43 protein-coding genes (1 of these 43 running past the window's edge) are annotated in these 57,671 nt (G+C 71.8%); 15 read left to right on the forward strand and 28 right to left on the reverse strand.

Annotation, left to right across the window (positions count from 1 at the left end; all coding sequences use genetic code 11):
* Positions 1-107: 107 nt before the first annotated feature.
* Positions 108-2,717, forward strand: coding sequence for an FxSxx-COOH system tetratricopeptide repeat protein (gene fxsT, locus AB0L95_RS14710; RefSeq protein ID WP_365161766.1), 2,610 nt, complete (start codon positions 108-110; stop codon positions 2,715-2,717).
* Positions 2,718-2,779: 62 nt separating this feature from the next.
* Here fxsT and AB0L95_RS14715 read toward each other — a convergent pair whose 3' ends face one another.
* Both AB0L95_RS14715 and AB0L95_RS14720 read right to left on the reverse strand, forming a co-directional pair.
* On the reverse strand, positions 2,780-4,285 hold the full coding sequence (locus AB0L95_RS14715; protein ID WP_365161768.1) for an FAD-binding oxidoreductase: 1,506 nt from the start codon (positions 4,283-4,285) through the stop codon (positions 2,780-2,782).
* Positions 4,286-5,046: 761 nt separating this feature from the next.
* Complete coding sequence (locus AB0L95_RS14720) at positions 5,047-6,159, reverse strand: SpoIIE family protein phosphatase (RefSeq protein WP_365161770.1); 1,113 nt, start codon at positions 6,157-6,159, stop codon at positions 5,047-5,049.
* A gap of 574 nt (positions 6,160-6,733) precedes the next feature.
* Between AB0L95_RS14720 and ettA the strand changes: the two genes are divergently transcribed.
* Genes ettA through AB0L95_RS14735 form a run of 3 tightly spaced genes read left to right on the forward strand, consistent with a single transcriptional unit; the run spans position 6,734 to position 9,528 of the window.
* The gene (ettA, locus tag AB0L95_RS14725) at positions 6,734-8,398 is read left to right on the forward strand and encodes an energy-dependent translational throttle protein EttA (protein ID WP_365161772.1); all 1,665 of its coding nucleotides are present in this window, start codon (positions 6,734-6,736) and stop codon (positions 8,396-8,398) included.
* Between the two features lie 6 nt (positions 8,399-8,404).
* A complete protein-coding gene (locus tag AB0L95_RS14730; protein ID WP_365161774.1) occupies positions 8,405-8,815 on the forward strand; it encodes a thioesterase family protein in 411 nt (136 codons plus the stop codon).
* The gene (locus AB0L95_RS14735; RefSeq protein ID WP_365161776.1) at positions 8,812-9,528 is read left to right on the forward strand and encodes a hypothetical protein; all 717 of its coding nucleotides are present in this window, start codon (positions 8,812-8,814) and stop codon (positions 9,526-9,528) included. The genes AB0L95_RS14730 and AB0L95_RS14735 overlap by 4 nt, the downstream gene beginning before the upstream one ends.
* A gap of 60 nt (positions 9,529-9,588) precedes the next feature.
* On the opposite strand, the gene AB0L95_RS14740 is transcribed toward AB0L95_RS14735, so the two are convergent.
* Positions 9,589-10,002 carry a globin gene (locus AB0L95_RS14740; protein WP_365161778.1) on the reverse strand — a complete coding sequence of 138 codons (414 nt, stop codon included), beginning with the start codon at positions 10,000-10,002 and terminating at the stop codon, positions 9,589-9,591.
* Between the two features lie 121 nt (positions 10,003-10,123).
* Here AB0L95_RS14740 and AB0L95_RS14745 point away from each other — a divergent pair, with 121 nt between their 5' ends.
* Positions 10,124-11,104, forward strand: coding sequence for a methyltransferase domain-containing protein (locus AB0L95_RS14745; RefSeq protein WP_365161780.1), 981 nt, complete (start codon positions 10,124-10,126; stop codon positions 11,102-11,104).
* Positions 11,105-11,182: 78 nt separating this feature from the next.
* Here the strand turns inward: AB0L95_RS14745 and AB0L95_RS14750 are convergent, their stop codons facing one another.
* From AB0L95_RS14750 to AB0L95_RS14815, 14 genes are all read right to left on the reverse strand, one after another.
* The gene (locus AB0L95_RS14750) at positions 11,183-12,640 is read right to left on the reverse strand and encodes an FHA domain-containing protein (protein WP_365161782.1); all 1,458 of its coding nucleotides are present in this window, start codon (positions 12,638-12,640) and stop codon (positions 11,183-11,185) included.
* Between the two features lie 94 nt (positions 12,641-12,734).
* Positions 12,735-14,081 (reverse strand): VWA domain-containing protein, encoded by a 1,347-nt coding sequence (locus AB0L95_RS14755; protein ID WP_365161784.1) that lies wholly within the window; start codon positions 14,079-14,081, stop codon positions 12,735-12,737.
* 123 nt (positions 14,082-14,204) lie between these two features.
* Positions 14,205-15,542 (reverse strand): protein phosphatase 2C domain-containing protein, encoded by a 1,338-nt coding sequence (locus AB0L95_RS14760; protein WP_365161786.1) that lies wholly within the window; start codon positions 15,540-15,542, stop codon positions 14,205-14,207.
* A gap of 3 nt (positions 15,543-15,545) precedes the next feature.
* Positions 15,546-18,197 (reverse strand): tetratricopeptide repeat protein, encoded by a 2,652-nt coding sequence (locus tag AB0L95_RS14765; RefSeq protein ID WP_365161788.1) that lies wholly within the window; start codon positions 18,195-18,197, stop codon positions 15,546-15,548.
* A complete protein-coding gene (locus tag AB0L95_RS14770) occupies positions 18,194-19,516 on the reverse strand; it encodes a hypothetical protein (protein ID WP_365161790.1) in 1,323 nt (440 codons plus the stop codon). The genes AB0L95_RS14765 and AB0L95_RS14770 overlap by 4 nt, the downstream gene beginning before the upstream one ends.
* A 93-nt stretch (positions 19,517-19,609) precedes the next feature.
* A complete protein-coding gene (locus AB0L95_RS14775; protein WP_365161792.1) occupies positions 19,610-20,614 on the reverse strand; it encodes a glutamate ABC transporter substrate-binding protein in 1,005 nt (334 codons plus the stop codon).
* A gap of 14 nt (positions 20,615-20,628) precedes the next feature.
* Positions 20,629-22,038 (reverse strand): hypothetical protein, encoded by a 1,410-nt coding sequence (locus AB0L95_RS14780; protein ID WP_365161794.1) that lies wholly within the window; start codon positions 22,036-22,038, stop codon positions 20,629-20,631.
* Between the two features lie 225 nt (positions 22,039-22,263).
* Positions 22,264-23,319 (reverse strand): BadF/BadG/BcrA/BcrD ATPase family protein, encoded by a 1,056-nt coding sequence (locus AB0L95_RS14785; RefSeq protein WP_365161796.1) that lies wholly within the window; start codon positions 23,317-23,319, stop codon positions 22,264-22,266.
* A complete protein-coding gene (locus tag AB0L95_RS14790; protein ID WP_365161798.1) occupies positions 23,310-24,575 on the reverse strand; it encodes a 6-phospho-beta-glucosidase in 1,266 nt (421 codons plus the stop codon). Before AB0L95_RS14790 ends, AB0L95_RS14785 begins: the two co-directional genes overlap by 10 nt.
* Positions 24,576-24,579: 4 nt before the next feature.
* Positions 24,580-25,473: a carbohydrate ABC transporter permease gene (locus tag AB0L95_RS14795; protein ID WP_365161799.1), complete on the reverse strand. Its 894-nt coding sequence runs from the start codon at positions 25,471-25,473 to the stop codon at positions 24,580-24,582.
* Positions 25,474-25,475: 2 nt separating this feature from the next.
* The gene (locus AB0L95_RS14800) at positions 25,476-26,417 is read right to left on the reverse strand and encodes a sugar ABC transporter permease (protein WP_365161800.1); all 942 of its coding nucleotides are present in this window, start codon (positions 26,415-26,417) and stop codon (positions 25,476-25,478) included.
* A gap of 2 nt (positions 26,418-26,419) precedes the next feature.
* A complete protein-coding gene (locus AB0L95_RS14805; protein ID WP_365161802.1) occupies positions 26,420-27,751 on the reverse strand; it encodes an ABC transporter substrate-binding protein in 1,332 nt (443 codons plus the stop codon).
* A gap of 74 nt (positions 27,752-27,825) precedes the next feature.
* A complete protein-coding gene (locus tag AB0L95_RS14810) occupies positions 27,826-29,037 on the reverse strand; it encodes an ROK family transcriptional regulator (RefSeq protein ID WP_365161804.1) in 1,212 nt (403 codons plus the stop codon).
* 265 nt (positions 29,038-29,302) lie between these two features.
* The gene (locus AB0L95_RS14815; protein WP_365161806.1) at positions 29,303-30,361 is read right to left on the reverse strand and encodes a mechanosensitive ion channel family protein; all 1,059 of its coding nucleotides are present in this window, start codon (positions 30,359-30,361) and stop codon (positions 29,303-29,305) included.
* A gap of 342 nt (positions 30,362-30,703) precedes the next feature.
* Here AB0L95_RS14815 and AB0L95_RS14820 point away from each other — a divergent pair, with 342 nt between their 5' ends.
* On the forward strand, positions 30,704-31,240 hold the full coding sequence (locus tag AB0L95_RS14820) for an HNH endonuclease (protein WP_234515622.1): 537 nt from the start codon (positions 30,704-30,706) through the stop codon (positions 31,238-31,240).
* Between the two features lie 213 nt (positions 31,241-31,453).
* Here the strand turns inward: AB0L95_RS14820 and AB0L95_RS14825 are convergent, their stop codons facing one another.
* The 3 genes from AB0L95_RS14825 to AB0L95_RS14835 are packed head-to-tail and all read right to left on the reverse strand — an operon-like array spanning position 31,454 to position 34,013.
* Positions 31,454-32,800, reverse strand: coding sequence for an ABC transporter permease (locus AB0L95_RS14825; RefSeq protein WP_365161808.1), 1,347 nt, complete (start codon positions 32,798-32,800; stop codon positions 31,454-31,456).
* Positions 32,797-33,483: an ABC transporter ATP-binding protein gene (locus tag AB0L95_RS14830; protein ID WP_365161810.1), complete on the reverse strand. Its 687-nt coding sequence runs from the start codon at positions 33,481-33,483 to the stop codon at positions 32,797-32,799. Before AB0L95_RS14830 ends, AB0L95_RS14825 begins: the two co-directional genes overlap by 4 nt.
* A complete protein-coding gene (locus AB0L95_RS14835) occupies positions 33,480-34,013 on the reverse strand; it encodes a PadR family transcriptional regulator (protein ID WP_365161812.1) in 534 nt (177 codons plus the stop codon). The genes AB0L95_RS14830 and AB0L95_RS14835 overlap by 4 nt, the downstream gene beginning before the upstream one ends.
* Positions 34,014-34,213: 200 nt before the next feature.
* Here AB0L95_RS14835 and AB0L95_RS14840 point away from each other — a divergent pair, with 200 nt between their 5' ends.
* From AB0L95_RS14840 to AB0L95_RS14855, 4 genes are all read left to right on the forward strand, one after another.
* Complete coding sequence (locus AB0L95_RS14840; RefSeq protein WP_365161814.1) at positions 34,214-34,450, forward strand: hypothetical protein; 237 nt, start codon at positions 34,214-34,216, stop codon at positions 34,448-34,450.
* On the forward strand, positions 34,451-36,592 hold the full coding sequence (gene malQ / locus AB0L95_RS14845; RefSeq protein ID WP_365161816.1) for a 4-alpha-glucanotransferase: 2,142 nt from the start codon (positions 34,451-34,453) through the stop codon (positions 36,590-36,592). It abuts the gene before it with no gap.
* 96 nt (positions 36,593-36,688) lie between these two features.
* Complete coding sequence (locus tag AB0L95_RS14850) at positions 36,689-36,928, forward strand: hypothetical protein (protein WP_365161818.1); 240 nt, start codon at positions 36,689-36,691, stop codon at positions 36,926-36,928.
* 216 nt (positions 36,929-37,144) lie between these two features.
* Positions 37,145-38,623 carry an FAD-dependent monooxygenase gene (locus AB0L95_RS14855; RefSeq protein ID WP_365161820.1) on the forward strand — a complete coding sequence of 493 codons (1,479 nt, stop codon included), beginning with the start codon at positions 37,145-37,147 and terminating at the stop codon, positions 38,621-38,623.
* Here AB0L95_RS14855 and AB0L95_RS14860 read toward each other — a convergent pair.
* Positions 38,595-39,110: a MarR family transcriptional regulator gene (locus AB0L95_RS14860; RefSeq protein ID WP_365161822.1), complete on the reverse strand. Its 516-nt coding sequence runs from the start codon at positions 39,108-39,110 to the stop codon at positions 38,595-38,597. The genes AB0L95_RS14855 and AB0L95_RS14860 overlap by 29 nt on opposite strands.
* Before the next feature lie 165 nt (positions 39,111-39,275).
* Here AB0L95_RS14860 and AB0L95_RS14865 point away from each other — a divergent pair, with 165 nt between their 5' ends.
* Entirely contained in the window at positions 39,276-40,199 is a 924-nt protein-coding gene (locus AB0L95_RS14865) for an EamA family transporter (RefSeq protein ID WP_365161824.1), read from the forward strand.
* 88 nt (positions 40,200-40,287) lie between these two features.
* Here AB0L95_RS14865 and pepN (AB0L95_RS14870) read toward each other — a convergent pair whose 3' ends face one another.
* The 3 genes from pepN (AB0L95_RS14870) to AB0L95_RS14880 form a co-directional block, all read right to left on the reverse strand.
* Complete coding sequence (pepN, locus tag AB0L95_RS14870; protein WP_365161826.1) at positions 40,288-42,873, reverse strand: aminopeptidase N; 2,586 nt, start codon at positions 42,871-42,873, stop codon at positions 40,288-40,290.
* A 147-nt stretch (positions 42,874-43,020) separates the two neighbouring features.
* The gene (locus AB0L95_RS14875) at positions 43,021-44,037 is read right to left on the reverse strand and encodes an aspartate-semialdehyde dehydrogenase (protein ID WP_365161828.1); all 1,017 of its coding nucleotides are present in this window, start codon (positions 44,035-44,037) and stop codon (positions 43,021-43,023) included.
* Positions 44,038-44,412: 375 nt separating this feature from the next.
* Positions 44,413-47,727, reverse strand: coding sequence for a S8 family serine peptidase (locus AB0L95_RS14880; protein ID WP_365161830.1), 3,315 nt, complete (start codon positions 47,725-47,727; stop codon positions 44,413-44,415).
* Positions 47,728-48,087: 360 nt separating this feature from the next.
* On the opposite strand from AB0L95_RS14880, the gene AB0L95_RS14885 reads away from it, so the two are divergent.
* The 3 genes from AB0L95_RS14885 (at position 48,088) to AB0L95_RS14895 (ending at position 52,131) form a co-directional block, all read left to right on the forward strand.
* Positions 48,088-48,552 carry an NUDIX hydrolase gene (locus tag AB0L95_RS14885; protein WP_365161831.1) on the forward strand — a complete coding sequence of 155 codons (465 nt, stop codon included), beginning with the start codon at positions 48,088-48,090 and terminating at the stop codon, positions 48,550-48,552.
* A gap of 247 nt (positions 48,553-48,799) precedes the next feature.
* On the forward strand, positions 48,800-50,566 hold the full coding sequence (locus tag AB0L95_RS14890) for a TIGR03767 family metallophosphoesterase (protein WP_365161833.1): 1,767 nt from the start codon (positions 48,800-48,802) through the stop codon (positions 50,564-50,566).
* Between the two features lie 356 nt (positions 50,567-50,922).
* A complete protein-coding gene (locus tag AB0L95_RS14895; protein ID WP_365161913.1) occupies positions 50,923-52,131 on the forward strand; it encodes a glycosyltransferase in 1,209 nt (402 codons plus the stop codon).
* Positions 52,132-52,205: 74 nt separating this feature from the next.
* On the opposite strand, the gene AB0L95_RS14900 is transcribed toward AB0L95_RS14895, so the two are convergent.
* Entirely contained in the window at positions 52,206-53,270 is a 1,065-nt protein-coding gene (locus tag AB0L95_RS14900) for a hypothetical protein (protein WP_365161834.1), read from the reverse strand.
* 262 nt (positions 53,271-53,532) lie between these two features.
* Positions 53,533-56,118 carry an aminopeptidase N gene (pepN, locus tag AB0L95_RS14905; protein ID WP_365161836.1) on the reverse strand — a complete coding sequence of 862 codons (2,586 nt, stop codon included), beginning with the start codon at positions 56,116-56,118 and terminating at the stop codon, positions 53,533-53,535.
* A gap of 158 nt (positions 56,119-56,276) precedes the next feature.
* Between pepN (AB0L95_RS14905) and AB0L95_RS14910 the strand changes: the two genes are divergently transcribed.
* Positions 56,277-56,939 (forward strand): DsbA family protein, encoded by a 663-nt coding sequence (locus AB0L95_RS14910; RefSeq protein ID WP_365161838.1) that lies wholly within the window; start codon positions 56,277-56,279, stop codon positions 56,937-56,939.
* A 55-nt stretch (positions 56,940-56,994) separates the two neighbouring features.
* Here AB0L95_RS14910 and AB0L95_RS14915 read toward each other — a convergent pair whose 3' ends face one another.
* Positions 56,995-57,222: a hypothetical protein gene (locus tag AB0L95_RS14915; protein ID WP_365161840.1), complete on the reverse strand. Its 228-nt coding sequence runs from the start codon at positions 57,220-57,222 to the stop codon at positions 56,995-56,997.
* Between the two features lie 133 nt (positions 57,223-57,355).
* Positions 57,356-57,671, reverse strand: partial view of a superoxide dismutase gene (locus AB0L95_RS14920; RefSeq protein WP_365161842.1) — the final stretch only. 326 nt of this gene lie beyond the right edge of the window; the window shows 316 of its 642 coding nt (coding positions 327-642); its start codon lies beyond the right edge, outside the window; the stop codon is at positions 57,356-57,358.

Raw genomic sequence — 57,671 nt, forward strand, 5'->3', positions numbered from 1 at the left:
CGTCGCCCCGGCTGGACGGCCGGCTTCGCCCGGGTTCCGCAGAGAGCGGCAGACGCGGCAGGCCGTGTGGTCCTAGCCTCGTGGGGGACGAGTACGGGGGTGCGCGGGTGAGTTCCGGGACAGCTGTGGGCGGGCGTCTGTTCGTGTCGCACGCGGGTGCGGATCGGGCGTGGGCGGAGTGGGCGGCCTGGCAGTTGAAGGACGCCGGGTACGAGGTCGAACTCGATGTGTGGCACTGGGGGGCGGGCCAGAACTTCGTCCTGCGGATGCGCGAGGCCCTGGAACGAGGGCGGACGGTGGCCCTGTTCTCCCGGGCGTACTTCGAGCTCGGCCGGTTCACCGAGGACGAGTGGGCCGCCGATCTCGCGGCACGGGAGCAGCTGGTGCCCGTACGGATCGAGGACGTCGCCCCTCCCAAGCTGCTGCGTCCGCTGCTGGCTCCGAACCTGTTCGGGCTGGGCGAGGAGCAGGCGCGCGCGGTGCTGCTGCAAGCGGTGTCCGGTCCGCCCGGTCCGCCGAGCAGCCCCCCGGTCTTCCCGGAGAACTACCGGCCGGGGAAGCTGCGGGAGGTCGGGGCGACGGGCCCGAGACTGCCGGGGAGCCTGCCGCGCGTGTGGAACGTCCCGGCCCGTAACGCCGGCTTCACCGGGCGGGACGAGCTGCTGGTGACGGTGCGCACGGGACTGGCGGAGGCGCGCACCGTCGCGGTGATGGCGCTGGACGGCCGGGGCGGTGTGGGCAAGACACAAGTGGCCATCGAGTACGCGTACCGGTTCAGCGGCGAGTACGAGCTGGCCTGGTGGATCGCGGCCGAGGACCCCGCGCTGATCCCCGACCACCTGGCCAAGCTGGCGGTGGCCACCGGCTGCGCCCGCGCCGACACCCATCCGGCGGACGCGGTGGAGGCGCTCAAGGAGGAGCTGCGGACCCGGGCGCGGTGGCTGCTCGTCTTCGACAACGCCGAGGATCCCGCCAAGCTGGCCGGGTATCTGCCGGCCGGGGCGGGGCATGTGCTGATCACCTCGCGCAGCCCGCGTTGGCACCAGATCGCCACCCCGGTCGATGTCGACGTCCTGGCGCGCGCGGAGTCGATCGCCCTGCTGCGCTCCCGCAGCCGGAACCTGAGCGAACAGGACGCGGACCGGCTGGCCGAGGCGTTGGACGACCTCCCACTCGCCCTGGTGCAGGCCGCCGAGGCCCTCACCGCCTTCACTCCCGGGCAGTACCTGGGCCTGCTGGAACGCAACGCCAGCGACGCGAACGACGACGGCACGCCTCCCGACTACCCGCACTCCCTGGCCGCGCAGATCCGCCTGAGCATGCGGCGTCTGACCGACCAGGATCCGGCCGCCGCCGATCTGTTGCGTGCGTGTGCGCTCCTGGCCCCCGCGCCCTTCCCGCTGCATGCCTGCACCACCGTCTCGGACAGTGTGGCCGACGATGACAAGACCGCATGGGTGCGGGTGCTGTCCGACCCTCGCGCCTTCCGGCGCGTGCTCGGGGCCGTGGACCGGTTCGGGCTGGCCCGGGTCACGGGCGGCAGCCTGCAACTGCACCGCCTCACGCAGGCCATCCTGCGTCACCAGCTCACCCCCGACGAGCACGCCCGTGCCGTCCGTGCCGCGAGCCTTCTGCTGACGGCCGCCGCGCCAGGGACAGCGGCCGACCCCGCGGCCTGGCCCCGCTGGCCCGACCTCGTGCCCCATCTGCTCGCCGTCTCCCCTGCCGACCTCACCACCGCCCACGCCAGATACGTGGCCTGTGAGGCCTGCTGGTACCTGCTGGACCGCGGCGGCGCCCGCACGGTCCTGCCCCGCCTGCAGCGTCTGCACAGTGCTTGGGCACGGGACCTGGGTCCTGATCACGTACACACGCTGTGGGCCGCGAACTATCTCGCCCGCGCCTACAGCGACAGCAATGACCACATACGAGCCCGCGCCTTGGACGAGGACACCCTCGCCCGGCGGCGCAGGATCCTGGGCGACGATGCCCCTGACACCCTGATCACCGCGAACAACCTCGCCAATCGGCTTGCGGCGTTGGGGGAGACCGAACAGGCCCGTGCCCTGAACGAGGACACCCTCGCCCGGCGACGGCGGGTCCTGGGCGAGGACCATCCGGATACGCTCGTCACCGCCAGCAACCTCGCCATCCGACTGGCGGAACTAGGTGAGAGGGAACGGGCCTGCGCCCTGGGCGAGGACACTCTGGCCCGGCAGCGGCGGGTCCTGGGCGAGGACCACCCCGATGCGCTCAGCACCGCGACCAATCTCGCCGTCGATCTGGCGGCCTCGGGCGATACGGAACGGGCCCGTGCCCTGGGCGAGGACACTCTGGCCCGGCAGCGGCGGATCCTGGGCGAGGACCACCTCGACACACTCATCACCGCGCACAATCTCGCCGTCGACCTGGCGGCCTCGGGCGAGACGGAACGGGCCCGCGCTCTCGCCGAGGAGACCCTGGCCCTGCGACGACGGGTCCAGGGCGAGGACCACCCCCAAACCCTGGCCACCGCGCACAACCTCGCCGTCGACCTGGTGGCCTTGGGTGAGACGGGGCCGGCCCGGGCTCTCGCCGGGGACACACTGATCCGGCGACGGCGGGTCCTGGGCGAGGGGCACCCCGACACTCTGACGACCGAGCGCATCCTCGCAGAGGCAAGCCGTCCCCACGGCGAGAAGGGGCGCCCGGCACCGGCTGGTCCCGATCGACGGTGACGTCGGCCCCACCGTCCGGTGCCTCTTGCCGTGAGCGGGCAGGAAAAGGCCCCCGTCGCAGGTCACCGGCGTTCGCGTGAGCTCGACGCAGGCGGGATGCTCTGCTCGTACTGGAAGACGTTGTGGGGGTCGTACTTCGCCTTGATCTCGCGCAGCCGGTCGAAGTTGGATCCCCAGTAGGCGGTTTCCCACTCCTGCATTCCGACGTTCGGCACGTTGACGTAGGCGCCGTTCACATAGGGCCGCAGCGCCTGGCTGAACTCGGCGATCCAGGCCTGGGCCTTCGGGGTGAGCGGGTCGCAGACGCCGGGTTGCGTTCCACGAGTCCCCCAGCCCGCGCCGGGCTCGGAGTAGAAGAGCGCGTTGCGATGCGGGAACGCGGTGCCGCCGCGCGGGCTCCTCCTGACCGCCCCGCCGAAGGCCTGGGTGAAGAAATTGCTGTCGTCCGTGGGGGCGTTCTGCATGTAGGAGGCGATCACCTCGATCGCCGCTTCCGGGAACGGCTTGGTGGTGAACTGGGAGAAGAACTTCCAGTTCGCGGGTTCGTTCTGGGTCGGAATCTGGAATCCCGCATATACGTCCCCCCAGTTGCCGACCTGTACCGAGACCTGGGGGCTGCCGACCGCCAGGATAGGGGCCAGCATCTGCTGCGCCTCCGCCGGTGTCCCTTCCGCGAGAACCGCGAACAGCAGGATCTGATTTCTGTGGATCTCCAGCTGGGTTCCGAGCCGGTTGTCGGCGTGCGGTGCCGTACGCTGCCAGGCCTTGAAGATCCCCGGCAGGTTTCTGATGCCGTTCCACGTCACTTGCACATAAGCGACGCTCTTCAGCGGAGCCACTTTGTAGGTGAGGGACGTGACGATCCCGAAATTGCCGTTTCCGGCCCCGCGGAGCGCCCAGAGCAGGTCCGAGTTGTTCCTCGGATCCGCCTCGATCACCTTGGCGCACTCGGTGCCCGACGGCACGACGATCTCAGCCCCCACCAGGCTGTCGCAGGCCATGCCGAGCCAGCGGGTCAGGAAGCCGAAACCGCCGCCGAGCGTCGCACCGGCCAGGCCTACGCTGCCCTCCGTTCCCGTCGTCACCGCGAAGTCCCGTTGCGCGAGCGTGGTCACCGCTTCCAACTGGTTGAGCCCGGCGCCGACCTTCGCGATACGGGAGGCGGCGTCGATGCGGACCGACTTCAGCTCGCTGATGTCGATCACGAGGCCGTTGTCCACGTTCGACCAGCCCTCGAGGCTGTGGCGGCCGCTACGCACCCGCAGCGCGACATCGTTCTGCCGCGCCCAGGTCAGGGCGTTGACCACGTCCTGGGTGTTCTGGGCGAAGACGACGACCAGCGGGTAGTGGGAGAAGAGCTGGTCCCAGCCGAGACGCGCATCCGTGTACGTGGGGTCGTCGGGGCGGACGATGCGACCGGTCAGCTGCGCCGGAGCGCACTTGGAACTCCCGTGTCCTTTGTCCGCAGCGCTCGCCGACGGGGCCTCCACGGCCGTAATACCCGGGACGACGACCGCGCCGGCGCCGGCTGTCGCTTTGAGCAGGCCGCGACGGGAGAAATCCTGCATGGTCCGTATCCTCTCGACCGGAATACGCCAGAATTCGGCTACGGCAAATCTTGTCTGCCGATTGGCGCGTTCAATCCACGGTGGACGATTCCTGCGCCCCGCAGAGTAACAGGGGTGACTCGTGGCGGTGTTGCCCAACACACTTATCCGGGTTCGGCGACACATTGAAGAACGCTATCTGCGGACGGGTAATCATCAATCCGGCCGCGTGAAGTCGGCGGGCTCTATATTCATGTGGTCTGCATAGTGTTCATTCCGTCGCGACTTCGGAGACCGAAAAGCTCGCGAAGTATTTTCATCTTCTTGATCTGAATACGCCGCCGTCCTGCCGTCCTTCGGCTGAGCGCAGCCGATCGAGGGCACGCACGGCGCCCGCCGAGACACGGGCGGAACGGGAGATGCCGTCCGGCACCTCACGATGAGTTACGGATCGCTGTATGAATGCTACGTTCCGCAACTGCCGGTGGGCGAGTCGAACGCCGGTGATGGGGTGGTCGGGCCGTGACGGATCCGCGTCCAGGCAAGGTGACTCCCTCACCGAACCGCGCAAAGGCGCCCCGAGGCGCTCGACGGCGACGGACAGCGACGGCGGCGCGCTGCGTGCACGCGGGCGAAGGTCAGGGAAAACCGCTGTGGTTGGGGCGGTCGGCTCCAGGACCCCAAGCCGTCCCCAGCTCGTCCGCAGAACGAAGAACCGCGGTGACTTCACTGACGTCGGCGAGGTCTGGCCGAGCACGCGGAAGTGGGGGGCGGGGCGGGGTTCATAGGCGCACGATGACCAGGGCCGTGTCGTCGGTGGCGTCGCCAGATGGGAGGAGGTCCGTGAGTACGGCGTCGGCGAGGGTTTCGGGGTCGTCTGCCTGGTGGCGCGCCAGGGAGTCGGCGAGCCGGGCGAGGCCGGTGTCGATGTCTTCGCGGCGGCGTTCGATCAGGCCGTCGGTGTAGAGCGCGAGGACGGCGTCCTCGCGGAAGGCCGTGGCGGCCTGGATCCGGGGGGCGTGTTGAGGACGAGCGCCCAGTGGGGGGTCGGTGGCCTGGTCCAGGAACTCGACGGTCCCGTCCCCCTGTAGGAGCGCGGGTGGGGGGTGGCCGGCGCTGCTGTAGGTGATGGTGTGGGTGTCCCAGTCGATGAAGGTCGTGGCCACGGTGGTGTTCTCGGCGCCGTCGATGGTGCGGGCGTACAGCCCGACGGTTTCCAGGGCGCGGGCGGGGCCTTGGGCGACGAGGGAGGCGGCACTGAGGGCGCTGCGCAGTTGTCCCATGACGCCGGCCGCGGACAGGCCATGGCCGACAACGTCGCCGACGGCGACGGCGATGCGATCGCCGGGCAGGTCGATCAGGTCGTACCAGTCGCCGGCCACATTCAGCGCTTCGGCAGCGGGCCGGTAGCGAACGGCCGCCGGGTGCCGGCCGACTGGGCGGGGAGCGGGCAACATGGCTTCCTGCAAGGTCAGCGCGACTTCACGGGCGCGGATGAGTTCGGTGAGTTCGGTGACGTCCTCCACCCGGCGCAGCAACAGCGTCAACCGCCCATCCGGGCCGAAGACGGGAACGTTGGTCAGGGTCCAATACCGCTCGTGCCACACCCCAGGCTGATCGGGGTCCGGCACGTCGTGGCGCTCCAGCGTTAGTGTGTCGCGCTCACCGGTATCCGCCACCCGGCGTAGTGACGCCAAAATCTTGAGCAGGTAAGGCCGGTCGTTCGCGGGGAGGTCCTCGGGCAGGTAGCGACCGACCAGTTGCTCGTGGGTGAGGTCCCGGAGCCGCAAGAACTCCGCGTTGGCGTCCACGAAGATCAGCTTCGGGGTCAGCAACGCCACCGCCCCGGGGAGGGCCTGGAACACCGCCGCGTAGTCGACCTCCGGTTCCGACATGACCTTCCTGCCTCGCCGCCGCTGTCTGTCTTTCCACGATACGAGCGGAGTGTCACAGCTCGCGCGCCGGCGGGCGGACACCAGCGGCGTGCCCGTTGCGTGCCCGGTCCAGGGGGAGACAGTGGCGACTCACGGGGAACAGCAGTGCCGATCGCGCTCCGGCCCAGGCCAGGGAGTCGCTGGATCAGCCGCCATGCGCATGCGGCGTCTTCCGAACCAGCGCCCAGGGGTGCAGCTCCTAAGACTGCATCTTTGACATGGGCCTTAAAGATACGCAGTCGAGGTCTTCGGTGAGGTGCCAGTCGTCCGGGCGCATGCCTCATGATCCCTTGTGCTGTCAGCGTGCGCCCGCGGTTTTCCGCTGGGGCGAAACGAGAGGCCCTGGTTTCGAGTAGTGCCGAGTACGCGCAGAACCAGTGCGCCCGGAGAGATCCGGGGCCGCTGGCGTGGTCGGTCGTGGCGAAGCCCCAGGTCAGCGCCCCCGGATCTAACGGGTTTCCGCTCTGGGGTGGCGGTCAGGCAAGATGGGGTGTATCTGCCCACTGCCAGATTTCAAGCTGCCGGACGGTTTCTCTTGGCTGAGTTCATTTACACCATGCGCAAGGCGCGCAAAGCGCACGGCGACAAGGTGATCCTCGACGACGTCACCCTGAGCTTCCTCCCGGGTGCCAAGATCGGCGTCGTCGGCCCGAACGGCGCCGGTAAGTCGACTGTCCTCAAGATCATGGCCGGTCTTGAGCAGCCGTCCAACGGTGACGCGTTCCTCACGCCGGGCTACACCGTCGGCATCCTCCTGCAGGAGCCCCCGCTCAACGACGAGAAGACCGTCCTGGAGAACGTCCAGGAGGGTGTCGCCGAGATCAAGGGCAAGCTCGACCGGTTCAACGAGATCGCCGAGCAGATGGCGGTCGAGTACACCGACGAGCTGATGGAGGAGATGGGCAGGCTCCAGGAGGACCTCGACCACGCCAACGCGTGGGACCTGGACTCTCAGCTGGAGCAGGCCATGGACGCCCTGGGCTGCCCGCCCGGCGACTGGCCCGTCACCAACCTCTCCGGTGGTGAGAGGCGCCGTGTCGCGCTGTGCAAGCTCCTGCTGGAGCAGCCCGACCTGTTGCTGCTCGACGAGCCCACCAACCACCTCGACGCCGAGTCCGTGAACTGGCTGGAGCAGCACCTGGCCAAGTACGAGGGCACCGTCGTGGCGGTCACCCACGACCGGTACTTCCTGGACAACGTCGCCGGGTGGATCTGCGAGGTGGACCGCGGCCGCCTCCACGGCTACGAGGGCAACTACTCCAAGTACCTCGAGACCAAGGCCACCCGCCTCAAGGTCGAGGGCCAGAAGGACGCCAAGCGGCAGAAGCGCCTCAAGGACGAGCTGGAGTGGGTCCGCTCCAACGCCAAGGGGCGGCAGGCCAAGTCCAAGGCGCGTCTGGCTCGCTACGAGGAGATGGCCGCCGAGGCCGACAAGATGCGGAAGCTGGACTTCGAGGAGATCCAGATCCCGCCGGGCCCGCGTCTGGGCAATGTCGTGGTCGAGGTGGACAAGCTCAACAAGGCGTTCGGCGAGAAGGTCCTCGTCGACGGCCTCAGCTTCACCCTGCCGCGCAACGGCATCGTCGGTGTCATCGGTCCGAACGGCGCGGGCAAGACCACGCTGTTCAAGATGATCCAGGGTCTGGAGACGCCCGACGCCGGTTCGATCAAGGTCGGCGAGACCGTCAAGATCTCGTACGTCGACCAGAGCCGCGAGAACATCGACCCGAAGAAGACGCTGTGGGAGGTCGTGTCCGACGGGCTCGACTACATCAACGTCGGCCTGGTCGAGATGCCGTCGCGCGCGTACGTCTCCGCGTTCGGCTTCAAGGGCCCGGACCAGCAGAAGCCGGCCGGCGTGCTCTCCGGCGGTGAGCGCAACCGCCTCAACCTCGCGCTCACCCTGAAGCAGGGCGGCAACCTGCTGCTCCTCGACGAGCCGACCAACGACCTGGACGTGGAGACGCTGTCCTCGCTGGAGAACGCGCTGCTGGAGTTCCCCGGCTGCGCCGTCGTCGTGTCCCACGACCGCTGGTTCCTGGACCGTGTCGCCACGCACATCCTCGCCTACGAGGGTGAGTCCAAGTGGTTCTGGTTCGAGGGCAACTTCGAGTCGTACGAGAAGAACAAGATCGAGCGGCTCGGCGCGGACGCGGCCCGTCCGCACCGTGCCACCTACAAGAAGCTGACCCGGGGCTGATCGATCTTGCGGTACCTCTACCGCTGCCCGCTGCGCTGGGCGGACATGGACGCGTACGGTCACGTCAACAACGCCGTGTTCCTCCGCTACCTGGAGGAGGCCCGTATCGACTTCCTGCGCCGCCCGGACAAGCAGTTCCAGCAGGGGTCCGTGGTGGCGCGCCACGAGATCGACTACAAGCGGCAGCTGGTCCACCGGCATGAGCCGGTGGACATCGAGCTGTGGGTCACGCAGGTCAAGGCCGCGTCCTTCACCATCGCCTACGAGGTGAAGGACCCGGACCAGATCTATGTCCGGGCCTCCACCGTGGTCGTGCCGTTCGACTTCGAACGGCAGCGGCCGCGCCGGATCACCGAGGAGGAACGCGAGTTCCTCCGGGAGTACCAGGACGACGAGGAGGAGGCCGTCGCCGCATGACGGTCCTCCATCTCGTCGACGATGTGGAGGCGGCGGATCTCGCCGCCTTCCTGGCCAGGCTGCTCCGCTACGACCGCGGCGCCGCGGTCCGTCTGCAGACGACCGGGACGACGCTCGCCGTCTTCGGGCGGCCGCCGTCGTTCGAGGTGCTCGCGGTCCGTGCGGTGCGGCTCGCCAAGCCGTACGAGAACGGGCTCGACGACGGGCTGGACACGACCGTCTCGGCCGGGGAACTCCTGGAGTCCGTCGACGAGTCGGCGGCCACGCTCGCCGTGCCCGCCGCCGTCACCGGACCGCCCTGGGCCGGGGTCCTGCCGCCGCGCGCCGGCTGGCAGCCGGTGTCCGGACTGCCGGCCCCCGACGCGCTGCGGAGGACCGTGGCCGCGGCGGTGGCCGAATTCCGGTCGCGTACGGAGGAGTTGGCCCCCGAGCAGCGCACACGCGCCGCACTCGACCGGGTCGGCCGGGAGATCTGGTCCCGCACGGTGGGGGACACGGGGCTTCCGGTGCGGGCCGTGCACGCGGCCCAGTCACTCGGCTTTCTGCGGCCCGTGCCGCAGGCATCGCGCGACGAGCCCGTGGCGGGGGCACCGGGCGAGGAAGAGCCGTCGGCCCTGTTCTCGTCGGGCACGTGGCTCAGGCTGCGCACGCCGTACGGGTCGGTTGCCGTGCGCCGGGCGGGACTGGGCGCCCTGGACGTCAGCGTCCGCTGACCGGACGGGACGAGGGCGCCGGGAGCGCCCCGGGACCGGGGAGGGAAGACCCCCGGAGCGTCACTCCGGGGTGTTCACCATCGACGCCGCCGCGTACGTCAGGTAGTTCCACAGCGTGGTCGCGTGCTCCTCGGACAGACCGAGTTCGTCGACGGCCGCGCGCATATGCCTCAGCCAGGCGTCGTGGGCGGCCTGGTTCACGGTGAACGGGGCGTGCCGCATCCGCAGACGGGGGTGGCCGCGGTTCTCGCTGTACGTGTTCGGGCCGCCCCAGTACTGGATCAGGAACAGGGTGAGGCGCTCCTCGGCCGGGCCGAGGTCCTCCTCGGGGTACATGGGCCGCAGAAGCGGGTCCTCGGCCACCCCCTCGTAGAAACGGTGGACGAGACGGCGGAAGGTCTCCTCCCCGCCGACCTGCTCGTAGAAGGTCTGCTCCTGAAGCGTGCCGCGCCGAATCTCTCTCACACGCTCCATGGTCTCAGACCCGGCGACCGAGGTCTCCAGCCTTAGGACCAGCCGCCGGCCGGGCTCCGGGGCAACCGGTCGGCACGGAGAATGTTCGCCTCCGGGCCGCCTTCCGCAGCACAGTGGAGACATGGCCGCGCACGCCCTCGATCGCGATCTTCAGGACCTCGCCGCCTCGGCGCGGGCGGAACTCGTACGGGAGATCGACGCGAGCGGAGCCTGGGCCGCCGAGCCCGTCTGGCGGGAGGCGTTCGAGGCGGTGCCGCGTCATCTCTTCGTGCCGTACTACTACATCGGTGTCATCGGCGGCTACGAGCGCAGACGGTGCGACGAGTCCGACCCGGAGCGCCGGGAGCAATGGCTGCGCGGCGCGTACGAGGACGCCCCGCTGGCCACCCGGGTGCACGAGGGGGAACTGCTCTCCTCCAGCAGCCAGCCCTCCCTCATGGCGCAGATGCTGGCCGAGCTGGAGATCCAGGACGGGAACGCCGTCCTGGAGATCGGCACCGGCACCGGGTACAACGCGGCGCTGCTCTGCCACCGCCTCGGTGACGGGCTGGTCACCACCGTCGACCTGGACCCGGAGATCACCGACACCGCCCGGCGGCAGCTGGCGGCCGCGGGGTACCACCCGACGGTGGTCACGGGCGACGGCGCGCGCGGCGTGCCGGAGCGCGCCCCCTTCGACCGGATCATCGCCACCTGCGCGCTGCGTACGGTCCCGGACGTCTGGCTCGCGCAGTGCCGTCCGGGTGCGCGCATCCTCGCGCCTCTCGCGAACGGGCTGATCGCGGTGCGGGTGCGGGACTCCGGGCATGCCGACGGGCGTTTTCTGCACACGCCCGCCTACTTCGTGCCGCTGCGCGGCGGCACCCGCTCCGAGCCGGAGCCGCAGGACCTGGGCGGACTGCCGCACCGGGCCCGCGGTCATGAGCTGTTCCGGTTCCTGCTGGCCCTGGCGCGGCACAGCCTCTCCGCGTACGAGGCGTACACGCTGTGGGAGCGGGAGCGGCATCCCGAACGGGACCGGTTCGGGATCACGATCAGCGGCGACCGCTCCTGGGCCTGGCTGGACGACCCGGCGGGGCCGTACGTCTGGCCGTTGCCCTGAGGGGCGAAGGGACCGGGCCGCGGACGCGTACGGGGACTTCTGAAGCGCCCCGTACGCGTCCGCGGACCGTGGTGCCGCTCAGCCCCGGCGGACCGTGATCGTCGTCCATGCGCCCACGTGCACCCGGTCCCCGTCCTGGAGGGGTATGGGCACGAAGGGCTGGATGGGCTCCTCGCCGCCGTTGACCGTGGTGCCGTTCGTGGAGTTCTGGTCGACGACCGCCCAGGAGCCGTCCGGCTGCTGGACCAGCATCGCGTGCTGGTGCGAGACGCCCGGGTCCTCCGGCGGCACCGACAGGTCGATGTCGGGGGTGTCGCCGGTGGAGTGGCGGCGACGGCCGATGGTGACCTGGTTGCCGGTGAGGGGGCGCTGCTGCTCCGGGGAGTACGCGGGCAGGTTCAGGCCCGCGGCCTCGGGGCCGGAGCGCTGCATCATCGCCATGAAGTACTCGCGGTCCGGACCGATGGTCGCGGTCCAGGTCACCGGCTGCTGCTCGTAGGGACCGGGCGGGGGCGGGGCCTGGGCGGAGCCGGGCTGCGGGTAGCCGTAGCCACCGCCCTGACCGCCGACGGGTCCGGGGCCGCCGGGAGCCTGTGAGGACGCCGGCGGGGAGATGACCCAGTCGTCGTCACCGCTGCCGAAGGACGGGCCGCCGGACTGCGGCGGGGCGGGCGGCGGGAAGCCGCCCTGCGTCGGCGGCGGGGCCTGCGGGCCGGGCCGCTGGAACGCGGTGGGCGCACCGCTCTGCTGGTACGCCCCGGGTCCGCCCGGACCACCGGGTCCGCCCGGACCACCGAAACCGCCGGGACCGCCCGGACCGCCGGACGTGGGCGCGGGCGGCGGAACCGGACGCGACGGATCCGCACCGAACGGGGACGGCCGTGAGGCGTCGTTCCCGAAGCCGGGCGGGCGAGAGGCGTCGTTCCCGAAGCCGGACGGACGCGACGAATCGTTTCCGAACCCGGACGGACGCGACGGGTCCTGGCCGAACCCGGACGGACGCGACGGGTCCTGGCCGAACCCGGACGGACGCGACGGGTCCTGACCGAAGCCCGTCGGCCCGGACGGCTCGCTGCCGAAGGGCGGGCCCGGTGGTATTGGCTCCGCGGGCCGGTTCACCTGGGACGGCCGGGACCGCTCGTAGTCGAACGGGTCGGCCCCGGGCCCGGTCTGCCCGCCCTGCTGGTAGCGCAGCCCCGGGTTCGGCGCCGACGGGCGCGGCGCGGCGGGGGTGTACGAGGTCGCCGTATTGGTCAGGAAGTTCCACCGGCACTCCTCGCAGAAGGGCGCGCCGCCCTCGCGGGGCGTGCGGCACTGCGGGCAGAGTTCCGGCTCGGGGTTCGGTGCGGCGGACAGCGGGCGTCCTCCGGGCCGGCCGCCCGCGCCCTGGGGCGGCGGAGGCGAACCCGGCGGCGGATAGCCGTAACCGGTGGGCGGCGGTGGAGGCGGCGGGGGTACGGCACCGGCCATACGGTGACCGCAGACCTCGCACCAGTCGTCGGAACCCGACTGGTGTCCGTTCGGGCAGGTCGGCATGTCGGCGCTTCCCCCTCTCCTTCCCCGGTCCCCAGGACCGGTGTGGTTCTCCGGCCCCCGGGGGGCCGGGCTCGCTGCTGTCAGGACGTACTGGTCACTTCTTTACACGAACAGTCTTTGTGGACCGGGTTTCGAGAGTCATCTCGTCGGCCTCCGCGACTTTTGTCTTCAGTCGCACAGTACCTGTCGCGGCGTCGACCACGTCCACCACCTTCGCAAGCAGTTTCGCAGTATCCGCGTTCCCCGACGCACTGGCGAGTTGAACCGCCCTGCCCAGCTTGGCCGTAGCCCCATCGAAATCGCCCGCTTTGCGCAGATCTATTCCCTGTTGGATGGCTTGCGCCAGTTCGGCCTGTCCTGTGTAGTGGGCGACTTGGGGGTTGATCGACGTGGAGGCGGTCATGTCGTCGGTCCACACGGCCCGTACGAGCCCCTGGGCCCCGAGGTTCTCCGCGCTGCCGTCGCTGCGCGGGATCACCAGGGACACCCGGGCGGCCAGCATCTCCTGGCCGATGTTCGCGGCCGGGACCTGCACGCACACGTGGTAGTCACGGGACTCGTCGCCCCAGGACCCCGTGGGGTAGTCCCCGGCGCGCGGTCCCGCCTCCGTCCGCCGGTCCGTCAGGTCCTCGACGGTGGGTGCCACCTGCTTGACGAACTTGATCTCCGTGCCGACCGGCGTCCACAGCCGCAGCGAGACATCCGCGACCTCCTTGCCCATGGCCGTCTCCATCATCCCGGTGAAGTCGGCGGCCAGGCCGGCCGGATCGGCGACGATGTCGGCGGTGCCGAGCAGCGCGGAGGCGATCCCGGTGACCTCCTTGACCTCCCAGTCGGTCCCCACCCCCCGCGCGTCACAGGTGAAACGGCCCCCGCAGGCGTCCAGCGCGGCCTTCAGGTCCTCGGGCGACTCGTGCTCGTTGCGGCCGTCGGTGAGCAGGATGCCGTGACGTATGGAGACGTCCGCCGAGGACAGCAGCCGGTCGGCCAGCCGCAGCCAGGTGCCGATCGCGGTGCCGCCGCCCGCGCCGAGCCTGCGCAGCGCCTGCTTGGCCTGGTCGCGGGTGGTCGCGCCGGCGACGGCGAGCCGACCACCGCCCGGATAGACCTCCTTGGCCACATGGGTGCCGCCGATCACCGCGAAGTGCACGCCGTCGCGCAGGGTGTCGATGGCCGCGGCCGTCGCGTCGCGCGCGTTGCGCATCTTGGTCGGCGGGTAGTCCATGGACCCCGAGCAGTCGACCATGATCGCCACGGCCGCGCCGGGGCCCTGCCCCGGCGCATACAGATGGGGCGCCGTGACCGCGCCCGCGGCCGTGCCGCCGCCGGTCGCCGACACCGTCACGATGGCGTTGACCTCGCGGCCGCTCTCCGGCAGGTACTCGTTCTGGTAGACGTCCACCGAGAACTGGGGCACGTTCGGCTTCGAGAAATTGGCCATGCCTACTCTGATCCCCCTTGAGAACCCCACCCGCGTGGGGCGATGACTGGTTGCGGACCGGTCCCCTCCGGTCCTGCGGCCGGTCCGGCCGCCCCTGAGGGCGCCCGGGACACGGGACACCCGTCAGGCGGATCCTGCCCTCTGCGGCAGGGCCGGGAACGGGACGACCGCCACTGTTACGTTGTCGTGGCCCCCGCCGTCCAGGGCGTGGCCCAGCAGCACCCGGGCGGCGTGCAGCGGCCGGTGCGCCGCATCGGACGGCACCACCTCGGCCATCTCCTCGGCGGACTCCGCGTAGTTCCACAGACCGTCCGTGCACACGACCACCACGCCCGGCCGGTCCGGCTTGAACGCGGCGGTGTGCGGCTCAAGTTCGTACGCGTCCGCGCCGAGCCAGCCCGTGATCGCGTGGGCGCGCTCGTCGGCGTACGCCTGGGCCTCGCTCATCAGACCCGCGGCGACCATCTGCGCGGCCCACGAGTCGTCCTCGGTGAGCCGGGCCGGGGGAGCGCCGCGGTCCACCGGGACCCAGTAGGCGCGGCTGTCCCCGACCCAGCCGACGACGAGCAGGCTCGCCGTGACCACGGCGCTGACGAGCGTGCAGGCGGGGGCGTTCTGGTGCGGGGTGTGCTCCTGGGCCGTCTCCGGCTCCGTGGCCAGCGCGTTGACGGCGTGTGAGGCGGTGACGATCGCGTCGTGCAGGGCCTGCTGGGGGTGCGTGCCGCAGGGCAGGGCCGCGAGGAGCGACTCGTTGGCGGCCCGGGCGGCGGCGAGGGAGGCGTCGTCGGGGCGGGTCGCCGAGGACACGCCGTCGCAGACGACCGCGACGAGCACGGGCGAGCCGTCGGGCAGCACGCTCTGGGAGAGCGCGAAGGCGTCCTCGTTGCGGTGGTGGCGCAGACCGCGGTCGCTGACCGCGGCGCTCGGGCCCGACTCCTGCTCCATATGGTCCCGTTCGCGCGGCTGGGCGTGGCCGCAGTGCTCGCAGTAGCCGTCGTCGTCCACCCTGCCGGTGCGGCAGGCCACACAGAGCTTCGGCTCGGCCGCGGGGGCCGCCGGGGGCGCCGTGCGCGGGTCGACCGGCTGGGGCGCCGCGAGGGGGTAGTCGTCCGGCTCCGACGCGCGGTCGAGCCGTACGCCCCGGGAGGCGCCCTGGGCCGGGGCCGGCGCGGGCAGATGCGAGTCGGCGGAGTCGGTGCCCGCGAGGTCCGTCGGCAGGTGCACCGAGGCCGGCGCCTCCGGGCCGCCCGCCGTCGGGGCGCTGGGCCAGTCGACCGGGGCGGCTGCCGAGGCCGGGCGCGGCACCCTGCCGTTCATCGTCAGGGTCGGGGTGTCCGACGGCGGGGCGGGCACCACCGACAGGTCGTACCCGCAGGCGCCGCAGTAGCGGTCGCCCGACTCGAGGGGCTCCTCACAACTGGGGCACCGCGAAAGGGCCTTCGGCTGGGGCATCTGGGACATCGATCACACCCACGTCCGGGGGCGGTAACGGTTGGCACGTTCCACCAGGTCGATCCTCTCCTCGCCGCCCTGCGCGAGCCTGGCCAGCGTCCGGTACGAGCGCTCCAGGCCGAAGCGGAGGCCGCGCTCGTCGAGATCACTGCCGAGCAGCGCCCGGCCGCCCGCCGCGGACGGCGCGGAACCCTGGCTACCGGAGAGTACCCAGTCCAGGGCGCAGCCGAGGACCTCTGTGGACAACTCCTCGCGGCGTACGGCGTCCAGGCCGTACGCCTCCAGCGCCTGGACCTGCCCCGCGGCAGCCACGAGGTCGTCCAGGAAGGCCGGATCGGGCCCGTGGTTCGTGCGCTGCCGCAGCCGCGCCCGTACGGCGGCGACACGGGCCGCGGTGTAGTGGATGGACGCCTCCGGCACGGACTCCAGGGTGCGTACGGCGCCATGGCGGTCACCGGAGGCGAGCTGGACGCGGGCCAGGCCGAACGCCGAGCTGACATAGCTGGGGTCGGTGGTCCACACGAGCCCGTAGTACTCGGCTGCGTTGTCGAGCTGGCCGAGGACCTCCGCGCACAGGCCGAGCGCCAGCTTGGGGGAGGGCTCGCCGGGGAAGGCGTCGTAGACCGCCTCGAAGGAGAGCGCGGCGGCCTCGTGGTCGCCGGTGACGAGCGCGGTGACCCCGCGGTACCAGACCACCCGCCAGTCGTCGGGGTGGTCCGCCTCCAGGGCCGCGAGCGCCCGCCCGGCGCTGTCCGGCTCGCCCATCTCCAGCCGGGCCCGCAGCTCGCGCAGCCGCAGCTCCGGGGAGGGCGCGGGCGCGGCGTGCAGCGCCGTGATCAGCTCCGCGGGCCCGGCGGCCATGAGACCGGCCAGGAAACCGGCGTTGGGGTCGCCGGGGTCGACCAGGGGCACCGGCAGGGCGAGCGCCGTGGCGGCGGCGTCGACGGCCTTGACGACGACCGGGGCCCCGGGGTTCCGGGAACCCGGCGTGCCCGCACCCGTGCCTGTGTCCCTCCTCGGAGAACCGGCAGGAGAGACGGCGGCGGCAGCGGCAGGCGAGGCGACGGCCCTGGAGGCGACGGCGAGGGCGGAGGGCGCCCCGGCGCTCTCCGCGACCGCGCCCTGGGCTCCGCTCTCCGGGTGCGCCACCGCGGTTCTCGCGGTGCCGCGGCGCCGCGAGGGCACCACCCGTGCCCCGAGCCGCGAGACGTCCTCGTCCAGCCGCGGGAACAACTCCGTGTCCGTGACCTTGAGTTCCGGCCCGAACAGCGTCGACAGGGCGGGCCGGGGCCGGCCCGTCTGGAGGGCGACGACCTCCCGCAGCACACCGGTCAGCTGTTCCGACATCTCCTGCGCGGAGGCGAACCGGCGGGCGGGGTCGGGGTCGGTGGCGCGGACCAGCAGCCGGTAGAAGGACTCGTAGCGGCGGAAGACCTCCACGGTGGCGGGGTCGGGCAGGGAGTCCGCATGGACGGTGGTGTAGCCCGGGAAGTCGAAGGTGAGCACCGCCAGGGTGCGCGCGATCGTGTAGAGGTCGCTCGCCACCGAGGGGCCGGTCTCCGCGACCTCGGGCGCCTGGTAGCCCACCGTGCCGTAGATGGCCGACTCGTCGTCGTCCATCCTGCGCACCGCGCCCATGTCGATCAGCTTGAGCTGGTCCTCGGTCTGGATCGCGTTGTCGACCTTGAAGTCGCAGTACAGCAGGTTGCGGCTGTGCAGATGGCCGAGCGCCTCCAGCGCCTCGATGCCGTAGGCGCACGCCTGCTCCACCGGCAGCGGATCACGTCGTCCGTCGGAGCTACGGCGCTCGTTGGCGATCTCCTTGAGCGACTTTCCGCCGACGTACTCCATGACGATGTAGCCGTCGAGCGAGCCGGTGCGCTGGTCGAGATGCTCCACGAAGTTGTAGATGCGCACGATGTTGGAGTGCTCGATCTCCGCCAGGAACCGCCGCTCGGAGATCGCGGCGGCCATCGCGTCCTGGTCGCCGGTGTCCAGCAGGCCCTTGAGGACGACCCACCGGTCGGAGACCGCGCGGTCCACCGCGAGATAGATCCAGCCGAGCCCGCCGTGCGCGAGGCAGCCCACGACCTCGTACTGGCCGTGCACGATGTCCCCGGCGTGCAGCTTCGGCACGAACGAGTACGGGTGGCCGCACTTCGTGCAGAACCCTTCCGTGCGCCCCGGGCGGTCGCCGCGGGAGCGCCCCACCGGGACCCCGCAGTCGGAGCGCGAACAGAACCGCCTGCGCTCGGGCACCTCGGGGTTCTCCAGCACCATCGCCCGGGGGTCGGGCCGCGGGACGTCCGGGACCTGCACCAGACCGAGACCGAGGCGGCTGCGCCCCGAACTCCCGCTCGTGGAACCGGAGCTGCGCACCGACACCGAACGGCCGGTGGACCGGCCCGTCAGCCGCCCCGACACCGAGCGCCGGGACTGCGACGACCGCGACGACGTACGGGAACTGGGCCGCGAGCCTTCGCTGCCCGGACCGCCGGAGTCCCGGCCGCCCGCGGAGACGCCCGTGGCCACCGAGCCGACCGCGCCCTTCGCCGAGACGACCGGTGCCAGACCGCACGTGTCGCAGTACAGCTCGCCGCCGCCCACGTCCTCGTACGAGCCCTCGCAGCCGGGCCGCTGGCACGTCTGTCCTGCCTGGCTCATGCTTCCCCCCTCCGGTCCGCCGGTTCACCCTGCCGGGGCACACGCTGGCCCAGCACTTCGGCGGCGGCCTGCTGGTAGCGCAGCACCGCCTGCTCGGCGACCCTGAGGTCGCAGGGCGCGCTCCACAGCATGCGGCGGGCCGAGTCGTACCGTTCGATCAGCAGCGGGTCCTCCGCGAGCCCGTGCCGGGCGATCTTCGCCTTGTAGGCGTCGAGTCGGCCGCGCAGCTCGGCGCGGACCGCGAGCGGCGCGGTGACCGCCGTCAACGACTCGCGGGCGCGCAGCAGTTCGTCCTCGGCTCGCTGCTCCAGGGACTCCAGGAGCGGTGAGAGGCGGTGCCACTGGGCGTGTCTGCGGTACTCGGCGGCGGTCGCCAGCTGCTCCTGCAGCGCGGTCGGCGGCCCGCTGACCACGGGCACCTCCGACGCGGCGATCTTGGCCAGCACCTCACCGCGCGCACTGCGCGCCTCGGCGAGCGTGCGGTCCGCGCGGCTGAGCAGGTCGCGCAGCTTGACCAGCCGCGTCTCGGCATCCTGACGGACCGTCAGTACGGCGTCGATCTCCCGGCGTACGTCCTCCAGGGCGCGCGCCTCACGGTCGTAGACCGCGGTGTCCGGCCGGCCGCCGCCGGGGGCCGAACTGCCCTGCGCGGGGGTCCAGTACGCCAGCGGGTCGGAGACCACCTGCTCGCGCAGCCGCGTCAGCGTGCGGGTGATCCGCTCCAGGTCGTCGCCCGCCGGGTGCTCGCCGGGACGCACCCCGACGGAGTGCGCGAGCCGGCGGGTGCGGTGCAGCTCCGCGGCCAGTAAATCGATCCGGGCGGGCAGCGCCGACCACACCGCGTCGGCGGCGACGACCATGTCCAGCGAGGAGGCGTACAGCTCGTTCATCCGTTCCACGAGCTGGGCCAGGGTGAACTGCTCGCTCAGCCGGCCGGTGCCGGCCACCGTCGGCGCGTGCGCCGCCGCCGTGGCGCTGCCCGCGACGGTGACACTCGCGCCACGCAGCAGCTCGGTCAGTTCGGCCAGGTCCTCACGGCTGGACCAGCGCCGGCGGGCGCGGATGTCGCGCGCGCCGCGCAGGGCGTCCGTGTAGGCGTCGAAGTACGCCCAGAGCAAGGTGATCGACGCCTCCGTCGACGTCCAGCGCTCCTTGGTGACGCCGGTCAGTCCGGCGCCTTCGAGGAGTCTGCGGCCCGCGTGGTCCTGCAGGGCGAGGAGCGAGGTCTCTATGGCCTCGTGCTCCGCGCCGAGCCGCGCCAGCGCACGGTCCACCTCGTCCCGGTCCATCACCGGCCCGGTGGGTCCCGTGACGCCCATCGATCACCTCTCGCTCTCGTCGTGCCCGCGCGATGTCCGGTGCGCCGGCGCCGGGTCAACTGTCCAGTGGTACCCGGTCGGTTGGGTCGTCGGTCAGGACGACGGTGGCCGGGAGGCCGCCGCGTCGGGTCCCAGCGTCGCGGACAGCCACTTGGTGTACGAGGCCTGCCAGCCGTTCGCGAGGTAGCCCACGAGCACCTGGTTGACCCGCTGCACGAGGTCCTTGGCCTCCTTGTTCATCGCCACTCCGTAGTACTCGGTCGTGAAGGGCTTCCCCTTGAGTTCGACGGTCGGGTCCTGGGCGGCCTGGCTCGCGGCCAGCGCGCCGTCGGTGACGACCGCGTCGACCTCGCCCAGTTGGAGTCTGACCAGGCAGTCGAGCTGGTTGGGGACCGTGGTGGAGATGTCGGTGGACGCGGGCAGCCGGCCGGACTTCTTGTCCTCGGCCAGTCTGGTGCCGGCCGTGGAGCCCGAGGCGGAGCAGATCCGCTTGCCCGCGAGGGACTTGTCGTAGCCGGTGATGCCGGAGGTCTTCGGCGCCAGGACCTGCTGGCCGGTGACGAAGTACGGGTCGGAGAAGCGGACTTCGTCCAGCCGGTCGCAGGTGATCGTCATGGTGCGCACCACCATGTCCACCTGCTTGCCCTGGATGGCGGGGATGCGCTGGTTGGTGGGAATCGCGTGGAAGCGGACGGCGTTCGGGCTGCCGAGGATCCGGCGGGCGATCTCGTGGGCGAGATCGATGTCGAAGCCCTCCAGGTCGCTGCCGCGGGTGTTGGGGTCGCGGTAACCCCAGCGGTAGCTGTTCTGGTCGACGCCCACGGACAGATAGCCGCGCCGCTTGATGTCCTGGACCGTGGGGCCCTTGTCGTCACCGGACGGCGGCAGACTCATCCGCTCGGGGTGCCCGCCGCAGTCGTCCGCCTTGGCCTGGGTGGCCTCGGCGAGGCCCGGACCGCCGGTGCCCGTGGAGCCGTCCCGGTCCGCGCGGGCGAGCGGCAGCGACAGCGCGAACGCCAGGGCGAGGACGCAGGCGACGACCATCGCGCCCACCCCGCCCCAGCCCCTCAGGCTCGCCCTCAGGCGGCGTACGGCCATCGCCGCTCCCCCTCTCACCGGTACTCCGAAAGCCTGCGCCCGATGCCCAGCACCGCGCCCGCCGCGCCCAGCACGGCGAGGACCGCAGCGCCCAGCGGGAGTCCGGTCATCGCGCCCCGGCCGTCGCCCGCCGCCCGCTCGAACTCGCTCTTCTCATGGTCCAGCGCCTTCGCCAGGTTCGCGTCCACGCTGTCGAAGCACTCGCCCGTCGGCTGGTCCGCCTTCGAGCCGATGATCTTGTCCAGGGCCGCCTGGTAGTTGCCGTCGTCGTCGGCGGCCCGCGCCTGTGCGTGGCGCTGCTGCCAGACCTTCATATTGCCGGTGGCGGCCGTCACGGGCGCCCTGCCCGACGGGTCGTCGGCCAGGGACCCGGCCGCGGCGAGCGTGGCGGAGAGCGTCTTCATGTCCTGCTGGAAGGCGTAGTCGTAGGCGTCCTCGACCTTGCCGTCCGGCAGCTTCTTTGTCTCGGCGCCACGGCTGACCAGCGTCAGGTTCTCGTTGCCGCGCGCGTTCAGGGAGGCGATCCGTGCGTCGTGCAGCACGGTCAGCGAGCGGACGCCGTGGTCGTAGGAGGAGTCGAGCCGGGCGCGGGCGACGCTGTGGCCGGCCACCAGCCACAGCAGCACGATTGCGGCGGCCGTGGTGGAGGCGACCAGGCCCTGGTTCAGCACCCGGTTCGTGCGACGGAAGTGGCGGCGCTGGGCCCAGCCGAGGGCGGCCAGCACGAGCACACCGAGGACGATGGCGAACCAGGGGTAGGGGGTCGCGTCCGCGTAGTCGGAGCGCAGCCGCTGGTTCTCCTTGGTGTATAGGTCCTGTGCGGTCGGCAGCATCTGCTGCTGCATCACCTCGTTGGCGGCCCGCAGATAGGCGCCGCCCACCGGGAAGCCCTGCCGGTTGTTGGCACGGGCCCGCTCGATGAGGCCCTTGTACTGCGGGAGCAGCTTGTTGAGCTTGGTGATGGTGTCCGCGGCGGGGGAGCCGGGCTCGGTGCCGGCGGCCGCCGTGACGAGCCCGGCGGCGGCGTTCTCGATGTCCGTCTCGTACCGCCCGGTGGTCGCGGCCGGCTCCTGCCCGCCCGACAGGAAACCGCTGGAGGCCGTGGTGTTGGCGTCCGCGAGGGAGCGGTAGATGTCGGCGGCGGAGGCACTGAGCGGCTGGCTGCTGTGCAGCACGTCGTCGGCGGCGTTCGAGCGGTCCGTCATCTGCCAGGCGGTGACGGCGCCGAAGGCGACGACGAGTACGGCGAGCACGGCGCCGATGACCCGCAGCCGGCCCGGCTCGGTGGTCGCGGCGGCCCGCAGCCGGTCCGCGCCCTCGGCGAAGGCCGCACGGCGCGGCGCGGTGGGGGGCGCCTCGGCCGGTGCGGTGGGCGGCGTCGCGGGCCTGACCGGTGGCGCGCCGACCTGCTGCGGATGTGTCACTTGACCTCCCCCATGGTCATCCGTCGGTCACCTCCGCCGGGGCGCGGGACCGGACGCAGGTGCACGGCGGAAAGTATCGCCGCCGGAACCCGCATCCGAACAGGCCTTTATACGATCTTGTTTCCGGATCGCAGTGTTTGTGCGGAACGCCGGGCTCGCCGGGGTCGGCCGCACCTCCCCCGTTCAGGAACACGCGGTGCGCGGGCGTTTGGTTCCCTATGCCGGTCAGGCGCCCGCCCTGTGTTCGCCGTACGCTCCCTGCGCCTCCCGTGCCCCCTCTGCCCCCTCTGCCCCCTCTGCCCCCTCTGCCCCCTCTTCGTAGTACGCCCGCACGCGCGCATGTGTCTCGGGCGGCGCCCCCACGTGGTCCAGGCCGAGCAGCGCGGCACCGAGCACCGGGCGGGCCGTGACCACCCGGGGGACCGCCTTGGGCGCCCGGGCGGCCAGCAGCTCCCTGATCCGGTCGTCGAGCTGGGAATGGCGGGCGGCCAGGATGCTGCCGCCGAGCAGCACCGGGGCCTCCTCGTCGAGCAGGTCCAGCCGCGTCAGCGCGACCGTGGCCATCGCGACCACCTCCTCCGCGAGCCGGTCGACGATCGCGCGGGCCACCGGATCGCCCTCCCCGGCCGTGGCGAACAGCACCGGCGTCAGCTCATGGCGCCGTTCGTGCGTGATGTGCTCCAGATGGAGCGCCTCGATGAGCGCGTACATGGAGCCGAGCCCGAAGTGCGCGGGCAGGGTGCGGGCCAGGGCCGTGGCTCCGCCCCGCCCGTCCTCCGCGCGCGCCGCCCACCACAGGGCCTCCTCGGCCAGGCCCCAGCCGCCGCCCCAGTCGCCGGATATACGGCCGATCGCGGGGAAGCGGGCGGTGCGCCCGTCGGGCCGCATGCCGACGCAGTTGATGCCCGCGCCGCACACGACCGCCACCCCCCGGGGCTCGGCGACACCGGCCCGCAGGACGGCGAAGGTGTCGTTGCGCACCTCGACCGTTCTGCCCCACCCCCGCGCGCGCAGCGCCGCCGCCAACTGCTCCTCCTCCACCGGGAGGTCGGCATTGGCGAGACAGGCCGAGACATGGCCGGCCGAGTCGGCCCGGGCCGCGGCGAAGGCCCGGGCCACGGCGTCGGCCAGGGTGTTCACGGCCGTCTCCACGCCCACGGCCGGCGGCCGGAACCCCCCGCCGCGCGCGGTGCCGAGCACCCGGCCGTCGGCGGCCACGACGGCCACGTCGGTCTTGCTGTTGCCAGCGTCGACGGCGAGGACGCTTGCGGTCAGGCCCACGCGAGGTGCCCCCGGTTGTGCGCGATCAGCTGGTCGGTGAGGGCGTCGGCGTAGGCGTACTGGCCGATGAGGGGGTGGGCGAGCAGCGCCCGGAAGACGCGGTCGCGCCCGCCGCGCAGGGCGGCCTCCAGGGCCAGTTCCTCGTACGCGGTCACGTCCGCCATCAGCCCCGCGTACAGCGGGTCCACCTCGGGCACCGGCAGGGGGGTCGGCCCGTGCGGTCCGACGGCGGCCTGCGCCTCGATCACCGCGTCGTCCGGCAGGAAGGGCAGGGTGCCGTTGTTGTACGTGTTCACCACCTGGTACGGCGAACCCCCGCCGGCCAGCAGGGACGCGGCGAGGTCCACGGCCGCCTCCGAGTAGTAGGCGCCGCCCCGCTTGGCCAGCAGCGCCGGCTTCTCGTCGAGCGCGGGGTCCGCGTACATCCGCAGCAGCTCCCGTTCCATGGCGGCGACCTCCGCGGCCCGGGACGGCTTGCCGCGCAGCTCCTGTACGACCTCGTCGTGCGCGTAGTAGTAGCGCAGGTAGTACGAGGGGACCACGCCCAGGCGGTCGACGAGGGAGCGAGGCAGGCGCAGATCGTCGGCGACCGAGTCCCCGTGCTCGGCGAGCAGTTTGGGCAGCACGTTGTCGCCCTCGGGGCCGCCGAGGCGCACACCTGTCTCCCAGGTGAGGTGGTTGAGCCCCACATGGTCGAGGTGGACATCGGCGGGCGTCACACCGAGCAGGGCGGCGAACCTCCGCTGGAAGCCGATCGCCACGTTGCACAGCCCGACCGCCCGGTGGCCCTCCTGGAGGAGGGCACGGGTGACGATGCCCACCGGGTTGGTGAAGTCGATGATCCAGGCATCGGGGTTGGCGCGGCGGACGCGGTCGGCGATGCCGAGGACCACCGGCACCGTGCGCAGCGCCTTGGCGAGACCGCCCGCGCCGGTGGTCTCCTGGCCGACGCAGCCGCACTCCAGCGGCCAGGTCTCGTCCTGCTCCCGCGCGGCCTGGCCGCCGACGCGCAGCTGGAGCAGCACGGCGTCGGCGCCCTCGACCGCCCGGTCCAGGTCGTCCGTCGTGACGACGCGCCCCGGATGCCCCTGCCGGGCGAAGATGCGCCGGGCCAGCCCGCCCACCAGCTCCACGCGGTCGGTGGCCGGGTCGACGAGGACCAGTTCCTCCACGGGGAGGGTGTCCCTCAGCCGCGCGAATCCGTCGACGAGTTCGGGTGTGTAGGTCGACCCTGCGCCGACCACGGTGAGCTTCAATGTTCTAGCCCTTCACTCCGGTGAGCGTGACACCCTCGACGAACGCCTTCTGGGCGAAGAAGAACACGAGGATCACGGGGGCCATGACCAGCACGGTGGCGGCCATGGTGAGGTTCCAGTCGGTGTGGTGCGCGCCCTTGAACGACTCCAGGCCGTAACTGAGCGTCCATGCGGCCGGGTTCTCCGACGCGTAGATCTGCGGGCCGAAGTAGTCGTTCCAGGCGTAGAAGAACTGGAAGAGCGCGACGGCGGCGATGCCCGGCCGTGCCATGGGCAGGACGACCCGCAGCAGGGTCCGCAGGTCGCCGCAGCCGTCGACCTTCGCCGCGTCCAGGTACTCGTTCGGGATGGTCATCAGGAACTGGCGCAGCAGGAAGATGGAGAACGCGTCGCCGAACGCCATCGGGATGATCAGCGGCCACAGCGTGCCGGACAGGTCCAGCTGCTTGGCCCAGAACAGATACATCGGGATGATGATCACCTGCGGCGGCAGCATCATCATCGAGATCACCAGCATCAGGGACAGATTGCGGCCCCGGAAGCGGAACTTGGCGAGGGCGTAGGCGACCGGGATCGACGACACGACCGTGAGGACGGTGCCCAGGCCCGCGTAGATCAGGGTGTTCTTCCACCAGGTGAGGAAGCCGGGCGTGTCGAAGACCTTGCGGTAGTTGCCCCACTCCCAGGTGTGCGGGATCAGATCGCGACTGAGCGCCTGGCTGTCGCTCATCAGCGAGGTCAGGAGCACGAACACGAAGGGCAGGGTGAAGAAGAGGGCGGCGGCCACGCCGAGGGAGTGGACCGCGATCCACTCCAGCAGCGCCCTGCGGCGGGCGGTGCGTGCGGCGGGGGAGGCGGACTGTCTCAACTCCGTCGGCCGGTCCAGTACTTGGGTCATGGTCAGTCACCTGCCAGGTTGAGGCCGCCCCGGCGCCGCATCAGGAACGCGGTGAACACCATCGACAGGGCGAAGAGCACGAGCGCGACCACACAGGCGGAGCCGTAGTCGAAGCGCTGGAAGCCGAGGTTGTAGACGAGTTGGGGCAGGGTGAGCGTGGACTTGTCGGGGTAGCCCGGCTCGAACTGGGTGCCGGCGCCCTGGATGACGCCCGAGGCGACCTTCCCCGCGATCAGCGGTTGCGTGTAGTACTGCATGGTCTGGATCACGCCGGTGACCACGGCGAACATCACGATGGGGGAGATGTTCGGCAGGGTGACGTAGCGGAAGCGCTGCCACGCCGACGCGCCGTCCAGCTCGGCCGCCTCGTACTGCTCCTTCGGCACGTCCAGCAGCGCGGCCATGAAGATGACCATCAGGTCGCCGACGCCCCACAGGGCGAGCAGGGTGAGGGCGGGCTTGGACCAGACGGGGTCGTTGAACCAGCCCGGCGCCGGGACGCCGATCTTGTCGAGGATCGAGTTGACCGGTCCGGTACCGGGGTTCAGGAGGAAGGCGAAGGCCATGGTGGCGGCCACGGGCGGGGCGAGATAGGGCAGGTAGAAGAGGGTGCGGAAGACGCCCGTAGCCGTCTTGATCTTGGTGATGAGCAGGCCGACGCCGAGTCCGAAGACGACCCGCAGACTGACCGCGACGACGACGAGCCACAGGGTGTTGCGCAGCGCCGGCCAGAACAGGGGGTAGTCCTGGAAGACGTACGCCCAGTTCTTCGATCCGCTCCAGGACGGCGGCCGGAAGCCGTCGTAGTGCATGAAGGAGAAGTAGACCGTCGAGATCAACGGATACGCGAAGAAGACCGCGAAGCCGATCAGCCAGGGCGACATGAAGGCGGCCGTGCGCAGGGCCGCCCGGCGGCGTTTGGACGCGAGGGTGAGGGCGGTCATCGTCACTTCGCCTGCGCGATGTCCGTGTCGATCTGCCGGGCCGTGCTCGCCAGGCCCGCGGTGAGGTCCTTGGCCTTGCCGCTCTCGTAGTCGTAGCCGAACTGCTGGATCGTCACGAGGTACTGGCCGCCGTTGATGGAGGCGGGCGTCGTCGTCGAGTCGGGGTTCGCCGCGATGTCCAGGAACGTCTTGAAACGCGGGTCGTACTTCAGCTTCGGGGACTTCAGCGCGGCCAGGGTGGAGGGCACGTTGTGGATGTCGTTGGCGAAGCCGACCACCGCGTCCGTGTCCGTGGTCATGTATTTCACCAGCTCCCAGGCCGCGTTCTGCTTCTTGCTGGTGGCGGCGATGCCGGCGATGGTGCCGGTGATGTAGCCCTTGCCGTACCGGGACGCCTGGTCGTCGGGCACGGGCAGCGGGGCCACCCCTATGTCGAACTTTGCCCCCGCGTCCAGGGCCATGCCCAGACGCCATTCGCCGTCCAGCTGCATGGCGACCTGACCGGTGTGGAAGGGGTGCTTCGGGCCCCATTCGTCACCGAGCTCGGAGCGGTACTTCTCCAGCTTCTGGAAGCCGCCCAGTTCGTCCACGAGCTTCTTCTGGAGCGTGAAGCCCTTGGCGAACGCGGGGTCCTTGGCGAGGTTCGACTTGCCCTGCGTGTCGAAGTACGTCGGGGAGAACTGCGCGAAGTAGTGCTCGGTGGTGGTCTCCCAGCCGTGGTAGTCCGGCATGAACCCGAGCTGCTTGTAGCCGTCGCCCTCGGGGATCGTGAGCTTCTTCGCATCGGTCTCGAACTCGGACCAGGTCTTGGGCGGGCCGGGGATGCCCGCCTTCTTGAAGGCGGTCTTGTTGTAGTAGAGCCCGTAGGCGTCGCCCAGCAGCGGCACCGTGCAGCGGTTGCCGTCGAACTGGGTGTACTCGTTCATCGTCTTCGGGAAGGTCGTGGCCGGGTCGATGCCCGCCTTCTTGAAGAACGGATTCAGATCGACCAGGGCCCCGGACGAGCAGAACTTGCCCACGTTGTTGGTGGTGAAGGAGGAGATGACGTCGGGTGCCTTGTCGCCGCCGGAGCGCAGCGCCTGGTTGATCTTGTCGTCGGTCATATTGGCGACGACGTTGACATGGATGTTGGGGTGCGCCTTCTCGAACCGCGCGACCAGCGCGTTCACGGCCTTGGTCTCGGAGGGCGCGCTCCAGGCGTGCCAGAAGTTGATGGTGGTCTCCTTGGACGCGTCGTCGTTCGCGCCGGAGGAGGACTGGCCGGTGCAGGCCGTGGTGAGCAGGGCGACGGATGCAGTCAGGGCAAAAGCCGTTTTTCGGATGACTTCGGGCATGACGGGATCTCCCTGGGGCGGGCGGGTGTGAGGCGACCGGGGTGGGTGTCGGGGCCGGGTGAGGTGAGGGTTGCTCAGCGCGAGGTGTCGAAGACCTCGTCGCGGGTGGTCGCGAGCGCGCTCTCCAGCGCGCCGCGCAGCACGGGGTGTTGACGTACGTCGCCGACGGCGAGGCGCGGCCGGGACGCGGCCAGCTCCTCCAGTTCGGCCTGGAGCAGGGCCCGCAGCGGCTCGCCGCCCGCGGTGAGCGAGGTGCCGCTGAGGACCACGAGTTCGGGGTCGAGTACGGAGACGAGCGCGGCGAGACCCGTGGCGAGCCGGGTCGCGTACGTCTGGAGCAGGCGCCGGTGGGGGCCCGAGGCATGGTCGGCGCCCAGGGCGACGAGGGCGGCGGCGACCTCGGTGTGCGGGCCGGCGGGCACGTCCGCGATGCCGAGTTCGCGGGCCAGCCGGGGCAGGGCCTGGGAGCCGGCCAGCTCCTGGTAGCCGCCGCTGCCCGCCCGGGTCACCTGGCGGACCAGGGGCGCGCCCGGCACCGGCAGAAAGCCGACCTCGCCGGCGCCGCCGGTCCAGCCGCGGTGCAGCCGTCCGCCGAGCACGAGGGCGGCGCCGAGACCGCCCTCGTTCCACAGCAGGACGAAGTCGTCGTGGCCCCGGGCCGCGCCCAGCCGCTGTTCGGCGAGCGCGACGAGGTTGACGTCGTTCTCGTACTCGACGGGCATCGGCAGGGCGGCGGCGAGTTCGTCGAGCAGTGCGGGGGAGTGCCAGCCGGGCAGGTGGGAGGCGTAGCGCAGGCGGCCGGTGGTGGGGTCGAAGGCGCCGGGGGTGCCGATGACGACCCGGTGGATGTCGGAGACGGCGAGCCCGGCGGCCTTCACGGCGCCGCCGAGGGCGTCGGTGACCTGCTGGACGACGGGCTGCGCCGGGCGGCGGCCGGGGGTGGGCAGTTCGAACTCGCCGACCGTTCTGCCGGTGACGTCGGCGACGGCGGCGAGGATGCGCTCGGGGGTGACGTCGAGGCCGGCGACATGGGCGGCGGCCGGATTCACCACGTACAGCTGGGCGTTGGGGCCGGGGCGGCCCTCGCTGGTGCCGGTCATCAGGACGAGCCCGGCGGCTTCGAGACGGGCGAGGAGCTGGGAGGCGGTGGGCTTCGACAGGCCGGTGAGCTTGCCGATCCGGGTGCGGCTGAGCGGGCCGTGCTCCAGGAGCAGGTCGAGGGCGGCGCGGTCGTTCATGGCGCGCAGCACGCGCGGGGTGCCCGGCGTACCGGCGGATCCTGCCATGTGTGTCGCCACCTGCCTTTCAACGGACCAGCTTCTCAGCGGGGCCGTCGGGAAGTCCACCGGGTGATCGTCGGCGGGGCCCGTTCCTGGCCGTAGGCCCTCCGTAGATCACTGTTAGGAAAGTTTCCAATTGGTGAGAGGAAAGTAGGCCCGGTGTCGTGGGGGCGTCAATACCGCCACAGGCGGCAATCAAGTCGTTACCTGAACGCGCCAGGAGGCGGCTCCCGGAACATCCGGAAGCCGCCTCCTGACGTACGTACGACCGCTACTTCGCCGGCGGCGCGACCGGCGGGATCGGGGCCGCCGCCTCCGCCTGGGGCGAGGCGATGTTCGCATACGCCGACGGGGGTGCAGTGGTGGCCGTCGGGTCGGCCGTCTCCCCGTCCATCGGGGCGGTGGCGCCGCCCACGATGCGGATGTCCGCCTCGTCGAAGGCCCGCTTGACGCGCCAGCGCAGCTCGCGCTCCACCGTCAGCGCCTTGCCCGGCATCGTCTTCGCGCTGAGCCGGATCACCATCGAGTCCAACAGCACGCTGTCCAGGCCGAGCACCTCGATCGGGCCCCACAGCAGCTCGTTCCAGGGCTCGTCCTTGCTCATCCGCTCGGCCACCTGATCGAGGGCCGCCTTCACCCGGTCCAGGTTCTCGCTCGCGCGGACGGTCACGTCCACCCCGGCCGTCGCCCAGCCCTGCGAGAGGTTGCCGATGCGCTTGACCTCACCGTTGCGGACGTACCAGATCTCGCCGCTGTCGCCGCGCAGCTTCGTCACCCGCAGGCCGACCTCGATCACCTCGCCGGAGGCCACGCCCGCGTCGATGACGTCGCCGACGCCGTACTGGTCCTCCAGGATCATGAACACGCCGGACAGAAAGTCCGTCACCAGGTTGCGCGCGCCGAAACCGATCGCCACGCCCGCGACACCGGCGGAGGCGAGCAGCGGCGCCAGATTGATCTGGAAGGACGCCAGGACCATCAGTCCCGCCGTGCCCAGGATGAGGAACGACGCCACCGAGCGCAGCACCGAGCCGATCGCCTGCGAGCGCTGCCTGCGGCGCTCCGCGTTCACCAGCAGACCGCCCAGCGCCGTGCCGTCCACCGCCTGGGCGGTACGGCTCATCCGGTCGATCAGCTTGGTGATCGCGCGCCGGACCATCACTCTCAGCACCGCCGCGATCACCAGGATCAGCACGACCCTGAGACCGATCGCGAGCCACGTGGACCAGTTCTGCTCGACCCAGCTCGCGGCGTTCGTCGCACTCTGCTGGGCGTCCTGGAGCGTGGGCACCGCCGGAGCAGTCGTCTGCGAGGGCATCGGGGACGGCATGGCGCCGGCGGTCGATAGGGCGGGCAAGGACACGACAGGGACCTCCAAATGCGGTACAGCGTCCGCCTCCGGTGCCCGTGGCCGAGGTCACGGAAAGGTCACCGGAGGGCAGGAGCACCACACTAACGGTGCATCGCGTGGGGATCCGGCCGATGTGCCGAGGAGAGACCGTGCTCACCTGGGGAAGTAAGGGGGCGCACAACGGGGGATGCTTCCGGTGTGGTCGAAAACACTCCCAGCCCGTTACCGGGACATGGTGGCGCTTCCACCAGGCATGAGGGGAGACTGACTGCAGATCGTCCCGGCGCGAGCCACGCGCCGCCGGCGTACAAGGAGGCATCCGTGCCGCACGTCCTGGTCCTCAACGCGTCGTACGAGCCACTCGGCGTCGTACCGCTCCGCCGCGCGCTCGTCCTCGTCCTCGAGAACAAGGCCGTATGCCTCGAGGAGTCCGGCGCCTACATGCACAGCGCAACCGTCACTGTCCCCGCGCCCAGCGTGGTCCGGCTGAAGCGATTCGTGCGGGTTCCCTACCGGGGGCCCGTTCCTCTTACCCGTCGGGCGCTCTTCGCGCGTGACGGCGGCCGGTGCATGTACTGCGGTGGCGTCGCAACCAGCGTCGACCACGTCATTCCGCGCAGCCGCGGTGGTCAGCACGTCTGGGACAACGTGGTGGCGTCCTGCCGCCGCTGCAACCATGTCAAGGCCGACCGGCATCTCTTCGAGATCGGCTGGCGGCTCCGTCACAAACCGGCTCCACCCACCGGCCTGGCCTGGCGCATCATCGGCACCGGGCATAGGGACCCGCGCTGGCTGCCCTACCTGCAGCCGTACGGCGCGGACGACGCCTTGGCCCGGATCGACGGCATTTCCGCCTGACGGTCCGGGCTTCTGCGTTCCCCGGGGCGAGCGGCACCGCCGGCCGCCCCGGGACAACCGGCGGCCGGCCGCCCCGGGACAACCGGCGTCCGGCCGCCCCGGGAACGGGCGGCCGACCGCCCCGACGTCGCTCCGGCCCCGGGAGTCCCCTGCGCTCCCGGGGCCGGACGTGCGCGGCGCGGGCGTCCGGCGTGCCCCGGCCCGGCGCGGGTGTCAGGCGTGCCGCAGCTCGGACGGGCTGAGGGAGCGGCGCAGCAACGGCAGGGACGTGGCCGCCGCCAGCAGACAGGCCGCGTACACCACGCACGGCACCAGCAGCGGGACCAGCGGCAGCGAGATCCCGCCGGTGTCGGCCAGGAGCGCGTACCAGGCGGCGATGCCCATGCCCCCGAGGCCCGCCAGGGCCACCGCGGGCGCGAGCGGCAACGCGGTCTCCAGGAGCAGCGCCCGGGCCAGTACGGCGGCCGGCACACCGGCGGCGGCCTGCGCGGCGAGCCCCCGGCGCCGGGTGGCCAGCGACTCGGCCGTGCCCACGGCCAGGCCGCAGAGCGTGATCACCAGGGCGAGCCCCAGCGCGGCCCCGGTCAGGTCGATGCCGGTGGTGTAGAAGGAGACGTCCATGGCCGGCGACTGTGCGCCGCGCCGGTGCAAGGTCTCCAGCAGCACCTGCCGTACGCCCATGAACCCGGTCCCCACGACTGTCACCAGCAGGACGGCCGCATGGGTACGGGCGGCGGTCCAGGGCTCGTCGCGCAGCCGCTCGGCCGCGATCAGCACCGCCGGGTCGCCGGTACGTTCCGCGAGCCGTCGGCCGGTGCGCCGGGAGGTGACCCCGCTCAGCCGGACGGCACACACCCCCGTACCGATCACCACGGACAGCACCAGCACCGGGGCCGTGTCGAAGCCGCCGAAGGAGGACGGTGCCACGAGGATCCCGGCGACCAGGAGACCCGACGCCACGAGCGGGAGCAGCGGTCCGGGGCCCCGGCCGGCGCGTGGGCGCACCCGGCGCACCCGGCCCAGCGGCTCCGCGACCACTCGCCGCAGTGCCACCACGCTCACCAGCGCGCCCAGCACCGGGACGGCCGCGACGACCAGGGCGCACGCCGCCCACAGCAGCGCCGGCGCGGCCGGCCACAGCCGCAGCAGGAGCGGCACGGCGACGACCGCGGCGACGACCGAGCCCCCCAGGCAGGCGAGGCCCGCCTCCAGCGCGGCGATCCGCCGCACCTGGCCGGGCGCGGCCCCGGCCAGCCGCAGCCGGGCCAGCCGCCGGTCGCGGTGCACGGCGCCGATCCGGGCGCACTGCGCGAGGAAGCCCAGCACGGGCACGAGCAGCAGGAGCAGGGTGAGGACGATGCCATGGCGCTCGCCCGGCTGGTTCAGCAGCCCGTTCGCCAGTGCTACGTCGTTCTGTCCCCGCAGCGAGGCCACCGCGGCGGCGGCCAGCCCCAGCCCCGTGGCGAGTCCGGCGCCCACCCCGGTCAGCAGCACCCGCCACCCCTCCCGCCGGTCCGAACCGCGGGTCAGCAGCCAGGCCAGTCGCAGCTCACCGCTCATCGCGCCGCCTCCGTGGCCCCGGCCCCGACGACGCCGTCCCGCAGGGTGACCTCACGGTCCGCGTACGCCGCCACCTGGGCGTCGTGCGTGATCAGCAGCACCGCCGTGTCCGACGCGCGGGCCGTGTGCGCGAGCGCGGTCATCACCTGCTCGGAGGCCAGGGAGTCCAGGGCGCCGGTGGGCTCGTCCGCGAACACCACCTTGGGCCCGGTCACCAGGGCCCGCGCGAGGGCCACGCACTGCGCCTGCCCTCCGCTCATCTCGCCGGGCCGCAGTTCCTGCTGCCCGAGCACGCCGAACCGCTCCAGCCAGTCGCCGGCCCGCTCCCTCGCCTCCCGGCGCGCCGTGCCCGCGATCAGCAGCGGCAGCGCCACATTGTCGACGGCGGTCAGCTCGGGGATCAGCTGCCCGAACTGGAACACCACTCCGAACTCCGTCCGCCGCAGCTCGCTGAGCCGGGTCTCCGGGAGCTCGTCCAGGCGTTCGCCCGCGTACTCGACCGTGCCCGAGTCCGGGCTGACGATCCCCGCGAGACAGTGCAGCAGCGTGGACTTGCCGCTGCCGCTGGTCCCGGTCACCGCGAGGATCTCGCCCGCGTGCAGCTCGACGGAGGCGCCGCGCAGCGCCGGCGCGGAGCCGTGGGCCTTGCGCAGTTGACGTCCGGTCAGGAGGGGTGGGGTCATACGGTGTCGACCTCCGCGGTCAGGGTGGTGAGCCGGGCCGCCGTGGTGGTTATCCAGCGGAGGTCGGCGTCGAGGTGGTTGAGGGCGTAGTCCGCCGAGAGCACGGTTGCGAGATCGGCGCCCGGCGCGGTCTTCACCGCGGTCAGCTCCCGCATCCGCGCCTTGTGCGCGTCGCGCTGCGCCGTGAGGTACGCGGCCGGGTCCGCCGACGCGAGGATCGCCACGACGACCTTGGCGAAGATCTCGTTCGTGACGAACGGCGCGGGGGGAGTGATCTCCCCGGCCCAGCGGGCCAGTTCGTGCGCGCCGGCGTCCGTGGAGCGGTACAGCGTGCGTTCCGGACCGCCGTCGGAATCGGTTCCTCCGACCTCGGCCAGGCCGTCGCGGACCAGGCGCTGCAGTGTCGTGTAGACCTGCCCGTACGCCAGCGGCCGCGCCTGCGGGAACCGCTCGTCGTGCCGCCGCTTGAGGTCGTAGCCATGGCTCGGCCCTGCGGCGAGCAGCCCGAGCAGGATGTGACGGGTGCTCATGAAGATCAGTATGCACTCACTACATGTACTGAGTGAATAGTGGGCGCGAAATTTCCGGCCGGAGGAGCGTGCGCGGACCCCGGACAACCAGTACGGTCTGTGACGAAACGCACGATGTCCGTCCTCGTACGTCTGCGGACGCACCCGCTGGGTAGGCCAGTTCTCACCCGCATCCGTCGTACGACGACAAGGAGGCCCCCGTGGCCGTACCGGTACACCCCCCGCTCCCGGCCCTCTCCAAACGCGGCTTCGCACGCGAGGACCCCGACGCGCTGCTGTGCGTCCTGAGCGCGGAGGTCGCCTGCGCCGAGGTGCCGCTCACCAGCGAACCGCCGCTGCCCGACGCCGAACCGCTCACCAGCGAACCCCCGCTCGCCGACGCCACGCCGCTGACCAGCGAGCCCCTGGCCGCCGGTGCGGACCTCACGGGGTTCTAGATGGCGCCGGCCGACCCCGGGCGCGACGGGACACCACTGGCCCGGCTCGCCGCGCTGCATGGCGTCGCCACCTCCTACCAGCCCTCCCCGGACCGTACGGCCCAGGCGTCGGACACCGCGGTCACCGCCGCCCTGGCGGCGCTCGGCGTCGACGCGAGCACCCCGGACGCCGTACGGGACGCCCTGGCCGCCCGCGAGAGCGAACTGCGCGGGCGCCTGCTGCCGCCGGCCGTGGTCGGCTGGGGCGGACGCCCGCCCGCCGCCCTCGCCTCCCTCCCGGAGGGCACCCGCCTGAGGGTCGAGACCGAGCAGGGGGAGACGCGCGACACGGCCGCACAACTCCCGCCCGGGGTCCATGTCCTGCGCGTGACCGCGCCCGACGGACGTACCGCCGAGGCCCGTCTCGTCGCCGCGCCCGACCGGCTGCCCGCACCGCCCGGGCGCTCCTTCGGACTGCTCGTCCAGCTCTACTCCCTGCTCTCCCGCCGCTCCTGGGGCATGGGCGACCTCGGCGACCTCACCGAGCTGACGGCCTGGGCGGGCCGGACGCTCGGCGCCGGATTCGTACAGCTCAACCCGCTGCACGCGGCCGTGCCCGGCCCGCCCACGGACCCCTCCCCCTACCGCCCCTCCTCGCGCCGCTACCCGGACCCCGTGCATCTGCGGGTCGAGGACGTCCCCGAGTTCCCGTACGTCGAGGACCAGGCCCGGCTGCGGGCGCTGCTGGAGCGGGCCGCGCGGCTGCGGGAGTCCGTCCTCGACAAGGGCGCGCTGATCGACCGCGACGCCGTGTGGGACCTCAAGCGCGAGGCGCTCGAACTCGTGCACGCCGTCCCCCTCGGGCCCGGGCGGCGGGCCGCGTACGCCGACTTCCTCGCCGAGGAGGGCGAGGCGCTGGCGGACTACGCCACCTGGTGCGCGCTCGCCGAGGTCCACGGCTCCGACCGGCACGCCTGGCCCGCCCGGCTGCGCGATCCGCGCTCGCCGGAGACCGCCCGCGCCCGCGCCGAGCTGAGGGACCGCGTCGACTTCCACACCTGGCTCGCCTGGCTGACCGACGCCCAGCTCGCCACGGCCCAGCGCACCGCGCGCGAGGCCGGGATGGCCGTGGGGCTGATCCACGACCTCGCCGTCGGTGTGCACCCGGGCGGCGCCGACGCCTGGGCGCAGCAGGACCACCTCGCGGCCGGCATCTCGGTGGGCGCCCCGCCGGACGCCTTCAACCCGCGCGGCCAGGACTGGGGGCTGCCCCCCTGGCGCCCCGACCGTCTCGCCGCCTCCGGGTACGCCCCCTACCGCCGGCTGCTGCGCGCCCTCCTCCGGCACGCGGGCGCCCTGCGCATCGACCATGTCATGGGCCTGTTCCGGCTGTGGTGGGTGCCGCAGGGGCAGCCGCCCACGGAGGGGACCTATGTCCGCTACGACGCCGAGGCCATGCTCGCCGTCCTGGTCCTGGAGGCCGCCCGCGCGGGGGCGCTGGTCATCGGGGAGGACCTCGGGACGGTGGAGCCGGGAGTGCGGGAGACGCTGCACGAACGCGGGGTGCTCGGCACCTCGGTCCTGTGGTTCGAACGGGACTGGGAGGGCACCGGGCAGCCGCTGCCGCCCGAGCGCTGGCGGGCGGACTGCCTGGCCACCGCCACCACCCATGACCTGCCGCCGACGGCCGCCCGGCTCACCGGCGAGCACGTGGAACTGCGCGACCGGCTCGGGCTGCTGACCCGCCCCCTGGACCAGGAGCGCGCCGCGGCGGCCGTCGACGCCCGCGAGTGGCTCGCCCTGCTGACCCGGCTCGGTCTGCTGACGGGGACGAGCGGCGGGGACCCCACGGCCTCGGAGGAGCTGGAGGTCCAGGCCGTCCACCGGTTCCTGCTGCGCACACCCGCCCGGCTGATCGGGGTCTGGCTCCCGGACGCGGTGGGCGACCGCCGCCCGCAGAACCTGCCGGGCACCTGGGACGAGTACCCCAACTGGCGTCTGCCGATGGCGGACGCCGAGGGGCGCCCGATCACCTTGGAGGAACTGGCGGCCGCACCGCGGCTGCACGCGCTGTTGGACGTGGTGCGGGAGGGGGACAGCACCCCGGACGGCGGCCACGGTCCGGAAGGGCGGGCACGGGCCGGGGACGGGAGCCAGGGGTAGCCGGACGAAGCCGTGTCAGGTGCACCGACGGGCCCCGGGGGCTCCTACTGGACCCCCGGGCGCGCGGCCTGTCCGGGCGTTCGCTACTTTTGCACCGTGGACAAGAAGAACGCCCTGCGCGCCGGCGCCCTGGCTGCCGGTACGACGCTGATGATGCTGCTCATGTCGTCCCCCGCGCTCGCGCTCGCGCGCGACGACGGCGACGACCCCGGCAAGGGCCTGAGCGTGGCCGAGACGCTGGGGCTGTTCGTCGTGGCGCCGCTCGTGCTGTTCGCGGTCATCGCGGGCCTCGTCATGGCCACCGACAAGACCCGCAAGCAGGCCAAGCAGGGCTGAACCCCTTCGGGCAGCCGCGGCCCCGTCCCGGGGCCGTTGGCCGTTCAGCCCTTTCGCACGTCCCGTCGAGGGAGTCCGCGCACCGGTGCGCGGACTCCCTCGACGTGTTACAAGTGGGCAAGCGGCATCGACCGACCGGTACGGACACGCCCTCGTCGACCCGCGGATGCCGGTAAGCGCCCGTCGGCCGACGACCCTTGGCACCAGGAGGTCGCCATGGCAGGCAACACCCGCACCCCCGCTTCCGGCGACGGCACCCCCACCGGTGTCATCGTCGTCGGCGCCGGTCCCACCGGCCTCCTCCTCTCGGGTGACCTCGCCGCCGCCGGCGTCCCCGTCACCCTGGTCGAGAAGCGGCCCCACCGGATCAGCAACCTCTCCCGCGCCTTCGCTGTGCACGCCCGCACCCTGGAGCAGCTCGACGCCCGCGGCCTCGCCGACGAACTGGAGGCGCGGGGACGCGCCCTGTCCGAGTTCCGGCTCTTCGGCCGTCTGTCCATCCGGCTCAGCCGCCTCCGCTCCCGCTTCAACCACGTCCTCGTCGTCCCGCAGTACGAAGTGGAGCAGGTGTTGGAGCGGCGGGCGGCGCAGGCCGGCGTGCGGTTCGTGTACGACACCGAGGTCACCGGACTGGTCCAGGACACCGACGGGGTGACCGTCCAGGTCCGCGGGGCCGGGGGCGAGTCCGGGCAGCTGCGCGCCGCGTACGCCGTCGGCGCCGACGGCCTGCACAGTGCCGTCCGCCGGGCGATCGGCCTGCCCTTCCCCGGCCGGTCCGCGATCCGTTCCCTCGTCCTCGCCGACGTCCTCCTCGACGAGAAACCCGAAGGGGTGCTCACCGCCAACGCCGCCGACGGCGCCTTCGCCTTCCTCGCCCCCTTCGGCGACGGCTACTACCGGGTCATCGGCTGGTACCGCGGCCGCGACCTGCCCGACACCGCGCCGATCGGTCTCGACGAGGTCCGGGAGATCGTCCGCCTCGCGCTCGGCCGCGACTACGGCATGCGCGACGCCCGCTGGATGTCCCGCTTCCACAGCGACGAGCGGCAGGCGCCCCTCTACCGCGTCGGCCGAGCCCTGCTCGCCGGAGACGCCGCGCACGTCCACAGCCCGGCCGGCGGCCAGGGCCTGAACACCGGCCTCCAGGACGCCGCGAACCTCTCCTGGAAGCTCGCCGCCGTCCTGCGCGGCCACGCCGGCCCCGAGCTCCTCGACACCTACCAGTCCGAGCGCCACCCGGTGGGCAGGTCGGTGCTGCGCAGCAGCGGCGGACTCATCCGGATGGCGATGGCCCGGCGCCCCTGGACCGTCGCCCTGCGGGCCGTGCTGGTCGCCTTCCTCAACCGTGTCGGCCCGGTGCGGAGGCGCGTGATCGGCCAGATCACCGGCATCGGATACCGCTACGCCGCCCCGCGCGGCGCCCATCCGCTGACCGGCCGGCGCGCCCCGGACATCGCGCTGACCACCGGACGTCTCTACGAGGCCCTGCGCGGCGGCAGGTTCGTGCTGATCGCCCCGGACGGCGTCGAGGCGCACGGCCGCAAGGACCGGCTCGCGGTGGAGCACTGGGCGAGCGGACGCCGTACGGCCGTGCTCGTGCGGCCCGACGGATACATCGCCTGGGCGGCCGAGGCGCCCGACGCGGACCGGATCGAGGAGGCGCTGGTCAGCTGGACGGGCCCGGACCGACGGTGAAGGTGAGCAACTGTCGTAGCAGCTCGGCCAGTTGGCCGGTCTGCCGTGCGTTCAGGGCGTTCAGGGCGTCCGCCTGCACGGCCAGGCCCGCGCCGACCGCCTCGTCGATCAGCCGGAGCCCCTCCTCGGTGAGCGTCACCCGCAGGCCGCGCCGGTCGTGCGGGTCGGGAGAGCGGCGCAGCAGTCCGGCCGCCTCCAGCTTGTCCAGACGTCCGGTCATGCCGCCCGTGGTGAGCATCAGGGTGGCCGACAGTTGGCGCGGCGAGAGCGTGTAGGGCTCGCCGGAGCGGCGCAGGGTCGCCAGGACGTCGAACTCCCCGCGGGAGATCCCGTAGTGGGCGTACGCCTTCTCCACCCGGTCGCCCATCGCCCGCGACAGCCGGAAGATCCGCCCGAAGACCTCCATCGCGGCGGTGTCGAGGTCCGGCCGCACGGCGGCCCACTGCTCGATGATCGCGTCGACGGGGTCCCCGGGGGTCTGGTCCATGCGGAGAGTATCCGTCCGCCTTCGGGCCGCTTGCAAGCAAGTGGGTCGGCACTGAGTGAGTCATCGTCAAGCGGCTTGACGTTGATTAGCTTAGCGCTAAGTTAATTAGTGCTGAGCCAATGAGTGGCTGAGCCGACCCACCGGGCCGAACCACAAGGGGGTCTCATGAAGCGGTACGCCACGGTCCTGCTCACCGGCCTCGCGCCCGTCTCCTGGGGCACGACCTACGCCGTCACCACCGAGTTCCTGCCGGACGGGCGCCCGCTGTTCACCGGCCTGATGCGCGCGCTGCCCGCCGGACTGCTGCTGCTCGCGCTCGGACGGGTGCTGCCGCGCGGCGCCTGGTGGTGGAAGGCGGCCGTGCTGGGCGCGCTCAACATCGGCGCCTTCTTCCCGCTGCTGTTCCTGTCCGCGTACCGGCTGCCCGGCGGTATGGCGGCCGTCGTCGGGTCGGTCGGGCCGCTGTTCGTGGCGGGCCTCTCGGCGCTGCTGCTCGGGGAGCGGCCGACCGTCCGCACGCTGCTGACGGGCGCCGCCGCGGCCCTCGGGGTCAGCCTGGTCGTCCTGAAGGCGGCCGGCGCGCTCGACCCGGTCGGGGTGCTCGCCGCGCTCGCCGCCACCGCCTCCATGTCCACCGGCACCGTGCTCGCCAAGCGCTGGGGCCGCCCGGACGGCGTCGGCCCGCTCGCCCTCACCGGCTGGCAGCTGACCGCGGGCGGGCTGCTGATCGCGCCGATCGCGCTGCTCGCCGAGGGGGCACCGCCCGCACTCGACGGGCGGGCCCTCGGCGGCTACCTCTACCTCGCGCTCGCGAACACCGCGGTCGCGTACTGGCTGTGGTTCCGGGGCATCGGGCGGCTCACCGCCACCCAGGTCACCCTCCTCGGCCCGCTGTCCCCGCTGACCGCCGCCGTCGTCGGCTGGGCGGCGCTCGGCCAGGCGCTCACCCCCGTCCAGCTCGCGGGGATGGCCGTGGCGTTCGGGGCGACGGTCCTCGGCCAGCTCGGGCCGCGCCGGGCCGCCGCACCGGCCGACGCCACCCGGAAGGGCGGCGCACCGCGAGCGGCGGCCCCGGCCGACGCCGACTGAGCCGTACGAGAGCGACCGAGCACGGGTACGGCAGAGGGCGCCCGGCAGATGCCGGACGCCCTCGTCGACGGGGCGAGGGCGGCAGCCGCTACGCCCGGGCGGCGGCCGCGTCCGCGGCCTGCGCCCGGAGCGCGCGCTCGACGCCCGCGCGCGACTCCATGCTCAGCCGGCGCAGCGCCGGGGGCGGCTCCGCGGCGGCCAGCCACGCGTCGGTCTTCGCCAGCGTCTCCTCGGACACCTGGACCGTCGGGTAGAGGCCGACCACGATCTGCTGGGCCATCTCGTGGGAGCGGGAGTCCCAGATGTCCCTGACCACCTCGAAGTACCGGTCGGTGTACGGGGCGAGCAGCTCGCGCTGGTCGGTCTGGACGAAGCCCCCGATCACCGCCTCCTGCACCGCGTTGGGCAGCTTGTCGGACTCGACGACCGACGCCCACGCCTCCGCCTTGGCCTCGGCGGTCGGACGGGCGGCCCGGGCGGTGGCCGCGTGCCGCTCACCGGCCGCCGTCTTGTCCCGCGCCAGCTCGCCCGCGATCTCCGGCTCGTCGAAGCGGCCCACGGCCGCGAGCCGCTCCACGAACGCCCAGCGCAGCTCGGTGTCGACGACCAGGCCCTCGATCGTCTGCGAACCGTCCAGCAGCGCCTCCAACAGGTCCAGCTGCTCCGGCGTACGGGCGGTCGCTGCGAAGGCGCGCGCCCACGCCAACTGGTGGTCGCTGCCCGGCTCGGCGGCCTGCAGATGGGCGAGGGTCGCCTCCGTCCACCGGGTCAGCAGCGCCTCGCGCGCGGACGGGTCGGCGTACAGGTCGATCGCCAGCTTCACCTGGCGGTGCAGCGACTGCACCACGCCGATGTCCGACTCCTTGGCGATGCCGGAGAGCACCAGGGACAGGTAGTCGCGGGCCGCCAGCTCCGCGTCCCGCGTCATGTCCCAGGCCGAGGCCCAGCACAGGGCGCGCGGCAGCGAGGAGTCGAAGTCGCCCAGGTGCTCGGTGACGAACGCGAGCGACTTCTCGTCCAGCCGGACCTTGGCGTACGACAGGTCGTCGTCGTTGAGCAGGATCACGTCCGGACGGCGCCGGCCCGCCAGCTGCGGTACGGCGGTCAGCTCGCCGTCCACGTCCAGCTCGATCCGGCCGTCCTCGGCGCGCAGCAGCTTGCCGCTGTCGGCGTCGAGTTCGTAGAGGCCGACGGCGATGCGGTGCGGGCGCAGGGTCGGCTCGCCCTTGGCGCCGGCCGGGAGCGCCGGGGCCTCCTGGCGGATGGCGAAGGAGGTGATGACCCCGTCCGCGTCCGTCTCCACCTCGGGACGCAGGACGTTGATGCCCGCCGTCTCCAGCCACTTCCCCGACCAGGTCTTCAGGTCCCGGCCGGAGGTCTTCTCCAGGGCGCCCAGCAGATCGGACAGGCGCGTGTTGCCGTACGCGTGCTGCTTGAAGTACGCCTGCACGCCCGTGAAGAACGCGTCCATGCCGACGTAGGCGACGAGCTGCTTGAGGACCGAGGCGCCCTTGGCGTACGTGATGCCGTCGAAGTTGACGAGGACGTCGTCCAGGTCGTTGATCTCGGCCATGATCGGGTGGGTGGACGGCAGCTGGTCCTGCCGGTACGCCCAGGTCTTCATGGAGTTCGCGAACGTCGTCCAGGAGTGCGGCCAGCGGCTCTCAGGGTGGTACGCCATACAGGCGGCCTCGGCGTAGGTGGCGAACGACTCGTTCAGCCACAGGTCGTTCCACCACTCCATGGTCACCAGGTCGCCGAACCACATGTGGGCCAGCTCGTGCAGGATCGTGGCGGCCCGGGACTCGTACGCCGCGTCCGTCACCTTCGAGCGGAAGACGTACTGGTCGCGGAAGGTGACCGCGCCCGCGTTCTCCATCGCGCCCGCGTTGAACTCCGGCACGAACAGCTGGTCGTACTTCTTGAACGGGTACGCGTAGTCGAACTTCTCCTGGAACCAGTCGAAGCCCTGACGGGTCACCTCGAAGATCGCGTCGGCGTCCAGGAACTCCGCGAGGGACGGCCGGCAGTAGATGCCGAGCGGGACGGTGCGCCCGTCCTTCTCGTAGACGCTGTGCACGGAGTGGTACGGGCCCACGATCAGCGCGGTGATGTACGTCGAGATCCGCGGCGTCGGCTCGAAGACCCAGACGTCGTCCTCGGGTCCCGGAGTCGGCGAGTTGGAGATGACGGTCCAGCCGGTGGGCGCCTTCACGGTGAACTGGAAGGTGGCCTTCAGGTCGGGCTGCTCGAACGAGGCGAACACGCGCCGCGCGTCGGGCACCTCGAACTGGGTGTAGAGGTACGCCTGCTCGTCGACGGGGTCGACGAAACGGTGCAGACCTTCACCGGTGTTGGTGTAGGCGCAGTCGGCGACCACGCGCAGGACGTTGCGGCCCTGAAGGAGGCCGGGCAGGGCGATCCGCGAGTCCTTGAAGACCTCGGCCGGGTCCAGGGCGTCGCCGTTGAGGGTCACCTCGTGGACCGTCGGGGCCACCAGGTCGATGAACGACTCCGCGCCGTTCTCGGCCGAGTCGAAGCGCACCGTGGTCACGGACCGGTAGGTGCCGCCCTCCTGCGCGCCGGAGAGGTCGAGATCGATCTCGTACGAGTCAACGGTGAGCAGCTTCGCTCGCTGCTGAGCCTCTGCGCGAGTCAGGTTTGTGCCAGGCACGCGGTCATCTCCTCGTTATGTGTGGGTTGCGTCATCCTTCCACGTCACCACGGTGTTGGGCGATGACCCAGGGGGGCACACCACAGGGCCGTGAAAGGCAAGGGGCGCGCACCCGGCGGTGCGCGCCCCTTGTGGCGTGGGAGCGGGTTACTCGCTCAGCTCCGCCGCCACCAGCTCGGCGATCTGTACGGCGTTCAGCGCCGCGCCCTTGCGGAGGTTGTCGCTGGAGATGAACAGCGACAGCCCGTTGTCCACCGTCTCGTCGTGGCGGATGCGGCCCACGTACGACGGGTCCTGGCCGGCCGCCTCCAGCGGGGTCGGGATGTCGGAGAGCGCCACGCCCGGCGCGCCGGCCAGCAGCTCGGTGGCACGCTCCACCGACAGCGGACGCGCGAAGCGGGCGTTGACCTGGAGGGAGTGGCCGGAGAAGACCGGGACCCGGACACAGGTGCCCGAGACCTTCAGCCCGGGGACCTCCAGGATCTTGCGGGACTCGTTGCGGAGCTTCTGCTCCTCGTCCGTCTCGTTCAGGCCGTCGTCGACGAGGTTGCCGGCGAAGGGCACCACGTTGAAGGCGATCGGGCGCTTGTAGACGTGCGGCTCGGGGAAGTCGACCGCCCGGCCGTCGTGGGTCAGCTTGTCGGCGTCGGCGACCACCTTCTGGGCCTGGCCGTGCAGCTCCGCGACGCCTGCGAGGCCCGAGCCGGACACCGCCTGGTAGGTGGCGACGACGAGCGCCTCCAGGCCCGCCTCCTCGTGCAGCGGCTTCAGCACCGGCATCGCGGCCATCGTCGTGCAGTTCGGGTTGGCGATGATGCCCTTCGGGCGGTTCACCACCGCGTGCGGGTTGACCTCGGAGACGACCAGCGGCACGTCCGGGTCCCTGCGCCAGGCGGAGGAGTTGTCGATCACGACGGCGCCCTGCGCGGCGACCTTCTCGGCCAGCGCCTTCGAGGTCGCGCCGCCCGCGGAGAACAGCACGATGTCCAGCCCGGTGTAGTCGGCCGTGGCCGCGTCCTCCACCGTCACGCCGTCGAGGACCGTCCCGGCGGAGCGGGCCGACGCGAACAGGCGCAGCTGTGTCAACGGGAAGTTGCGCTCCGTGAGGATCCTGCGCATGACCGTGCCGACCTGACCGGTGGCTCCGACGATTCCGACCCTCACGGCGACTCCCTCTGCGTGTGTGCTGCGTGCGTAGTGCCTGGCCGAGGCCCTTCCATCATGCGGCCGACCCCGGCCCGGCTGTCCAATTCTTTGCGCGGTCCGCCCGAGGAATGGGACGCCACCGGCCGGACCGCGGTTGCGGATGTCCTGCTTCCGCCCCCGCTGACCTGGAGAAAATCGTCCGGCAGGAGCCTTGCGCCGCAAGCTGTGCTGCCGCCCCCCTGCCCCCGCCCGACCGGCCTACACGACGGTGTGACATACACCTCTGCCCCGCCTCGCGTACCTCGTGCGGACGGCGCCCGTGGCACGGCGAAGGGCGGGCGCCCGTCGCCGTGCGACAGACGCCCGCCCTCGCCGCAGGCAGGGACCGCCGGGTTACGGCGTGACCTTCTCGATCTTCACGCTGCCCACGCCCGCGGCCGTGCCGCGCGCGTTGACCAGCTGGACCTGGCCGAAGAACTCCCGGCCCTCGGGGGCGGCCGCGGCCGCGGTGACCGTGCCGGAGACCGTCGCGGAGTCACCCGTGCCGAGCTTCACCGGCGCCGAGCCGTCGACCGTGACCTGGCCGAGGGCGGGGGAGAAGAACACGTCCCGGTAGTCGTAGGCCGTCGAGCCGGACGGGACCGAGTAGCCCACGACCTGGACGGTGTAGGTGCCGGCGGCGGGCGAGTCGACGTGCACCGACTCCTCGGAGTCGCCGTCCGCCGACTGCGCGACCTGCTTGCCGCTCGCGTCGTACACCGTGAGGTCCAGGTCCGCGGCCGTGTCGGACACATTGCCGATGGCTACGTCCAGCGAGGTGGCGCCCGCGGGCACCTCGACCGTGCTGGTCTGGGTCTCGCCGCCCTTCATGGACGGGCGGGCCGTCTTCGAGGAGCCGAGCGGGCCGCCGACCAGCTTGCCGTCCAGTGCCGCGTAGCCGTTGGTCACCTTCCAGGAGGCGGTGGCCGGGGTGCCGACCTTGGCCTCGGGGACGGTCACGGTCGCGGGGTCGAAGGCCGCGCCGAGGACGGTGACGTCCAGCTTGTAGGGGTTGTCGAGCATCGGCGACGTACGGCGCGCCTCGACCTCGACCTCCCAGACACCGGCCTGCGGGTCGGCGTACGAGCGCACGTCGGGCTTGCAGCCGTTGCCGTCGAAGTAGTTGTTGTAGCAGTTGGGCGTCGAGGTGTTGTCGACCGGAGTGCCGTACGGGTGGATCGAGATGAACCGGGTCTGGCTCTTGTCCTTCAGCCCGCTCATCGCGACCTCCAGCGACTTCGCGCCCTCGGGCACGGTCAGGAAGTACGACCGGCTGCTGTTGCGCTGCACCGAACTCGACGCGGACCAGGTGTACTTGACCGGCGCAGAGACCACGACCGTGGTGAGGATCTGCTTGTCGAGACCCTCGGTCCTCGGGTCGTCGACCTCCAGGATCGCGCTCTTGATGCCCGCGGACCGCGGAGCCGCCTGGACCTTCACGGTCACCGGCTGGTTCAGCGGCAGTTTCACCTCGTCCGAGCCGAGGATCCGGAAGGTGCCGCCGTAGTTGTTCTCGAAGTGCAGCTCGTGGCGGACCGCCTTGTCCGGGCCGGACGTACGCGTGATCGTGATGTCGTACGTCTTCTTCTCACCGGCCTTCAGCCCGCCCTCGCGGTCGTACAGGCCCGTGCCGAAGCCCGGGGTCTTCAGCGCGTAGTCGATGGCCGTGTCGACGGGGGCCTTGACCGCGTAGTCCATGGGCTCGGCGTCGGCCGCCTCGTCGCGGATCGCGTCCCAGGCGTCGACGATGTCGATGCTGCCCGCGCCCTCCTCGTAGGCCTGCGCACCCTTGATGTGGTCCGCGGTCGAGGTCAGGGCCGTGCGCAGCTTCGCGGGCGACAGGTCGATGTGCTTCTGCTCGGCGGCCGACAGCAGCAGCGCCGAGGCGCCCGCGGCCTGCGGGGACGCCATCGAGGTGCCCTGGAGCATCGAGTAGCCGGCCGGCAGCGAGTAGCCCGCCTCGGCGACCGGGGAGCCCGGCAGCCAGGTCTGGGTGGTGTTGATCGCGGCGCCGGGCGCGACGAGGGTCGGCGTGAAGCCGCCGTCCTCGCGGGGGCCGCGCGAGGAGAACGGCATCAGCTGGTACTTCTGCGTCACCTGCGAGCCGTAGTTGGCGGCCCAGGTCTCCTTGGAGATGCCCGCGCCGACCGAGATCACCTTGTCCGCGAGACCCGGGTCGCCGATGGTGTTGGCACCGGGGCCGGAGTTGCCCGCGGAGATCACCAGCTGGACGCCGTAGGTGTCGATGAGGCGCGTGTACAGCTCGGCGCGCGCGTTGTTGCCGTCGTTGAGCGCCGGGAGGCCGCCGATGGACATGTTGACGATGTCGACGCCGCGGTTGACGACGAGGTCGATCATGCCCTCGGTGAGCGCGACGTTGGTGCAGCCGCCGGTCCAGGTGCAGGCGCGGGAGGAGACGATCTTCGCGCCGGGGGCGGCGCCGTTCATCTTGCCGCCGAACAGGCCGTTGGCGGAGGTGATGCCCGCGACGTGCGTGCCGTGCTCGGACTCGATGACGCCGATGTTGACGAAGTCGGCCTTCTTGCCGACCCAGGTCCCGCCGAAGGGGTCCATCGGCACGTCCTTGCGGATCTGCACGACGAACGGCACGCGCTCGACGACGTCGGTCTTCGGGTCGTCGGTGCCGAAGTAGCCGACCTGGTAGCCGTCCTTGTACGGCTTCATCGGCGTGTCGTCGCCGAAGTCGTGGTTGTTGTTCAGGTCGACGGTGACCGTGCCGGCCGCCGGGTCGTACAGCACGCCCCAGCTGTCGGTGGTGTCGCCGTCGCGGTTGAGGTCGCCCTTCTCGTCGCCGCCGGTGGTCGCGGACTCCTTGAAGGTGCTGATCTCGTACGAGCCCGTCGGCGCCGTCCAGGTCTGGCCGCCGTAGGAGAACTCGGGCCCGGAGACCGGGGTGACCATCGGACGCCAGGTCGCGTCGCTGTCGACGATCGGGTCCGTCGAGGTCACCCAGTCGACGATCTTGCGCTCGCCGGTGGTGGTCTTCTGCAGCGCCGGGTGGCCGAGGTCCACGCCCGAGTCGAGGATGCCGATGGTGACGCCCCGGCCGTCCGCCTTCGGGTGCTCCTTGACGAAGTCGACGGCGCCCGTCTCGAAGGAGGGGTTGTACGGGTTCTCGGCGGGGGTGTTCTTGTTCGGGCCGCTGTAGCCGGCCGTCCCCCTGCCCGACGTGCTCTTGGCGGTGTCCGCGCTCGGCGTCGGGTCGTCGAGCGGGATCTCCCGCCGCAGGTCGATGGCGTGCACCGAGGACAGCTTCGCGGCGGCGGCGATGGCCGAGTCGGCCTTGGCGGTCGGGACGGTGGCGCGGACGTAGCCGAGCTTGTCGTAGCTGCGGCCGACGGAGCCGCCGCGCACCGCGTCCAGTTCCTCGGCGACCTGCTCGGTCTGCCCGGGTGCCGTCGCGATCATCATGGTGACGTTCTTGGCGCCGTCCGCCTTGGCCTTGGCGAGGAGGTCCGCGTCGTCCGAACCGAGCTTGGCGTTCGCGGACTTGACGGTCGGGTCGGTCCCCGCGGGGGTGTGGTCCGCGGCGAGGGCCAGGGGTATCGGCCCGGCGGCGGAGAGCGCGGCCACGAGACCCGCGGCGACGGCTATGCGGGCCACGCGTCTGGCGCCCGATATCGGGGCGCGGTGAGGGTCGGGGGTCATCGGCATCCCTTGTTGGTAAAGGAACGTGGGTGACGCGGCCGGAAACCGGAGATGGACCGGTTCTGACCGCGGCCGTCCGGATGTCGGGTCCGGGAGACCGCTCAGCTTTACCCAAGGGACATATGTTTGGGGAGAGTTGACCGAGACGGGATGGAGCCATGGCACAATCCCGCCATACGTCATCGGGGACTTAGTGGAGCAGGCCGGACATTTCTGTGAGCCGGCTGTGCGTTCTGCGCGTTCTGCGCGCGTAGTGGACGCCCTCAGCACTCACACGTGAGCACCCGGTGACGACGGACCCTCCCGCATCCGCCCGCCCGTTCCCGTGCCGGCCCCGGCCGACGCGGGTAACGTCCCTGTGTGCGCAAGAAGTTGAGGGTGGCGGCCTACGCCATCTGTGTTCGCGAGGGCAAGCTTCTGCTCGCCCGGGGACGGGATCGCGACGGCGCGCCCGAGTGGACCCTGCCCGGCGGCGGCATGGAGCACGGTGAGGACCCCTATGACACCGTCCTGCGGGAGGTGGAGGAGGAGACCGGCTATCTCGTCGAGCCCACCGCCCTGCTCGGTGTGGACTCCGTCCGCCACGCCCTTCGCGACAGCTTCGGCCGGGCCGTCGACCACCATGGCCTGCGGATCGTCTACGAGGGGCGGATCACGGGCGGCGAACTCCGCAACGAGGTCGACGGTTCCACCGACCTCGCGGCCTGGCACGAGCTGACCGCCGTACCGGAGCTCAGGCGGATCAGGCTCGTCGACACGGGGCTCGCGCTGTGGCGGGAGCGCCCCGCCGCCGGCCGGTCACCGCTCGCCGGCGGACCGTACTGACGCCTCCGGGACCCGTCTCGATACCCCGGAACATGAACGCGGAGTGACCGCCCTCCGGCCGTTCGGCGAGCGGTCGCGAACGCGCAAGGTGGCCCAAGATCGACGTACGGTGATCGGCGCTGCGCGTTGCCGCCGCGTTCACGCACAGGCCATCCCCGGTGCCAACGATCCAGAGCGAGCGGGGTGTTCGCTTCAGCGATCGTCCCGCGACCACTGCTGACGCGCTCGGACTCGGGGAGATCGCGCCATGTCGCGCATACGCTCTGTCGCCACGGCGGCTGCCATGAATCGTCGCGCTCTGCTCGCCGCCGCCGGGGCCATGTCCCTGACCGCGGGGGTCGGTTTCGCACTGCGGCCCGAGGAGAGCCAGGCCGCCGACCACACCGCCGGGCACGCCGCGCAGGGAGAGGCGCCCGTCGCCGTGTCCCGGCAGGCCCCGGCCGCCGCCTCCCTCGCCCCCTACACCAAGGGCACCACACTCGCCACGGTTGCCGCCGCGCGGAACAGCTCCGGGTACCGCCGGCTCGGCGACGGCCCCGGCTGGAGGCGTGTCGTGCGCAGCGAGCTGGCCACGCCCAAGTCCGGCCGGGCCGGCCGGCGTACGACGCTCGCCGCCTTCGTGCAGTTCACCGATCTGCACCTGATGGACAGCCAGCACCCGCTGCGGCTGGAGTTCCTGCGCTCCACCGACCGGCACGCCTGGCGGCCTCACGAGGCGCTGACCGTGCCCGGCGCGATCTCGCTGGTCGAGCGGGTCAACTCGCTGCGGGGCGCCCCCGTCACCGGCTCCCCGCTCCACTTCGTCATGACCACCGGCGACAACACGGACAACAACGCCAAGTCCGAGCTGGAATGGTTCATGAAGATCATGAGCGGCGGTCGCATCACCCCCAACTCCGGTGACCCGCGGCACTACGAGGGCGTCCAGAACAGCGGTCTGAAGCTCTACTGGCAGCCGGACTCCGCCGTCCGCGACGCCGACAAGCAGCTCGGCTTCCCGCACCTCCACGGTTTCCTGGCCGCCGCGATCCGCGAGGTGCGCAGCCCGGGCCTGAACCTCCCCTGGTACTCCACGGTCGGCAACCACGACGCCCTCCCGCTCGGCTGCTACGGACACGGCGACCCGTACCTCGCCGAGTTCGCGATCGGCGGCAAGAAGCTGATGGAGCTGTCCGCGGCCGAGGCGAAGAAGCTCCAGGACTCGATCAAGTACGCCAAGGACCCCAAGGGCGTGCAGTTCCGCGACCTGCTCAAGGCCCACGCCCGCGCCATGCACTCGGTCACCCCCGACGAGAAGCGCGCCCCCTACACCCCGGCGGACTACCTCAAGGCCCACCTCGACCCCGCGTACGCGGGCCGGGGCCCCGTCGGCCACGGCTACTCCTCGGCGAACGTGGACGCCGGCACCCAGTACTACTCCTTCCGCATCGCCGACGACGTCATCGGCATCAGCCTCGACACCACCGACCCGGGCGGCCACTACAACGGCTCCATCGGCACGGCCCAGCTGTCGTGGCTGGACAAGACGCTGCGCGACAACAAGGACTCCTACGCCGTCGTCTTCAGTCACCACACCAGCACGACGATGTCCAACACCCGTCCCGACCCCGCCCGCCCCGGCGAGCGGCGGCACAGCGGCAAGGAGGTCATCGCGCTGCTGAGCGGCCACCCCAATGTGCTGGCCTGGGTGAACGGGCACATCCACAAGAACCGCATCACCCCGCACGCCGCCGCCGGGGGCCGCTCCTTCTGGGAGATCTCCACCGCCTCGCACGTCGACTACCCCCAGCTCGCCAACATCATCGAGGTGGTGGACAACAAGGACGGCACGCTGTCCGTCTTCACCACGCTCATCGAGTCCGCGGCCCCGCACCGTACCGATGTCGCCGACCTGAGCCAGACGGGCCTGGCCGCCCTCTACCGCGAGCTGTCCTTCAACGCCCCCGGCGCCGACAAGACGCTCGCGGGCAACCCGTCCGACCGCAACACGGAGCTGGTCCTGAAGAAGGCCTGACCCCGCCCGGCGAGGCGAGGAGGCGGCGGCCCCGGGGCCAGTCCACCGGGACCGCCGCCGTCACCCGGGCGCTGCCGGACGCGGCCCCCCGGCCCAGGAGGGCCCCGGTCGTCGTCACACCGGGGACCATGCCCCTGACCTGCGGATCTTGGGCCGGGCCCACTTTCCGCAGCGCAGCCCCCACGCTCCGAGATCACCGAATTACGGTGTAAACCCATCTGACCCGGACATGAGACACGCCGTTCATCTCGATGAAACATCTGTGCCGCCTCATATCGGACAACCCGCAGTTCACGGGGATGGTTCGAGATGTGTGCAAGGCGGGTGGTCGCGTGCGACTCAGGCACCAACTGCGCGTGCTGTCGGTCTACGACGGTTTCTTCTCCGGGGGCGCCCGGATCCTCCACAGCGATGTCGTCCTGGGGCTGCAGGAGGGCGGTCAGCACCACCGTGTGCTGAGCGTCCACGCAGAGGTGCTCCGTGAGGCCACCCGGCAGGCGATGGAGGACGACGCCTGCTACCGCTCGCTGACCGCGGCCGGGGTGGAGGTCACCTCCCTGGGCCGCGTCTCCGGGCTTCCCGGGGGCCTGGACACCGACCCGACGCTGTTCACCGGGCCGGAGCTGGCATCGACCGCCAGGGCCATGGCGGGCGCCGACGTCATCCTGTCGCTCAAGGAGCAGCCGCTCGCGCTGCTCAACCAGGCGGGCCTGCCGCGCCGCCCGGTGATCGTCTCCCTGCACCGCTCGGACCCGGAGAACCAGGGCGGGGCGCTCGACGAGCTGAAGACCGCCATCGCCGACGGCAAGGTCGTGGCCTGCGTCTGCTGCGCCGAGTCGACCCGGGCCGCCTACGAGGCCGCCGGGATCCCGCCCGAGGTGCTGCACGTCATCCCGAACGGGGTCGATCTGCTGCGCTTCCGCCCCGACCCCGCGCGGCGGCTCCGGCTGCGCGACTCGCTTGGCATCCCGGACTCCGCGCCGGTCGTCGTCTTCGCGGCCCGCTACGACGCCATGAAGAACGTCCCGTTGTTCCTGCGCGCCGCCCGGGCCTGGCTGCGGCGGGAGCCCGACGGGCAGGTGCTGATGTGCGGCGCGGGCATGGCGGCCGGCCAGCCCGGGCTGCACGCCGACATCGACGCGGCGTTCGAGGGCGACCTGGCGCTCGCGGACCGGCTGCATCTGCTGGGCGTCCGGCGCGACATGGAGACCGTCTACGCGGCCGCCGATGTGGTGGCGCTGACCTCGGCCTGGGGCGAGGCGGCTCCGCTGTGCCTGATCGAGGGCATGGTGTGCGGCGCCGTTCCGGTCGCCACCGATGTCGGCGACAGTGCGGCGATCGTCGCCGGGCACGGCTTCCTCACCCCGCCGGACCCCGACGCGATCGCGGCAGCCTGGGCGGACGCCGTCGCCGCCCGCGCCGATCTCGCCCCGGTCCTCGAACGCAGCCGCGAGCGCTTCAGCCGCACCCGCATGATCGCCTCGTATGCCGCACTGATCGACCGGATCCACGCGGAGTCGTTCCGGCCGCCCCTCCCGGAGCCTCCGCTGTCCGAGCCGCTCTGACGGACCCGGCGCACGAGGAGGGGCCGCCCACGGGCGGCCCCTCCCCTCCCCTCCTGACGTCTGCCCCCCGCGCCCTACCGGGGCAGGACAATGACGTACGCGGCGGGATCGCGGTCCGCCGACGCCATCAGGGCCGTGCGGACCACCGTCGCCTGCTGCTCCGGCGCGTCCCGCAGCTTCTTCGGCGTGATGTGGACGACCGTGATCCCGAGCCGCTCCAGGTGCTCACGCTTGCGGGCGTACTCCGACCACAGCGCGTCGTCGTCCGGCCGGTCGCCCTGCCGCGGGGCGCGGGTGTCCAGCTCCACCGCCACGGCCTGTTCGGGCCAGTACGCGTCCAGGCCGCCCAGGTGAGGACCGCCCGGGAGCCGGAGATCCACGTTCCACACGGGGTCCGGGAGGCCGTGGTCGCGCACCATCCGGTACAGGCGGTCCTCCGCGATCGCCCGGCCCTCCGCCAGCAGCGAGTCCACCGCCTCCACCACATGCGGCCGGCTCAGCAGCCGCGCCTGGTTCAGCTCGCGTACCACCGCGGCCGGTTCGCAGTGGCCGCCGCGCACCGCCTCGGTCAGCAGCCGGCGCACCGCCTCCGCGTCCGGCAGCTGGGCCACCGCGTCGGCCAGTGCGCGCGGGACCGGCGCGACGGACAGACCGGCCACCACCCGGGGGGCGGGCAGCAGCGGGGTGCGGATCACCCGTGCGCAGCCGATGCTGCGCAGCCGCCGCGACCGCGGGACGAGGACGTCGATCTGCTTCAGGGCGGGCAGCGTGGGGGTGCAGGAGAAGCCGTGCAGTCCCAGCGCGGCCAGGCCCGTGATCATCGCGTCGGGGTAACGCACCGGCGCGTGCGGACCGTTCGCGCCCGGCTGTGACGGGACACCGGCGGCCGGGGTGCCGAGCGGTGAGCGGCTCGCGTAGAGCAGGACCGCGTGCAGTTGTTCCTCGACGGTCGGCGGCCCCTGGTGCAGGAGGAACACGCCTGGCAGGAACTGCTGCCAGGGGCCCCCTGGCCGGGAGTGCTCGATGGTCTCGGCGGCCGTCACACCGTGGGCACGCAGCTGAGCGGTGGTCAGCACCCGGCGCTGTGCCTCCGACAGATGACGGAGGGGGCGGGGGGAGAGCGGGGTGTTGTGGTTCATGACCCGGACGTTCCCGCGCCCGATCCGTCCGATAACCACTGTTACATGCTCGTCGACAAATCCGGACAATATGCAGCTAAAGTACGGGCGTTCGACTGCCGAAAGAGGCAGGTCCGGGCCGGGGGAAGGACGGGTTACGGGTTCCGATACTCGTATTTCGTAACTGTCGTTCCCCGGGCTCCCCGGCGCTCCCGATGGCTAGTGCTGTGGCCGGAAAGGTTTGCCGGGCGTCGCGAGCCGGTGAACCTTTCCGGTGGCAGCACTAGCGGCCGGCCTCCGCGTCGCACGCCTGACCGCGCAGGGCGCGCGCCAGGTCGTCACGTGCCTCCAGGACCAGCCTGCGCAGCGCCGGCGGCGCGTCCTCGTGCGCCGAGAGCCACGCGTCCGTCGCGGCGAGCGTCTCCGGCGAGTCCTGGAACACGGGGAACAGGCCCCTGACCACGTCCATCCCGATCTGGATGGACCGCTCGGCCCACACCCGCTCGATCGCCTCGAAGTACCTCGCCGTGTACGGCGCGAGCAGCTCTCGCTGCGACGGCTGGACGAAGCCCGCGATGGTCGCCTCCACGAGCGCGTTCGACAGCGCCTCCGACTCGACGACCTGCGCCCACGCCTGGGCCTTCACGGCCGCCGAGGGGCGCGCGGCCAGGCAGCGCACCTGGTGCCGCTTCCCGGAGGCCGTGTCGTCGCGGGCCAGCTCCGTCGCGAGCACCGACTCGTCCGCCGCCCCGTGCGCGGTCAGCGGCTGCAAAAACGCCCAGCGCAGCTCCTGGTCCACGTCCAGCCCGGCGAGCTGCGTGGTGCCGTCCAGCAGCGCCCGCAGCAGCTGGAGTTCGCTCTCGTCGCCGGCCACCGCTGCGAAGAACCGCGCCCAGGTCAGCTGGTGCTGACCGCCCGGCTCCGCCTGCCGCAGCTCGCGCAGCGCGCCCTGGGCCAGCAGCCGCTCGCCCGTCGTGCGCCACTCGGGCGCCGCGTAGTGCGTCAGCGCCGACTGTGCCCAGTTGTGCAGCATCTGGAGCACGCCGATGTCGGACTCCCGGCCGGCGAACCGCAGCACCAGGTCGATGAAGTCCCGGGCCGACAGCAGCGCGTCCCGGGTCAGGTTCCACAGCGCCGACCAGCACAGCGCCCGCGCGAGGGGGTCGGTGAGGGAGCCGAGCCGGTCCTTCAGGGTCGCGAGCGAGGTGTCGTCGAGGCGGATCTTGCAGTACGTGAGGTCGTCGTCGTTGACGAGGACCAGCTCCGGGGCCTCGGCGCCCGCCAGTTCGCCGACCACCGTCCGCGGACCCTGGACGTCGACCTCGGCGCGCGCGTACCGCACGAGCGCATCCCGCTCGGTGCGGTACAGGCCCACCGCGACCCGGTGCGGCCGCAGTTCAGGGTGCGATTCGACCGCCTCCTGGAGCACGGACAGCTCGGCGATCCGGCCGTCCGTGCTCAGCAGCACCTGCGGGGTGAGCGAGTTGACGCCCGCCGTCTGGAGCCAGGAGCGCGACCAGGCCGTCATGTCCCGGCCGCTCGTCTCCTCCAGGACGGACAGCAGATCGCCGAGGCGCGTGTTGCCGTAGGCGTTCCGCTTGAAGTAGCGCCGCGCACCCTCCAGGAACGCCTCCCTCCCGACGTACGCCACCAGCTGCTTGAGCACCGAGGCGCCCTTGGCGTAGGTGATGCCGTCGAAGTTGAGCTTGGCGTCCTCCAGGTCGCGGATGTCCGCGGTGATCGGATGCGTGGACGGCAGCTGGTCGGCGCGGTACGCCCAGGCCTTGCGGTTGTTGGCGAAGGTGATCCAGCCGTCGGTGAAGCGGGTCGCCTCCACCAGTGAGAAGGAGCCCATGAAGTCCGCGAAGGACTCCTTCAGCCACAGGTCGTCCCACCAGACCATGGTCACCAGGTCACCGAACCACATATGGGCCATCTCGTGCAGGATCACATTGGCCCGGCGCTCGTACGACGCCTGTGTGACCTTGCCGCGGAAGATGTACTCCTCGCGGAAGGTGACCAGGCCCGGGTTCTCCATCGCGCCGAGGTTGTACTCGGGCACGAACGCCTGGTCGTACTTCCCGAAGGGGTACGGGTAGTCGAAGTGGTCGTGGAAGAAGTCCAGGCCCTGCTTGGTGACGAGGAAGACGTCGTCCGCGTCGAAGTGCCTGGCCAGGCCCTTGCGGCACATCGCGCCGAGGGGGATCTCCAGTGTCGTGCCGTCGGCGAGGGTGCGGGTGTAGGTGTCCGTGACGTAGTGGTACGGACCCGCCACGACACAGGTGATGTACGTGGAGATCGGCTTGGTCTCCGCGAACCGCCACACCCCGTCGTGGTGCTCCCCGGCGCCGTTGCCCCACACCGTCCAGCCCTCGGGGGCGCGGACCTCGAAGCGGAAGGGGGCCTTGAGGTCGGGCTGTTCGAAGTTGGCGAAGACACGGCGTGAGTCGGCGGGCTCGTACTGCGTGTACAGGTAGACCTCGCCGTCCTCCGGGTCGACGAAGCGGTGCATGCCCTCGCCGGTGCGGGAGTAGGCGCACTGGGCGTCCACCACCAGTTCGTTCTCCGCGGCCAGGTCCTCCAGGAGGATGCGGGTGCCGTCGAAGACCTCGCCGGGGTCGAGGTCCTTGCCGTTGAGCGAGACGGCGGTGACGCCCGGGGCGATCAGGTCCGCGAAGCTCGCGGCGCCCGGCTCGGCGCAGCGGAAGCGGATCGTGGTGACCGAACGGAAGGTACGGGGCTCGCCGTCCGCGCTGCCGGGTGCCTCGCCCACGGCGGAGCGCAGGTCGAGCGATACGTCGTACCCGTCGACGGAGAGCAGGGCGGCCCGCTCCCGGGCCTCGTCGCGGGACAGGTTCTCACCGGGCACGGAGGGCACTCCCTGGGTCGGCTGGATCGACGGACAGGGACCGATCCTGCCATGAGCCCCTGACACCGGACACCGGGGCGCACCTCATGAGCGATTCCGGGAATGGGCGGGGCGGCCTGTGATGTTGCCCGGTAAACGACCGCGCTTCTAGGAGAGTCATGTCCGAGACCGTGACCGCTTCCGGCAAGACCCCCGTCGACTTCTGGTTCGACCCGCTGTGCCCCTGGGCCTGGATGACCTCCCGCTGGGTCCTGGAAGTGGAGAAGGTCCGGGACATCGAGGTCCGCTGGCACATCATGAGCCTTGCCGTGCTCAACGAGGACAAGCTGGACCAGCTGCCCGAGGAGTACCGGGAGATGCTGGCCACCAAGGCGTGGAAGCCGGTGCGCGTGGTGACCGCGGCCTGGCAGAAGCACGGCGACGACGTCCTCGGCCCGCTGTACACGGCCCTCGGCACCCGCTTCCACAACCAGGGTGAGGGCCCGACGCTGGAGGCCATCGCCGCGGCGCTCGACGAGGTCGGCCTGCCCGCGGACCTGATCGACTACGCCGAGCAGGAGGACTTCGAGTTCGACGCCGAGCTGCGCGCCTCGCACAAGGAGGGCATCGAGAAGGTCGGCCAGGAGGTGGGCACCCCGGTGATCGCGGTCCCGGGCGCCGACGGCGAGCAGATCGCCTTCTTCGGCCCGGTGGTCACCCCCGCCCCCAAGGGCGAGGACGCCGCGAAGCTGTGGGACGGCACTCTGGCGGTCGCCTCGGTCCCGGGCTTCTACGAGATCAAGCGCACCCGGACGAAGGGCCCGGACTTCAGCAACCTGTAGGACACCCGGTGCGGACCGCGCGGGCGTACGACCCCGGCGGCCCGCACCGCCGTGTTCACTCCAGGACGGGCACCCGGATGGGCCGGGCGAAGGGCTTCTTGTTCCCGCCGGTGCGCAGGTTGCGGCACTGTCTGCCGGTATCGGCGTCCAGCACGGCCGCGCACATCCGGAACTCGCGCACGGCCGCGCGGCCCAGCCGCTCCTCGAGCCAGGCCTGCTCGGCACGGTTGAGCACGCGATGGGGCTGATCGGCGTCACAGGTGTAGCAGTAGTCCATCGGCATCCGGCCACCATGCCCCGGAGCCCCCGCTACCGGAAGACCCCCGCGAGTCAGGTCCTCGCGGGGGTCTTCCCTTCATCCGCCTGCCGGTGAAACGGTGAGAAGACGATCACGGGCAGGACGCTTCACGCCGCCCTCAGGGGGCGAGCAGCAGCACGTCGGTCCGGGACCTGGCGGCCGCGTAGCGCCGGGCCACGTCCTGCCAGTTCACGACCTGCCACATGGCCTCGATGAAGTCCACCTTCTGATTGCGGTACTGCAGATAGAAGGCGTGCTCCCAGGCGTCGAAGACCAGGATCGGGGTGGCCGCCTGGCCGACGTTGCCCTGGTGGTCGTAGACCTGCTCGACGATCAGCCGGCCGCTGAGCGGCTCATAGGCGAGGACGCCCCAGCCCGAGCCCTGCGTGGTCGCGGCGGCCTTGGACAGCTGCGCCTTGAACTGCTGATACGAA

Origin of the sequence: Streptomyces sp. NPDC052036, from assembly GCF_040680495.1 — a bacterium.
In the GTDB taxonomy this organism is placed as follows: Bacteria; Actinomycetota; Actinomycetes; order Streptomycetales; family Streptomycetaceae; genus Streptomyces.

Bases quoted from the DNA above. Each gene is read 5' to 3' on its own strand.
- AB0L95_RS14715 (WP_365161768.1), bottom strand. From the start codon at position 4,285: ATGCAGGATTTCTCCCGTCGCGGCCTGCTCAAAGCGACAGCCGGCGCC.
- AB0L95_RS14735 (WP_365161776.1), top strand. From the start codon at position 8,812: ATGACGGTCCTCCATCTCGTCGACGATGTGGAGGCGGCGGATCTCGCC.
- AB0L95_RS14825 (WP_365161808.1), bottom strand. From the start codon at position 32,800: ATGAGCGGTGAGCTGCGACTGGCCTGGCTGCTGACCCGCGGTTCGGAC.
- AB0L95_RS14830 (WP_365161810.1), bottom strand. From the start codon at position 33,483: ATGACCCCACCCCTCCTGACCGGACGTCAACTGCGCAAGGCCCACGGC.
- AB0L95_RS14865 (WP_365161824.1), top strand. From the start codon at position 39,276: ATGAAGCGGTACGCCACGGTCCTGCTCACCGGCCTCGCGCCCGTCTCC.
- AB0L95_RS14900 (WP_365161834.1), bottom strand. From the start codon at position 53,270: ATGAACCACAACACCCCGCTCTCCCCCCGCCCCCTCCGTCATCTGTCG.
- AB0L95_RS14910 (WP_365161838.1), top strand. From the start codon at position 56,277: ATGTCCGAGACCGTGACCGCTTCCGGCAAGACCCCCGTCGACTTCTGG.
- AB0L95_RS14890 (WP_365161833.1), top strand. From the start codon at position 48,800: ATGTCGCGCATACGCTCTGTCGCCACGGCGGCTGCCATGAATCGTCGC.
- AB0L95_RS14765 (WP_365161788.1), bottom strand. From the start codon at position 18,197: ATGAGCCAGGCAGGACAGACGTGCCAGCGGCCCGGCTGCGAGGGCTCG.
- AB0L95_RS14720 (WP_365161770.1), bottom strand. From the start codon at position 6,159: ATGTCGGAACCGGAGGTCGACTACGCGGCGGTGTTCCAGGCCCTCCCC.
- AB0L95_RS14805 (WP_365161802.1), bottom strand. From the start codon at position 27,751: ATGCCCGAAGTCATCCGAAAAACGGCTTTTGCCCTGACTGCATCCGTC.
- AB0L95_RS14770 (WP_365161790.1), bottom strand. From the start codon at position 19,516: ATGGGCGTCACGGGACCCACCGGGCCGGTGATGGACCGGGACGAGGTG.
- AB0L95_RS14795 (WP_365161799.1), bottom strand. From the start codon at position 25,473: ATGACCCAAGTACTGGACCGGCCGACGGAGTTGAGACAGTCCGCCTCC.
- AB0L95_RS14800 (WP_365161800.1), bottom strand. From the start codon at position 26,417: ATGACCGCCCTCACCCTCGCGTCCAAACGCCGCCGGGCGGCCCTGCGC.
- AB0L95_RS14855 (WP_365161820.1), top strand. From the start codon at position 37,145: ATGGCAGGCAACACCCGCACCCCCGCTTCCGGCGACGGCACCCCCACC.
- AB0L95_RS14745 (WP_365161780.1), top strand. From the start codon at position 10,124: ATGGCCGCGCACGCCCTCGATCGCGATCTTCAGGACCTCGCCGCCTCG.
- AB0L95_RS14815 (WP_365161806.1), bottom strand. From the start codon at position 30,361: ATGCCGTCCCCGATGCCCTCGCAGACGACTGCTCCGGCGGTGCCCACG.
- AB0L95_RS14740 (WP_365161778.1), bottom strand. From the start codon at position 10,002: ATGGAGCGTGTGAGAGAGATTCGGCGCGGCACGCTTCAGGAGCAGACC.
- AB0L95_RS14915 (WP_365161840.1), bottom strand. From the start codon at position 57,222: ATGCCGATGGACTACTGCTACACCTGTGACGCCGATCAGCCCCATCGC.
- malQ (WP_365161816.1), top strand. From the start codon at position 34,451: ATGGCGCCGGCCGACCCCGGGCGCGACGGGACACCACTGGCCCGGCTC.
- AB0L95_RS14880 (WP_365161830.1), bottom strand. From the start codon at position 47,727: ATGACCCCCGACCCTCACCGCGCCCCGATATCGGGCGCCAGACGCGTG.
- AB0L95_RS14860 (WP_365161822.1), bottom strand. From the start codon at position 39,110: ATGGACCAGACCCCCGGGGACCCCGTCGACGCGATCATCGAGCAGTGG.
- AB0L95_RS14750 (WP_365161782.1), bottom strand. From the start codon at position 12,640: ATGCCGACCTGCCCGAACGGACACCAGTCGGGTTCCGACGACTGGTGC.
- AB0L95_RS14755 (WP_365161784.1), bottom strand. From the start codon at position 14,081: ATGGCCAATTTCTCGAAGCCGAACGTGCCCCAGTTCTCGGTGGACGTC.
- AB0L95_RS14760 (WP_365161786.1), bottom strand. From the start codon at position 15,542: ATGTCCCAGATGCCCCAGCCGAAGGCCCTTTCGCGGTGCCCCAGTTGT.
- AB0L95_RS14810 (WP_365161804.1), bottom strand. From the start codon at position 29,037: ATGGCAGGATCCGCCGGTACGCCGGGCACCCCGCGCGTGCTGCGCGCC.
- AB0L95_RS14835 (WP_365161812.1), bottom strand. From the start codon at position 34,013: ATGAGCACCCGTCACATCCTGCTCGGGCTGCTCGCCGCAGGGCCGAGC.
- AB0L95_RS14775 (WP_365161792.1), bottom strand. From the start codon at position 20,614: ATGGCCGTACGCCGCCTGAGGGCGAGCCTGAGGGGCTGGGGCGGGGTG.